The following is a 57,671-nucleotide window of genomic DNA, read 5'->3' as shown; positions in this document are numbered from 1 at the left end:
ACGTGGGGGCATCAGCGAACAGGAGGTTATCAAAACCCGTTCAAAACTGGTCGACAAAAACCAGCAAAACCCACCAGCAGGTGAAGTGAACTGTCAGGTAACCTACCAGTTTGCCATTGAGCGGACCATCATCAAATTCAGTATTGAAAAATCCGGCTACGATGGCCAGACAAAAATCATTTTACCGGTAGTTTCCAGATCAACAGAAAAATTCACCCTCGACGAGAAATTGATTCATATAAGCAAAGATAAAGCGACCTTGCAAATAACATCAAGCGCTAAGTTTACCGCTATGCCTACTACCAGTAAGGGCAGGGTATTCAATTTTGTGCCCGGATTAGAGGCTATCCCGCTGAGTATTGACCATAACAAAGCTACCATTGTTGTGGAGGTGGTATAATTACGGTTCACTCTTTTTCAAATGCTGGCGCATGTGAGCCAATCGACGTTTGAACTCTTTTTCTTCCGCGCGTCATTGCGAGGCACGAAGCAATCTATATGCTATACAGAGTAACTATGCAAATCTTACCTGCTTATGTAGAGATTGCTTCGTGCCTCGCAATGATGCGTGGAGGGCTTATACGGAGGCCGCTTGCGAAAAATGCCTTCTCGTACCTCGCAAAAATGGCATACTTTTTTCAAGCTAATTCACATAACTTAGTGTAAGTTATACACACTTAATCATCCTATTGTAAATACTTTTATATCAGCCCAAATTAGTACTCAAAAACAGATACATCCGGGTGAAATCGAGGTATATTTGTGTATAAAGTACGCTATCAAATAATTGATAAAATGAGCACTCCTAAAACTATACCTACAGACACTGGCAATGTCCAAAACGCTGTTAAAAAAATTGTTATTGTTGGAGGTGGATTCGCCGGGATAAACCTGGCCGAACAAGTAGCCAAAAACAAAAACTACCAGGTTATTTTGCTTGATAAAAACAATTATAACTATTTCCCACCCCTGCTTTACCAGGTGGCTACCAGCTTTCTTGACCCATCAGATATCAGTTACCCATTCCGTAAAATGTTCCGCAATAAACGGATCAGTTACCGCATGGCCGAAGTAGTAAAGATCGACCCTGCATCACAAACCGTATACTTAACCAATGAAGAACTAAAATATGACTACCTGGTGTTTGCATCAGGTGCAAGGATAAACTTTTTTGGGATGGAAAATGTTCAAAAGAACGCCATCCCCATGAAAACTATTGACGATGCCCTGCACATGCGTAATGCCTTGCTGCAAACCATGGAACAGGCCGCGATGACCAAAGACCTGGCCGAGCGGAAAAAACTGTTGACCATTGTGGTAGCCGGTGGAGGCCCTACCGGGGTAGAAATTGCCGGAATGCTGGCCGAAATGAAAAAGAACATTTTTTTAAAGGATTATCCCGAATTGAAGGGAACTCCCGGCGGCATCTATATTGTTGATGGCGGCAAGAACCTGCTTGGCCCCATGAGCGAAAAAACACACCAGGAAGCCTACAAGGTACTTTCAGACTTGGGTGTAAAAGTAAAACTAAACACACAGGTTAGGGATTATGATAAACATCGGGTTACCCTTTCAACAGGCGAAACCATTGAGGCCGGAACGTTGATCTGGGCCGCGGGAATTACCGCCAATACTTTTGAAGGCATACCGGAAAGCAGCCTGGGCGTTGGCCGCCGGATGATCACCAATGAGTTTAACCAGGTAATTGGTTTGGAAAACGTGTACGCCATTGGCGATGCCAGCGTGCAAATAACCGACGAGCGTTATCCCAAAGGTCACCCACAACTGGCACAGGTAGCCATACAGCAAGGCCGCAACCTGGCTAAAAATTTTATAGCCATGCAAAAAGCCAAACCCTTGAGCGCATTCAATTATTTTGACAAAGGTGATATGGCCATCATCGGTCGTAACAAGGCTGTGGTGGATCTGTTTAAGAACAAACTGCACATTGGCGGTATTATGGCTTTGTTCATGTGGCTGTTTATCCACCTGATATCATTGGTAAACTATCGTAACAAACTGAAAACCCTGTATAACTGGGGCACTGCTTATGTGTCAAAGGATCAATCGCTAAGGATGATCTTCAGATCATAAGGCATTAAGATAATTCTTCAAACCGGGGCGGGCAAACGGTCGGATAGGCAAAGCTTATCAGGCCGTTTTGTTTTTTTTGTAGAGACGCGAAAGGTTATTGGAAGTAATCGGGATTTTGAAGGCACTTATATGCCTAACGGTAGGGATGGGAACGCAGTTAATGGCAACGGAAAGATGAGCGTTTTCCAGGAATTGGTTGATGCTTATGAGATGAACAATGGCCGACCAATAACAGATTCGCAATCCGGCTATCAAAGCACAGGCTTTTGGAATGGTCAGCTATGGGATGGTGTAAGGAATACCTCTGTTTCCAATATTTCGAACATGTATAAAAACAGGGATCCCCGCTTTTACGCTACTATATTTTTTCAGTACGATGTATGGAATTATACCAACAATGCAAGGCCATTGAAATTTGCCTGGTTTGGCAACAATGGCGGAGGCTGTGACGGATGGCCTAAACCTGGCACCAATTGCGAAACCGGTTATAATTGGCGAAAATGGGCCGATCCTGCTGTTAATTTAAAAGGCAACGGTAGCGCTAATCGCAATTTTCCGCTCATCCGTCTTGCCGAGATCTATTTAATTTATGCAGAGGCGATGAATGAATATTTGCCTGCGCCTAACAGTGATGTGTATAACGCTGTAAACGCCGTAAGAAGCCGTGTATCTATGCCGGGTCTGCCTATTATAGCGTCTGATAATACCAAAGAGGGCATGCGTAAAAGGATCCAAAACGAAAAGCGAGTTGAATTTGCTTTCGAGAACCAGCGTTTTTGGGATGTGCGCCGTTGGCTCATAGCCAAAACCGTGGACAATGGAAATATGCACGGCATGAATGCGAGGCCAACTCCTGAAGAGTTGAGTTCAACCGGGTTTGATGCTAACAGCGAAGCTGCAGGCGTTGCTGTGTTTTACAAAATCGTTATTGATCAGACACGCATTTTTGCCGATAGGCATTACCTCATGCCAATACCGCAAACCGAGATCAATATCGATCCGGCATTGGTGCAAAACTATGGATGGTAACCTAAACCCAATAACAGCGCTTATCTTATACCTGCTATTTGAAACGATATTAGTGTAGAAGATTAAGCACGGTCAATTGATAAAGCGGTTGTTCTGAATAAGGCAACCGCTTTACAGTTGTAGGGCCTTTGGGTTATGTAAACCAAGGCAGTTGATAGCTGATGATATATAGAGAGGCGGTAAACTGACGATTTTTGCTCCGTTTTCAAGATCGTGGTAATTGTAAAAAGCTCTTTAATTAATTAAAGAGCTTTTTTCTTTGAATTATCTCACCAAATACGGTTATCCCCAGAGAATTTCAACCATTACAAAACCACCTATTAGCATAAACAGAGTGTATGAAGTAGATGCTTTTTAGCTGTATCCTTAATCAATTACTCAGTGTGCGTTGTTAAAATTTCATCTTTCTTAATTTTCAAATAATATTCTCATGGTAGTACTTTAAATCATTATGTATTTTCATCATTATTAATCATCCCAAAATGGATCCATTTTGTATTGATCAAGTAACAATGCCCCTCCTTGCTGATTCTTATATTTATTTAAAAGTGATGATCCTTTTGTGGTGAGCATACCCTGAATCAGGTATCCAAATAATAGCTCCCAGTTATTGGTGATGTGAGGAAGATTAGGATTTAACATTGCTGTTAAACTTTCTAAAAGAAATCCAGTAATGATATCAAAGTTTAAATCATCCTGATATAAGTCAGTTTTAACACCACAAGCCATATTGGCTTTAATAATATTGGTTAAATAGCCATTCTTATGGCTGGTAAATTTTTTAAAGGCATCCGGATGGTTATTTTCCAGGTCGTGCAATAAGGCAGGATACAACGCCTTATAAAAGTTTCTGGCGTAGATCATGATAAAAAACAGCTCGAATATGGCGTCACTGCTTTTTGCCTTTAATGATTCACAACGCTTAATGTTAATAGCAATTTCTTTTTCGACAAGCGCAGTAACCAGCGTGTCTTTACTGCTAAAAAAATGATAAATAGTTTTTTTGCTGATGCCCAGACTACTTGCAATTTTATCCATGCTGATACTGCGGATACCGTACATGATAAAAAGATCATGTGCTTTATCAGCTATTTTTTGTGATATATCCATAAATTAATTTTAAATGTGCCAACATAATCTAAAACAGATTAATAGCCTTTTTCTGAAAATCCCTGATAGTGGCGGTTAACCAACAATGACCATTTTATATCACTCAGCTCTGTTGTAAATTCGGTCACCAAAACCTGGGTAAAAACGAATGGAAAATTAACTTCACCGGAGATACCTTTGTATTGACTACAAAGCATGCAGTAATAACGAAACTTTTCAAGTACCGACCTTCGATCATCATAATGCATTCCAAACCAGGTTTTTACAGCTCGACAGATGCATCTGGCAAATACTTCATTATTAAAGGGTTTCCCTATTACAACGCTTACTATCTCTTGGGCTGTTAACGTGGGCTTAATGTAGCGGGTATTGATATATACGTCAAATTTACCTTCTTTGTAAAGCTCAGTCAGCTTTACTTCCAAGCGACTACGCAAGTTCTCTGACATGTTGATATACCGGTATTCTGCTGTAGATGTTAAATAAGGGCTTTGTTTCATAGCAAAGTGTTTGAAAAAATTAATTTGAGCTCTTAAACCTATCTAAAACGAGATTATTTCCATCCACCGCCCAGGCTTTGGTACAGGGTTACTAATGATGTAAGTTGTTGTAGCCGGTCGTTTACGCTGCTTAGTTGCGCGGATAAATAACCCTGCTCTGAAGTTAGCACATCGGTATAGGTTACATAGCCGTTTTTAAGTAGTTCACGATTGTAATCTACAGATCTAAACCAGGCATCCAGTTGTAGTTTACGGGTTACAGCTTTATCTTCAACCGCCTTATAGCTGTATAAAGCATCTGAAACCTCCCGGCCGGCATCCAGCACGGTTTGCTGAAAGGTTGCCACATTTTCTTCATATTGCGCTTTGGCAAGCTGCAGCCGCTGTTTGTTCAGTCCTTTGTTAAATATGGGTTGGGTTAAATTCCCAACAATGTTGCCAAAAATGGTGGCGCTTTTAAACAGATCACCAACGGTTGATGATTGCCACCCCCCCTCTGCAGTAATGCTCAGTGAAGGATAAAAGTAGGCGCGGGCTACGTTGATCTGTTCAAAGTAGTACCTTACATTATACTCGGCCTGCTGTACATCGGGACGGTTGCTGAGCAATTGTGCAGGCACACCGATTTGTAATGTGGTATCTATCTGTTGCGCATCCAACACGTTTCTTTCAACTGAGCCTGGATGTCTTCCAATCAAAACACATATTGCATTTTCAGTTTGACGAATGCTGCTTTGTAAATCGGGTATAGTAACTTCGGCAGCGTACCTGTTGGCTTCGCTCTGCGCAACTGAGGCCTCATTTACACGGTTAGCTAATTTTAATGCTTTATTTGTTTCTACATCTTCTTTACGGTTTGCTACCGTTTGCTGAGTTATAGCCAGCTGTTTATCGTAAGCTAACAGGTTATAATAATTGGTGGCAATATCGGCAACCAATTTAGTTTGCACAGCGCGCTGGTTTGCATAGCTCTGTAAAAGCAGCGCGAGTGAACCTCTTTTGGCACTGCTCAATTTCCCCCAGATATCCATTTCCCAGCTGGTATTACCTGTTACCGCATAAACATTTTCTGGTGTAAAACCCAGGTTTCCACCTTGCGTAGCGGCAACTTTTTGTTTGGTGTATTGTGGCCCGACACTTAAAGTTGGTAAAAATGCCGCTTTAGCCTGGCGCAAGTTGGCATCTGCTTGTTTGATACGTGCAACAGCTATTTTCAAATCGTAGTTATTGGTAATACCTTCCTGTATCAAAGCCTGTAATTGGGCGTCCTTAAACATTTGTTTCCAGGATAAATTGGCAATGGTGGTAGTATCTGCGGTATACGCAGCACGGTACAGGCTATCTGTTTTAACATCGGGGCGCGTATAAGCCTGTCTTAGTTTACAGGCTGGCAATAGCAGTACAGCCGCTACAATGACAGCAGCTGTACGGGTAAAATATTTTAAGTTCATATCTTGTGTGTTTGAATAATCAATGATCTTTAGTTCAATGCGGGTGTTGCGGGCGGTATTTGCCCGGTTGTCTGGAACTTCTTTTTTCTGCCGAATCTTTCCTGCAATGTTTGAAAAATGATATACAGAACCGGGATAATAAATACCCCAAATATGGTTCCTACCAGCATCCCGCCTACAGCACCGGTGCCAATGGAGCGGTTACCGGCAGCACCAACACCCGATGACAGCATCAGTGGCAATAAACCAACGATAAAGGCAAGCGATGTCATCAATATCGGTCGCAACCGTGCAGTCGCAGCCTCAATTGCGGCGGCAACAATGGGCATCCCCTTCTCCCGTCTTGCAACGGCATATTCCACAATCAGGATGGCATTCTTAGCGAGCAGGCCGATCAGCATTACCACGGATATTTGCATGTATATATTGTTATCTATACCCATGATCTTAGCAAACAGGTAAGTGCCAAATAAGCCTACTGGCAGCGAGAACAGTACAGCAAACGGTACAATGTAACTTTCATAAAGCGCACTCAGCAAAAAGAACACGAACACGATGCAAAGGATATAGATAAAAACTGTTTGTCCGCCTGAATTCACCTCTTCACGTGACAAACCAGAGTAATCAAAGCTATAACCGGCAGGCAGGGTTTTGGCCGCGGTTTCACGCACAGCGGCAAGCGCGTCGCCACTGCTGAACCCGGGTTTTGGACTGCCAATTACGGATATATTGTTATATAGGTTGAACCTTGATAAACTTTGCGGCCCGTTAACCGAGGTAAGCGTAACAAATTCTGATACCGGCGCCATATTACCAGCGGCATTTCTGACATAGATGTTATTCAGGCTTTGTGAATTGCTCCGGTATTTAGCATCGGCCTGCACCATAACGCGGTATTGTTTGCCAAACTGGTTAAAATTAGAAGCATATATACCACCGTAATATCCCTGCATGGTTGCCATCAGGTCGCTGGTTAAAATGCCGGCTTCTTTTGTTTTGGCTACATTGATATTCATCAAATATTGCGGGTAGTTAGGATTGAACCCTGTTGCGCCGTATAAAATTTCTGGGCGTTGGTTTATCGCACCCAGGAAGCCGCCGGCTACCCTACTAAAGTTTTCTATACTGCCACCGGTCTTATCCTGCAATTCAATCGTAAAGCCACTTGAGTTACCAAAGCCAGGGACCGTTGGCGGAGCAAAAAAAATGACCTTGGCGTCTTTAATCCCGGCTGTCATGCCAAATAGCTGGCCGATCACATCATCAACTTTTATTCCTTTCCTTTCATCCCATGGCTTTAATTTAAATACCAGCAACCCGAAGTTACTGCCGGTACCATTAATAATGCTTTGCCCGGTTATTTTTGCCCGGTTGGCAACTACCGGTATTTTTTTAGCCATGAGGTCTACCATGTCGGCAACCTCCATGGTTTTTTCAAGAGATGTACCCGGGGGCAGGCTGATATCGGCGAAAATGGTACCCTGATCTTCATTGGGTACAAAACCGCCCGGCGTTGTTTTCATAAAGAAAACAAGTAACACGGTAAATAAAACCACTGCAGACGGAACGATCCATTTTTTCCTGCTTAAAAAGCCTATCGACTTTTGATATTTACCTTTCAGGGCATCAAAGCTGGTATTAAAAGCTGTATAAAACCTTTGCAGCAGGTTTTTTCGGCTCCCGTCATGTTCTTCATGTGGCTTCAAAAACAAGGCACACAATGCCGGGCTTAGCGTTAAGGCATTGATGGCCGAAATGACAATTGCCGAAGCCAGTGTTAAACCAAACTGTTTAAAAAACACGCCCGAGCTGCCGCTAATAAAAGAAACCGGTATAAAAACGGCGGCCATAACTAATGTGATGGCTACAATAGTTCCACCCAGTTCGCTCATGGCATCAACAGACGCATCGTATGCAGATTGATAACCCTCATCAAGCTTGGCATGCACGGCTTCCACTATAACGATGGCATCATCTACTACGATACCAATGGCCAGCACCAGGGCAAAAAGCGTGAGTAGGTTAATAGTAAAACCAAACAGGCTGAGACAGGCAAATGTACCGATGATAGATACCAATACCGATATGCCGGGTATCAGGGTGGAACGGAAATCCTGTAGAAAAATAAAAACAACGATGAAAACCAGAATATAGGCCTCTATTAACGTATGAACCACTTTTTCTATGGATGCGCTTAAAAAGTCATTCGCATTCAGCAAGGGTACATAGCTCACACCTTTAGGAAAAGATGTTGAGGCTTTATCCAACGTGGCTATTGCATCCTTAATAATGGCCTGCGCATTGGAGCCCGCTGTTTGGCTTATGGCAATAACCGTCGCGGGCTGATCATCGGTATTCATAGTTGATGAATAAGTGAGCGAGCCCATTTCCAGCCGTGCGATATCCCTTAAGCGTAATAGCTGGCCATTGGTTTTGGCACGCATAATAATGTTACCAAATTGTGCGGTATCCAGCAACCGGCCGGTATATTTAATAGTGTATTGAAAAACCTGGTTACTGTTTTCGCCAAATTTACCAGGCGCGGCGTCAAAGTTTTGTTCGGCGAGGGCGCTATTAACATCGGCAGGGGTTAAGCCATAAGTAGCCATTACATCTGGTTTAAGCCAAACGCGCATCGAATAATCTTTTGTACCAAATGAAACTACGCTGCCTACACCATTTATCCGTTTAATTTCCGGTATCAGGTTGATATTGGCATAATTGCTTAAAAACGTTTGATCGTAGGAAGGATTATCACTTTTAAGCGCGAAGATCAACAGGTTGCTGCTTTGCTGTTTATCTACCGTTACACCGGCTTTGGTTACCTCGGCAGGTAGTAAATTAGTTGCACGCTGAACCCGGTTCTGCACATTTACAGCGTTGATATCGGCATTGGTGCCCAATTTGAAATATACTGTTATTGTAGCATCACCGTCATTAGTGGCTGTAGATGTCATGTAGGTCATCCCTTCCACACCATTAATCTGTTCTTCCAGCGGCACAATAACGTTTCTTTGAATTACATCCGCACCGGCACCGGTGTAGGTGGCCGAAACTTTTACAGTGGGCGGGGCAATTTCAGGGTATTGGGTAACCGGCAGACCTAAATAGGCCAATACCCCCAGTATGACGATGATTACCGATATTACCGTAGATAAAACCGGTCTTTTAATGAATATTTTAAGCATGATATTTTAAAATTTGAAGTGAAGCATGATGTAAGTTGGCTTACTTATGGCTGGCGCTTGACGGTTTACCGGCGGCCGCATACAAGCTGTCGGTATTAGTGGGCAGCGGTTTAACAGCCATGCCTGGCTTTAGGTTACCTACCCCTTCTACTACAAGCTTGTCACCTTTTTTCAGGCCGCTTTCTACTACATATAAGTTCCCTATAGGATTTGCAGATACATGTATTTCGGTATTTACAGTACTATCCTTACCGCTTAAAGTGTATACAAACTTTTGGCCTTGCATATCATAAGTGGCATTTTGAGGAATTAATAAGGCATTTTCTATATTAACGGGTATTTTAATGGTAGCACTACTGCCGCTGCGTATAAGCCCGAGCGTGTTAGGGAAATTAGCCCGGAAACTTACAGACCCTGTTTCGGTACTGATGAGACCACTGGCGGTAACCACTCTTCCTTTTGCCGGATACTCGGTGCCATCGGCCAGTATTAGCGATACATCAGCCATCGTAGCCAGCTTTTCTTTAATAGTAGCGCCTTTTACCGTTCTTGAAAATTCAAGCAGCTGTTTTTCGTTTAAAGAAAAATAAACATAAATGTTACTGGTATTGTAAACCGTGGTCAACGGGTTTGTAGATGTGCTGCTTACTAAACTGCCAACTTTATAGGGTATACTTCCAATAATGCCATTAGATGGACTTGTCAGATAAGTATAACTAACATTTACTTTAGCATTAACCAGTTCGGCTTGTGCCGATGCCAATGAGGCTTTTTTAGAATTCAGCGTGTACTGATTGGACTTTAGCTCATAATCGCTGATGATTTTTCTTTCTACCAGGGGCCTAACCTTTTCTACGTTCATTTCTGCAGTCTGAACGTCGGCTTCTGCTACCTTAACAGCCGCTATCGCGCTTCGTACTGCAGCTTCGTACTGCGGATTTCGTAATTCAAACAGCGGCTGACCTTTATGCACCGTTGCGCCTTCATCTACAAATATTTTTTGGATAAAGCCATCAACTTTAGGGCGTATTTCAACATTTTGTTCGCCTTCAATAGTGGCTGGAAAACTGTAAAAAACAGTTGCAGGACCTGTATATACTTCTGCAGATTTATAAGGTGCAGGACCGGCTGGTCCCCCCGGGCCACCGGCTGGCGGCCTTCCGCCGCATGATGTAAGCGCTACTAATCCTATTAAAAAATGAAAAATTAATAGTGCTGTATTCGTTCTTATTGACATTTTCATACTTGTGGACATTAATTATTGTGATTATTTAAAGTGTGTTCTTTTAATTAACAGCACAAAGTTGGGTGGTAAACCAGCGTTAAAAAATGTCTGTAAGGAGTGAAAGCATGTGTATATGTCGCATTAAGAGTAAAACATGAACAATAAGTATGTTTTTACATTTTGCTGTCAATCAAACACTTGCTAATAGTGAAATAATCCATTTAGACATATTGTTACCACATACAGACATGGTTATGCACCTGCTTAATACTAATATTTGCTTTGTTTTCACAAGCAGTTAATCTTTATAACATGTCATTAAAAAATAAAGTCGCAGTTTTAACCGGAAGCACTGGCGCAATAGCGATAAGCATTGCACAAATGCTGCTGAAAGAAAGTGCAGTTGTTATTGTACCGGCAAAAAGTGCAAAGGATCTGTTATGGGTCAAACAAATTGAGGCAGTTACCGGCAGTGGCTCCATCGTTACCCTGCTGGCCGATTATCCCGATTTTTACAGGGCGGAGGAAATTACTGATGACATCATCGAACGGTTTGGCAAAATCGATTTAAGTATTGCCTGTTTTGAAGGTTCTGCACTCACGCGGCCGCTTAGCCAGATAGAAATTACAGATTGGGAATATACCATTGAACAAAATATAACCGCGTTTTTTGTCGCCGCCAGGCTATCCTTTAGCAGTATGAAAAAATCCAGGAATGGTATGTTTATCAGTATAGATTTCACCAGCCATACTATAAAGGTTACAGAGGCTAAACTTGCCCGATTATCACTGTATATGCAAAAAGAAATGGCCAAAATGTTTTACGAAGAAATGAAGAATACTAATATGAAATACTATCATTTGTATGTGGATCCTGATAAGAAAAACTGTAAGGCTCAAAATAATTATATTCATCCGGATGAGCTTGGAACATTGATACTGGATCTGTATGACGGTAATACAAAAGGCCATGACATGCTATTTCAATGGATGCATAATAAACACATCAATCAATAAACTACATTGGCAGTAACAAAGCGGTTGCAGATATACCAAAGCTAAAAAATGCACCTTAAAGTGTCTTCTGCCTGAGTAATATGGCTGTTTATGCACTTAACTTATTTAGCTACTATAGTAACCGTATTAAAACCATGTACAATTGGATGTTGACTTATATTACGAAAAATCAGGTTTGGGTATGATTATCAGACCATCTTCAAAAACTTAAATCTATTAAAATGATATAAATAAGGATTAAGGAAACCCCCAATTAATTTAATTACTTTGGGGTTTTATTTGTGTAATTACCCAGTTAGGTTTATGAAAACAGATATCCCTTCAATTCATAATTATACCATAAGTGATGTAAGTATTGATGCCGGCCGAAAGGACCTTGTTAAAGATTTTCTCACTTTCACAAATGATGAATTGAAACCCAGTGAGGAAAAATTTGGAAGGCCCTTACGTTCAGATCATTTTTCAATCGGGCTGGTAATTGCGGGAGAAGCACATTTTCAGGTTAACCTGATTAACTATCACATCAAAAAGAACAACCTTCTGATTATTCCTTTCAATGTAATTCACCAGTTTCAAAAAACTGACGATGACTTTATAGTAATAGTGGTTAACTTTTCTCATGATTTTTTAGCACAGGCCAGGCTTAGCGAAAAACATATACCATCATTTGGTTTCTTCTCCACACAAAACAATCCTTATCTGATGCTGCAGGAGCAAGATGCAAATGCTTTGTATGAAGTTATGAAAATGCTGCGAAAATTGGATGATCCCGAATATCAGCATCCGTTTAAGACAGAGATAATTCATCATGGATTTAATATTTTTATGTTTGAAGTGGCTGCTTTATTTAAAAAATACCGGCCGAATGAACTGGTTCAATTAACCAGGAAAGAAGAGATATTAACATCGTTTATAAAAATGCTTTTTCAGCATTTCAGGGAAGAACGTAGCGTACAGTTCTATGCAGATGCGCTCTATATGACACCTAAGCATCTCACCAAAATGGTTAAGGAGCAAACAAATAAGACCTGTAGTGAAATGATTGATGAAATTGTAATTGTAGAAGCAAAGATAATGCTGGATGATCTTGGCCTTTCAGTTGCAACTGTAGCAGAACGATTGCAGTTTAGTGATCAGTTTTTTTTTAGTAAGTTTTTTAAAAAACATACAGGTATTACCCCAAGCAAGTATAAAGGAGCAATAAAATAAGATTTATCAACGCTAACAAACACAAAGAACTAAGATAGCGTTTTTGGGCATTGCCGCCATTCCTGACCTGCAATCGTAGGCTCACTATAGTTCCTGGAAACACCATGCTTTAAATTTTAGAGGGAGTACCTATGCGGTACTCCCTCTAAATTACCTGTTGTTTTTCAAACTGTCTATCATCGCTTTCATCTCCGCAATCTCTTTTTCCTGCGTTTTAATGATATTATCTGCCAGTTTTCTTACACGCGCGTCTTTAATATGCGCATTCTTGCTGGTCATGATCGCGATGGAATGGTGCGGTATCATACCTTTCATATATTGTATATCGCTAATGCCGGTCTGTGTATGTACACCGGCGAAAGCAAGAATAAAAACGACAACGCCTGAAGTAATGATCGCTGTGTTGATATTCTTATTGGAATACATCATAGGCATCATCACAACCATTAAGATAGCCATAGCAGATATCATCAGCAGTGTCATATAGAAACGGGTCATGTTGATATAGATATGATCTACATCGTCTACATTTAAAAACATGATCACATACATCAATATGAACGAGATCATGAGGATTACTCCAAACTTTTTATAATTTGATTTTTCCATTTTCATAACAACAATTTTTGGTTTACATTTTCATTTTCATCATTCTGGGATAAAGGCGGAGAAAGATTTCTCCTGCCATTGGATTTTTACCATACAGGGAATTTAATTGGCTGTCGGCTCCGTACCACATCAACTGTCCACCGCCGGCAAGATTCAGCGGACCCAATCTGAACAGATCATAGTTGAGACCCAGGGTAACAGCGTTGACGGGGAATATGGTATCGTCTCCGTAAACAACCGGATTAAGCACTAACTCCTCCGTTGTTTTCTGCACAAATTCATAACGGGTATAAACTTCCCATTTCTTAACCCGGATATCGGCTTCAAGGAGTGCCGAATTATCGCCCTGATGACCAGGTGTTTTGTTCAACCCCCATAAAGCTGTCGCATTAAAAGTTCGTTCATCCCCGAACGGAAGGCTAAAGGTTGCAGAGGCTGTTGTTCGGTAAACATCTTCGTCAGGGTTTAACTCCTCTGGGCTTTTTATAAAGCCGTGAGAAACCTGTAAAGCCCAGTTAGCAGAAGGATTATAGTTTAACCTGCCGCTCCATGAGTCAAAACGCGGTTTATCAAAGTTGTAACGGTTTTCATCGGGCTCTCTGCCTGTAAATAAAGAACCTTCAATTTTAAACTGGTTGAACCTGAACCCTATTGTAGCAACACCAAAAGTAATATGGGTAGCATCAGACCAATGGTGACTAATCGGGGCATCCGGATTACCCATTGCCGATGGCCGATGCATAAACGCTACGGGACCTAATGCCGGTTCTCCGGGATATCCGAGGTAAATACTGAGGTCGGTGTTTTTGGAAAGCGAATAGGCGTAGCTTGCTGATAATTCACTGAACAGATCATGCGGGTGTTGATGATCGATCAGCGGGATACCTTTCCAACTTTCGCCGGTTTGGAACAATAGCGGGTATCCGCCGCCGCCTTCCGTGACCGCATCAAGGGACATCATCAGGTTAAAATGTAATAAGCCGTTTTTTCCTAATGGACGTTGCGCCATACCCATAAACCAGTTTGGAGCGTCCACTTTGTCGCTCCCGCGGCTACCCTTATTAAATAAATCCTGTTTGGTATAGCGCAGATCAACATTGCCATGCAGCATGTAGGTCCATTTGTTTCCATGCAACATTACACCGTACACAGGTGAAACATCAGGCAACCAGCTTGTACCCGACCCGCTTCTTGACATCGGCAGGTTACGCGACTGCGAGTTACTCATCATCGGGGTCTGCATCTTTTTCGTTTTACCATTTGCCGTATCAGTCATCATCCGGTGATGCTCAGAGGAATCACTCATGTTCATTTTTTGCTGCGCACTAACTTGCAACGCCGCTATATAAGCGACAGCTGCTAACAATACTTTTAAATTCATAATTTCTCAATTACACGGTTATAACAATGCCATAACGGCAGGTAAATAACCTGGCCTGAGCATGGGTTACGCGCCAGGCGGGTTAATTTCATACTTTCAGCATTAATAAAAAATATTACTGGAAATTTTGGGCAATAGAAATGCCTGCTTTGAATTGCAGCGTTGATATCAGATGAGAAGAGAACGTACTTTCAGGTATATTGGTAAATAGTTAACGACCGGCGGACCTGTTGCCCTTGGGTAATCATGCAATAAAACAGGTACGCTTTTAAATTCTGTCTGCTTGACAGTTACCGGTGGCAACGCAGCCACCAGTTCGATAAGATTGTTTTGCCATGAGGTCTGCACATTTTCCCTGACCACATACATACCATGTTTTTTGCAGCAGTCACAGTTTTTACCTGGACCGCAATCATCTTTTTTATGTCGATGACTGGTATCAGCACTTTGCTTATGATTAAAAGAGGAAAGGTATAAAGAGTCCGGTCTCTTTTTGTCATCACAGCGATCAGAGGTATTTTGGCTTATTTCATTATTTGAAGAAAAAAATATTTTGGAGGTACAATGCACAATACAGGCGAATGCGCCTGTTGAGAGCAACAGGTAGAATGTAGCTAAAACAAAGGCGCTGGCTTTCCGCATCATATCTTTAAATACATATGAGCAAATAAATTGTTCTTTTTTTAATATCAGTTGATAATCTGTATATCAATATGGTATAAATTTGGAACAGCGATTGATGCTGCCAATTAACTTGAATACATATACTTTCCATATTACCTTCTATGATCTGATCTTTCTGGGAACGATATTTATCGGGCTTACATTTATCCTGCTATTGTGGTTTAGCAAAAAAATTAATCAACCGGCAAACCGGTTCCTTTGCCTGGCGCAGGCAGTTGTCGTTTTATGGATGGTTTGGGTATTGGGTGTCGACATCCGGTTGGAGACCTACTTCTCGCACTGGAGCTGGCTGCCGCTGCAACTTTCGCTCTCAATTGGCCCTTTGATCTATTTTTATGTACTTAAAATGACCCAGCCGAAATATAAATTCCATTGGAAAGATCTGTTGCATTTGAGTCCGTTGCTGGTGGGTTTAGGTGTTCAGGCCTTAGAAGTGAGGGATAGTATAAAAACCGGTGCGGCTATTGGTGAAACACCGGCCTTTTATCAACTAAACCCCATATTGCAATTGCTGATGTTTATATCAGTCAGCATTTACTTTTACGCATCTCATAGGCTGATAGAACGCTTTTATCAAGGCATGAAATTTAACGGAGGCGACCGGCACCGATATGAATTACGCTGGCTTCATAATTTATTGAAAGGTTTCAGTTTATTATGGCTATTGTGGATTCCTTTTATAGCTGCCGACTTTTATTACCATTACCAATTATTAAATGTACAAGCTTATTATCCTTTGTTTCTCCTTTTAGCGGTAATGATTATCTGGATAGCGGCCGCAGCTTTTTTAAGACAGGAGGCTGGTGTGCTAATTGCCCATCCCCCGTTCTTAAAACCCACGCTTCCTGCCGAAATGAAGCAAAAAGGCACTTGGCTGAAGAAGGCTGTGCAAGCCAACCTGTATTACCTGGATCCTGAACTCAGCTTAAACTCATTGGCCGAAAAGCTTGAACTAACTACCCATGAGTTATCGCGAATCATTAATACAGTGCTTAAAAAAAGCTTTAATGATTTCATCAATGAATATCGCGTAAAGGCGGTTACACGGAAAATGAAAGATCACACATATGATCACTTTACCCTCCTGGGTATTGCTTTTGAATCGGGATTCAATTCTCAAAGTACATTTAGTCGCATTTTTAAGCAAATGACCGGAAAAAGTCCGGTGGAATATAAAAATGAGCTAAAAAAAGAGTACCCATCTTATAATTTGGGAAGCCGATCACAATCTGCGCCGGTAATATTGCATCATGAAACCCCTCCATGGTGGTCTCGTAAAAAATTAACCGGCAATTATATGTTTAGGAATTATTTGAAAATAGCACAACGCAATCTGGTGCGTAATAAAAGCTATACTGCTATTAATATTACAGGCCTGGCAGTTGGGATTGCCGTTTGTATGATGATCTTTATCATTATACAATATCAAACAAGCTTCGATAATTTTCATTCCGGTAATAATCGTATCTATCGTGTTTTAACCGAATATCATCATGCCGAATCGGCAAATGTTTCTTATGGGAAAGACCTCCCTTTGCCAATACCCCGGGGATTGAAAACTGCTTTTCCTGAAATAGAACAAGTGGCTCCGGTTTTTGCAAGCCAAAACGATCAATTACTGATAGTTGACAATAACGGAAATACCGAAAAAAAATTTAAAGAGCAGCGGGGTGTATTTTTTGCAGGGCCTTCATTCTTTAAAATTTTTAATTTCCCCCTGCTTGCAGGTTCGTATGCCTCATTAAAAGACCCTAACAATGTATTGCTTACAAAAGAAATCGCTGAAAAATATTTCGGCGACTGGAAAACGGCGATAGGCAAAACCATTAAACTACAGGTAGGCGGCTACATATTCGAGCACGGTACCGACGTATTGAAAGTTTCGGGCATCCTGGCAACCATACCAACAAATACAGATTTTCAGCTAAAACTGGTTGTAGCTTTTGGAACAGGATTTACCGGAGATTACCTGGAACAATCTACCAATTGGACCGAAACAGTGTCTAATTTTGGTTGCTACATTTTGTTACCGCCAAATATTTCTGCTGACAATTTTAATCAGCAATTACGAGCTTACTCCCGAAAGTTGCAATCTGCCAACAATAAGGATAGCCATATTATACAATCATTAAGTGCGGTGCATTATGATGCAGAAGCAGGTAATTACAGCAACAAAACAATCAGCCATCAGTTGCTCAATGTTTTGTGGTTGATAGCGGCATTCATCTTATTAATTGCTTGCGTAAACTTTATCAATCTATCTACCGCACAGGCTGTTAACAGGGCAAAAGAGGTTGGCGTAAGAAAAGTTTTAGGGAGTAGTAAATCTCAATTACAGATTCAGTTCATCGTTGAAACATTTTTGATAGTTATAAGCGCTGTAGCCCTGGCAGGACTTATTACAATTTTGGCATTGCCCTATCTAAGTCGACTTTTAGAACTTACGCTTTCATTCAACATATTCAACAATCCAGCAATTATTTTATTTCTTTTGATCGTTGCCATTATTGTGACCGCACTTGCCGGCTTTTATCCTTCTCTTGTTTTATCACGTTTCAACCCGGTTAATGCGCTAAAAAGTAAACTAACATCAAATAATTCACAGGGCATTTCATTAAGAAGAGGATTGGTGGTGTTTCAATTCATCATTGCACAGGTGCTCATCATCGGAACGCTCATCATTGTAAAGCAAATGAATTATTTTATGAATCAGCCTCTGGGCTTTGATAAAGATGCCGTTATCAATGTCCCTTTCCGTATAGATACTACACTCGACGGCAAGCTGGATTATTTAAAGAAACAGTTATTGACTGTAAATGGTGTGCAATCTGTGAGCTTAAGCACCAACACCCCCATTGAAAGTGGTAATGATATGTGGAGCCCGGTTAAATTTTACCGTGCAGTAAAAAGGGCAGATTTTCAGGCGATTGTGAAATTTGCGGACAACGAATATGTACCAACTTATAAATTACCGCTGGTAGCGGGTAGAAATGTGCAGCCCTCTGACACCGTAGGCGAATTTTTGGTAAACGAATCGCTGCTGAAAAATTTAGGGATTAATAAGCCTGAAGACATATTGAACAAGGATATAAGTACGTGGAACGATGTGCTGCATGGACCTGTTGTTGGTGTGTTGAAAGATTTTCATGACAGATCTTTCCGCAATAACCTGGCCCCATTGCTCGTAACTACAGACAAAGCCATGTACAGCCAGATAGGCATCAAACTGGCAACCAAAAGCATGGCTTCTACACTGGCGTCTGTTAAAAAAGTATTTGAGCAAACCTATCCCGATTTTGTTTACGAGTACAAGTTTCTGGATGAAAAAATAGCCAGTTTTTACAAACAGGAAAATCAATTATCACAATTGTATAAGATTTTCGCAGCTATCGCGATATTCCTTAGTTGTTTAGGCTTGTATGGTTTAGCCTCATTTATGGCAGTACAGCGGATAAAAGAAGTTGGTATTCGTAAAATACTTGGTGCTACTGCTGGCAGCATCATTTATTTGTTTTCAAAAGAATTTATCATACTCATCATGGTCGCCTTCGCGATCGCTACACCCATTGCCTGGTATTATATGCACCAATGGCTTCAGAATTATGCCTATCGCATCAATATAACCTGGTGGTTGTTTATTGCCAGCGGACTTGCTGCCACAATTATTGCACTTACAACCATAAGTTTTCAGGCAGTAAAAGCAGCCAGAGCAAATCCGGTGAAAAGCCTGAGAAATGAATGACATCAAAACTGCTTTTGCAGCAAAGAGCCTGGGTTAATAAAGCGAGACCTGACGTTTTGTTGATACATAACCAGGTCGCTTTTTTTACAATATTATATCCACAGCGATGCTATGGTAAACAGAAGCGCTACAGTCATGATCAGAAATCCAAGCTTGAGGAAAGCCCATGCACTTACACTTTGTCCTTCGCGACGCAGGGCTACCAGCCATAGGATAGTTGCCAAAGATCCGGTTATGGATAAATTAGGTCCCAGATCAACACCGATTAAAGCAGCGCTTTTCACAATTTCCGGTATATGATCTCCCTGCACAACACTACCCGTTATCAATCCCACAGGCAGGTTATTTATAAGGTTACAAGCAAAGGCAATGATGACACCGCTTCCCCATACCGTTTGGTTAACCGAATTCTGTGCGCTTTGATGCAGGAGAAGATTTAATATTTGGATTATACCTGTTTTGCTTAGGGCTTCAACCAGTACAAAAAGTCCACCTACCAGCGGTAATACACTCCAGGATACGCCCTTTACAACCGTCAAGGGGTTCTTCCTTGCCCGAATGATCACAATAGCAGATGTCAGTATACCTGTAATTGCAGTAGGAAGTCCCAGTTGAATATTCAGCGCCGAAGCAGCCAGGAGGATAACCGCAGTAATAGCGATACCAAAAATTGCCGTTCTGCCGCCTTCTGAAAGTACAGGTATAAGGATATTAGATTCAATCTTTTGCTTTAGCGTTTTACGCTGTGTTAAATAAAGCATGAAATATGTTACTCCTATAGCCACTATAGATGGTATAATATATTGTGGAAGCCATTGTAATAATGGCGGCATATGACTACCATAAATAACCAGGTTGGCGGGGTTTGATATAGGAAGTACAAAAGAAGCGGCATTGGCAATGAATGCGCAAATTAAAAGATAAGGGAGCTGCTTTTCAACTTTAGCTGCCTTAACAGCCGCGGCTACCGCCGGCGTAAGCACAACAGCAGTAGCGTCATTTGATAAAAACGTAGTAACTATAACACCAACCAGGTAAATTAAAAGAAAAAGGCGGGTTGATGATCCTTTAGCCATTTTGGTGGCATGCGCTGCCAGCCAATCGAAAAATTTCTCTTCTCGGGCTGTTTCTGCCAATAACATCATACCTATTAAAAACAGATAAACATCGCTGCCTTTGGCTATTCCTAAAAATGCATCAGCGGGTGAAATAAGTTGCAGTATAACCAATACTACAGCACCACCTGTGGCCCAAATGGCCTCGGGTACTTTAAATGGACGGATAATGACTCCTGCTATGGTAAAAAAAATGATTATCCAGATTGTATAATGAGCCATATCATGCTGCATTTTCGTTGGCGGGCACCCTTTTAAAGTTTAATTTTAAACTACAATAAATAAAACATGGCCGCCGGTTTCATATCAGCAAAGGATCATGTCAATGAAGATAATTAAAATTTAACCGAGAGTTTTTCCGAAATAAGCTTACCACCTTTGTAATATTCGAAGAACCATTCGTTGTTCTTTTTCAGAACGATACCGTTGGAAGTTCCGTTGCTGGCAATAAAATAATCCTGTACCGAGGTATTTAGAAGGGTTAAAACTATTTTAGGCGTGGTATCAATTAATTGATACCCATTGGCTATTGCCTGAGCGTATAAAGTTCCAGCCCGCTGATTCGTATTTTCTGCCTGCACAGGTTTTTCAGAAATAGTTGAAACTGTTACCGGAGATGAAGCAATTACAGCTTTGGCAGTTGTGTTTACAGTTGCCGGAGAGGTTGTAGCAGCTGCCGCCGGAGAGGAGACAGTTGTAGTTGGATTAGGTGTATTTACAGCTGCTGCAGGGGTAGTGGCGGTAACCGTTGACTGTATTGGTTGTGCATTCGTTGCTCCATTATAAGCATAGGGTACTCCATCTAATGAAGTAAAAGCTTCCCTCAGGGCAAGGTTATAAGAAACCCGATATTCTTTTTCCCTGCTTTTACCTTCTTTGCTTTTAAAAACTATGTTGCCCTGGCAATCTTTTAACAAGAGCGTAAGGCTGGTGGTGAACATACCGCTCTTTTCTAATACATCGGCATTTAGCGCCTGACATTTGTTGTTGGCAATTTCACTTGGCAGCTCGCTGTTATCTAAGTAAACCGTAAATCCTTTATCTGCTAAAAGAGCTTTGGTCAGGGAATTTAACCCATACTGATCATTCTGCTTCAGGAAGTTGAATTTCTCAGGCACAACAACATATTTATAGTTATTGATCGTATTTTGGGCGTATACGGAAAAAGAGCTGATTAACAGGAATAATAAAACGTATCTTTTCATATAAAACATTATGATATAACCTGGAGCTTACACTGATTTAGTTTAAAAACATTCACCCTAAAGAAGCTTTACAGGCTATAATGAACAACTCTAAAATTAATAATATTTTCTAACAAGTTTAGGGCATTTTACCCGTTCGGATACTTTTTTGCTGCACCTGCTGTTATATGTGAGTAAAAGCCTTAACCACTAATAATTTTGTTTAACATTATTTAACTAATATTTATTTGGTGTTTTGCGTTTGCTTTCTTTAATTTATAACATAATGCTGGCATTCTTATACCCACTTAAAATTAGAACGTTATCCTTTATCACCCTGTTTATTTTTCTTGTACCTGCGCCGCTTTTTGCACAAAATCTTTTTTTGGAAAAGATAAACGTGTGTAATGCGACCAATTTTTGCATGGACTGTGGTGATCCTAAAGCAACTTGCGACCAGTTTACACTTGATTATATATGTGATCAGATCAATCGCAAATACATCTTGAAAGATGCTTATGGATCTCTATCCTTCCAGGTTTTGGTTGAGCCATCTGGTTTTAGCTGTGTGCTTAGTCATACCGACGTTACAAACGGTCCTTTAACCGCGGAGTTGATCAGGTATTTAAATGGTAATATATGGAGAGCCGCCAAAGTAAACGGCAAACCTGTTTCTGCATCTGTGAATGTGATTTTCCGCTTTGCGAATGGGAAAATATCCAGTCAAATGCAAAGAATGGATCTAACCGAGTTAAAACCTGCTGGTGACCCTACTATTTATAATAAAACAGTTGCCTATACTAATCCATCTTTAAATTCTTATGAATTTACAACCTGGACCAAGTATAATTCTCCTCTGCCAGACAATATCAGCAAATCATGCATTATAGATAAAACCGATGTGCTGTGGTATACCACCATTAAGGGATTAACGCGGTTTGATGGTCAAAACTTTAACCCGGTTAACGAGTTTAATTCTCCATTTACCGGCGAAACAGCCGTAACAGATATCAATGTAGATAAGGATAATAATAAATGGGTGTATGTTGATGATAAAATGTACAAATATAGTGATGCAGGATGGCAGATATTTGATTTTAAAAAATTTGTAACGCCCGGAGCTATCCGGATTTTAAACAATCGGCATGGTGATCTTCTTTTTGCTACTAAAGCCGGGCTTGTAGTTTTAAGAAAGGATAAAGTTGTGGTACTCAATAAAAAAACTATTCCACTACTACCCTCAAGCAATGTTTATTATGTTTATGAAGATAGCCGAAAGCGCTTGTGGATAGGTACATCAAAAGGATGTATTATGATTGACCATAACGTGCCTACTACCTTTAACACATCCAATACTCCGTTAAAAGACACCTATATTTCTAATGCTACTGAAGATGAAGCTGGCAACCTATATTTCTCTTTAACTGCCTGTAATGCCACTCCAGGTGATAATGACAAGGAAGGTATAGCGGTACTAAGAACCAATGGAACCTGGGTTTTTTACAATGACAAAAACTCAGGGATGCCATCAAACCATGTTAATGATATGCTGTATGATCAACATGAACATGTTTTGTGGATAGCTACAGAGCAATCGGGCCTGGTAAGGTTTAACCTGAAAGATGGCTGGGAAAATTATCACAATAATAATACGCCTATGCCAGGATATACCATTAATAAATTAGCACAGGATTCAAAAGGTGTTATTTATGCTGCTACAGTTAATGGTTTGGTAAGGATCAAAAAGAGATAAAAAGTTGTAAGTGTTATTTAACAGGTAGCAACTTTTTTATAACTGGGTGTTCTCCTGTTACCGAGGAGGTAAAGTCACTGGTTCTGGAAAACTCGTATCCTTTTGCTTGTGCCCATTTGATAAAGTTTTTTAACCGGAGTATAAATGGTTCTCCTGAATTTCTGGATATATAACCCGGAAGACCGTATTTTTCTTTATTATGCAGGTTGGTAAATTCCCATGGGTGGAAATAAAGATTAAGATATCCGTCTTTGCGATGCGTAGCAGAGCTCATCCATTTGATCAGAGGCAAAGGCAAGTTGTGAAAACTTAACCAAAAAAGCGGGAAACGAACTAATGGTGATACTGAAGCGGGGATCTGTAAAACTCCATTGTCATAAAACCAGATACGTGGTTTATCAAAATTATTATAACGGCCTGGCAGCCATGTAGGGTTAATGGAGGAATTGTAAGTATACCCAGCCACCTTAATCTCAGCCTCATCCACAGGCATCATACGCGCCATTCGAAAACCAGTCACTTCGGTACCCGAAATATCTTCAAGAACCTCTTTTGATTGTTTTAAATGCGCCGGTTTAAAATCGGAATGATAGTAACCATGCGATGCTATTTCATGTCCCTCGTTTACAATTTTGGCAATAATATCAGGTTTATGAAGCGCGTAGTTTGCAGTACAAAAAAACGTGGCTTTTATATTTGCAGATCTTAGTAACTCCAAAATTGAATTTGTACCATTGGTAGAGATCAACAATTGTTCATCAAAAGATATTGACCGACCGTATTCTAAAGGCAAATCAAATTCCTCTACATCAAACCCCAATAAAATCATTATTTATATTTTTGATAGTTATAAGATTTGTTGACCGAATGATATAATTAGGACGATGTTTTGACTGCATAAATATTTTACCTACGTACACTCCTATTATACCTAACACCAACAATTGCAAACCACCAAAAAAAGCTACCGTAGCCAATACAGATGCCCAACCCGAAACAGCGTAGCCGGCAAAATAGCTAAACAATACATAAGGAATGTATAATATGGCCATAGCCGAAAAAAACAAACCAATACCTGTAACTAAATATAAAGGGCGGGCACTAAAAGCCATAATGCTACCTATTGCAAGCTTAACCAGCTTAATGAAAGAGTAACTGGCTTCGCCGGTATGTCTTTTAGATGGTGTATAAGGAATACCAATTTGCTTATAACCTGCCCATTTCACTATCCCTCTAAAAAATATTTCATACTCGTCAATCAGCTTCAGTTGTTTTACCACTTTCTCATCCATCAACCTGAAATCGGCGGTGCCATTCTCCAGTTTAATATCTGAAAGCATATTGATGCCTTTATAAAACAGCTTTGATGTAGCTTTCTGATAAGCTTTGGCATGTGGGTTATTGCTTTGCCGGTAAGTGTAAATAATATCATAGCCATTTTCCCAATACTTCAACATTTTTAATATTAAAAGCGGGGGATGCTGCAGATCGGCATCCATGGTAATCACGGCATCACCCTGCGCCAAGGCAATGCCTGCTTTAAGCGCATGGTCTTTCCCAAAGTTTTTTGAAAGTTCTATATAAAAAACATTGGCGTGTAACTGTGCGTTAAATTTTATTTCATTTAAAGTATTATCGCTACTGCCGTCATCAACAAAAATTAATTCATAATCGTAATTGGTATGACTCAATGTTTCATTGATTTGCTCAATTAAAAAACTTATATTCTTTTCTTCATTATAAGATGGTATAATTACCGATATCTTCTTTTTTATAACGAACGTCATGTTATTAATAAGGGCTTTAAATTGTGACAGGTATTAAATATTATATTGATCAGGTTTATCTAATAGTTTTTCAATCAATCTTTATGTAACAAATATGATACGAAGATTTAAACATCAACGCTACAACGCCACTGTAATAAAACTATAACACGTTAAAAAGAGAGATTACCCTTACTCCGTTGATGTAACTTTAGTGTTACAAACATAAATAATTAATAATGATTTAATCATAAAATCATTTAGAATTAGCCACAGAATTGTAAACATATTAACATTCACCAGGACATCAACATACCGCAATGTCAATAACTTATATGGCTTTAAGCTGTTCTGGTTTTGAAAAATGCCTTGTTAAGGTTTCATAAATTATCTTTAGCCAGATCAGGAAACATGGCAAGGCCTTCAGTTTGTAAGGAGCAACATACGCCGTTCTGATGTATCGTGGAAAGAGATCGGATGGTGAAAGGCTGGTTAAGATGAGGGCAAAAGTCAATAGGAATACTTCGTACCGGGTAACTGGCCTGTTTAAATTCATGTACCAAATAGCCACTCCGGTAAAAGCAATAATATAAGTTGATGACTCTGATGAACTACTGAAAATTACCGCAAAAATCAAAGCAGATGACAAGATAAGTAATTGATATTGCAAAGTTTTAAAGCTTTTTACTCTTAAATAAGAAAGCGCAAAAAGCACTAGAGCCGGGGCTATTACATATATATTTTTTAACCCAGGATAATTGAATATTTTCCGGATTAGTCCCATCACACATATTTCCTGTAGTAGAGAACCTTGGTTGGTGTCATTTTTGGCTACAATATCGTGGTACCAATCCTGATAGGTTTGAATAATAAAGGCCGGCGATGAAATAAGCATGGGTAGCACAAATAATACCGCAGACCAAAAGATAAAACTCGCAATAAACTTTAGTTTGTTTTCGGAAAAGAAAAAGAATGCGAGCCCTACTATTCCATATAACTTTACAAATGTTCCGATGGCTATCATCAGGGCGGCCCAAAAATCTTGTTTCTTTTTGATAAAACTGAAGCTTAAAATAATCAATCCTGCTACCATAGGATTGCTTTGAACATTGGCCGAGGCCGTCATTAATTCATGAGCGCAGATAAGCAAAATGATAACATATTGATTTTCTTTGATAGGTAACAGTTGTATAGCTTTAAACAGTATATAAGCATTAAACATTACCCACATCAAAACGCCAATGCTATCTGGCATTAATGCAAACGGCGCTATGATCAGGGAAAATACCGGCCCATAATGATTTAGATCATAAAAATGTTCGGGCTGAGGGGTATAGAGATTATGCTGATGAATGGTATTTATAAAATTATATTTAAATACCTGATAGTTATTAAATATTTGATGAGTTAAAATTCCTTTCAGAACGATCAGGAAACTTAAACCGAACCATAAAGAAAATACAAAAGGCTTATTATAGATAAGTTTGGTTATTTTTTGCATAAAACAGGGGCATTGGGTTGCGAATATACAAAACAAGCCCATTAGTAGTATTTTATATTACTATGTTGTTTAGGACGTTAAATTTACAGTATAACAAAAAAGCCACTCCTTAGGAGTGGCTTTTTTGTTATACATTCGGTAATGTGTCAGGACCCAGGTGTGCCAGAGTCAAGTTTTATTTCCAGTGCCGCCCGTACAGTAGCTGGTAAATTTGATAATAAAGTGTAACCAGTTGCCAGTTCTATATCTTTCACGGTTACAATATACTTCGTCCAATCGCTATTGATAGTGTTTATGTTAGGGGTATTTACCGCGATAACTCTGGTTGAACTGGTTACGCGGCCAAGGTCATTATCCCCCACAGGTATAATAACCGCTACTTTCCATACATTGCTGGGAACATTAACATGACCATTGTTTATGGTAGTTGCTGATCCGTTTGAACCTACACCACCTGTGCCATAGCTACCCATAATAATATATACCTCGTTGCCCAAAATCACCTGTTCACGTAAATAATTTTCCAGATTTGCCCAGGTTTGTTGATTGTTCTGTGGCGCCTGAGGTATCATATTGGTCATCAGGAACGTGGCCGAGTTTGCGTTGGCCGAACTTGTACGGTCGGCTGAAGGGCAATTATGTCCTCTGTCAAACCCGCTTCCGGAATAGGCATTATCATTAACCATGTACCAGTTTGCTGGCAGGCTGGCCCAACCCGCAAAATTATTTAAACGGTCTGAAGCACCGGTGATATTAGTAGCATCCAAATGCCAGCTCACCCAATTCGGTTCACCCTTGGTAGCATTGTATGATTCTGTATAATATTTCTGATCAACAAGATAGTTATCCATTGAGGCGGTACTGCTTTGCGCGTTTGAAGGGTTACCAAAAAGCAAATCGCTGTTGTCGCCGCTTGTTGGCGGAGCGTCTGTACCTGCCATTACATCTCTTGGTGTAGATGCGGGTGCTGTTGGTGAACCGCCGCCATCGTCCCCGCCATCATCTGGGGTACCCACAACAATACCAGGATCGCCTTTTCCTTTAAAGGTGATATCATCTATATTAACACGATTATTTGTAGTGGTTCCTGTTCTTTTAATTTCAAAACGTACTTTACCGGTTACGCTTACCTTAAAGGAGTCGGTAACCAGGGTAGTATTGTTTTCATTAATATCGCTTCCTACCTGTGTATATGTTTTACCGCCATCAGTTGACATAAGCAGTTGCCAAACTGAAACAGGATCAGTTCCATATTTTGCATGTTTAATATACAGGGTATTAACACCGCTGATATCAAAATTCATGGCGATATCGCCGGCACGCAAACGTACAGATGCAAGACCATCTTTTACATCGGGCGCAGTGCTACCTATCAATGCATCATTAAAATTCCAGCTGCCCGTGAGTAACGTTACATCGGCGGCGGCGTAAGCAGCTTTTTTCCCTTGTTCGAAGGTTTCGGTGATACTGTAAGATGGAATTACAGGAGGTGGCGGCGGTTTAACAACGGTTGTATCTCCCGGGTTGATGGGCGACCCGTCTGTTGATTTTTTTGAACAGCTTGCCATGGTTAATACCAAAGCAAAACCAAGTAGTAAGTTTTGAATTTTCATCATAATTTGTTTTTTTGTGGATAGATAATAGCAAAGCATGGCCATAACCTTCAGGCCTACGCGAGTATTGTTAAAGTTTTATGAGAAAAGAATCAGGAACCAGGCTTTAGCCAGGCCCCCGATTAAATAAAAAGATTTATTGAGTAGAGATCGAAAAATTAGATCCATCGTATACAAAAGTTTTGGCAACATTTGAGGTTTTACCAAAGCTGTACACGGTATAAGTAATAATATATTTTTGACCAGCGTTAGAAGTGGCTTTAAATTTATTTACCAAAACCGCTGTCAATGCCGCATTCAGGTCGCTATCGCTCCAATAAGTAGCATCGGTAGGTGCACTGATATTAAAATCGGGGTATTGTGCTACGTTCGCTCTTGCAGCATCACTGCCCGCCTTTGTTTGCGTGCCTATGTAAGTATAATCGTCTTTTACAAGTGTATAACTAATAGCTGCATCTAACTCCCATTTGCCATTAGTTCTGGCGAATGATAAAGTTTCATTTGTGGATTTAGTAACCCAGTTTGTTCCGTCAAATGCAAGCGGTAAAACTCTTTGATAAGTAGACTTACCGCTGCTAACATAATAGTTAAAGCTTACATATTTAACATCTCCGACTTTAGCAAAAGCCGCAACTGATAAATCAGCCTTCAATATCGCATTGATATATGCATATATATTAGCTTCTGCATCAGCCGAAGTAAACTGATTAAAGCTTGAATGACCTACTGCCGTATACTGTGCCGGAGTAAGCATATATATTTGCTGCCAGGCGCCATTTAAATATAAATATGAAAATGTTTGTACTGTTGTGGTACCTGCATAGTAATTGAAGGTCAATACTGCTAATTGATTAGCTACCGGACTTGTGTATTTGTAAGGTAGCCAGGAAAGGATCTGTGCTGCACTGAAATCAGTAAATTTATTACCCGGCAACAACAAATAATCAGCATTCGTAAGTGTATAGGCAACCTTACTATATGTACTATCAGCTAACTTAATTGTAGGCGTTCCTATAGCAAAAGTTACCATAGCTTTTGATTTATCATCCACCAATGGATATTTAGCTGCTAAAATTAATGGGATGGTCACTTTTGCATCGGCATCAGACATAAAGGCGCTCGATTTATATGCATAAGATGATGTATCACCCAATATTTTATAATCTGCGGCGGCTAATGTTAGCGTTAATGACGGCGTATGTTTTGGAGCAGAATTGGGTATAACAGGTTGCTTTTGACACGCTGTTAGTACTACAGCAACAAAAGCAATTAAACTATATATCTTTTTCATGAAGTTTCTTTTTAAAATTTAACTTTTATACCAGTAGTAAATGTTCTGAGCAGGCCATAGTACACACTAAGATTGGCTGGCAAACCTGTGCCGGCAGGATCATACCCATCAGCTATATATTTGGTGTTTAACAGGTTATTTACGTTACCATTCAATGTAGCATCTAAACCAGCAATCTTAAATTTAAAGGAAGCGTTAAGATCCCATACAGAATAATTTGGCACTTTATAAGGTTGAACACCAGGATTAGTAATATTGGCAAAGTTGAAGCTTGAATAATAATTACCATAGAAGTAATAGTTTGTACCCAGTTTTAACTCGGGCAAAACTTTAATATCCAGCCCAAATGCGGCTGTAGTTTGTGCCGCATCGCCAACTTTAATTCCTTTTATCAATACCTCTTTAATGGTAGTAAGCGCCTGGTGCTGGTCATTATATACTGTGGCAGGACCTGCATTCTTAGTATAATACCAGTCACCATAAGAAAACATGCCATGTAATGTGACAGCTTTAATTGGCTGATAGCTTAACTCCAGCTCAGCTCCCTGGTGCATTTCGTTTACACCGCTAACATTCACATTATATATTTGGTTGGTTGTATTATCAGTGTATGGATTTGTGAATGATTGATCCATATATAAGCTCCGGTACAAATTAAGCTTTGCCACAAAACCCGATGTTTTAAACTGGTAACCCAATTCATAGCTAAACAGTTTTTCATCTACTGTTCCGGTGTTAATGGAGTTGGTAAACTTTTGAAACACATTGTCAAAATAAGGTGGCTTGGTGATGTAACCGATATTGGCAAATATGTTCATTTGATTGTTCAGGTTGTAGTTTGCACCGGCTTTAGCCTGATAGCTCAGGAAGTTAACATAACGGCTTGCTTGTGCAGGGTCGCTGTTCAAATAATTGTAAAGGTCGACCCTTTTATCACCTGTGCCAGAACCAGATAAGGTTATAAATGCCGAAAAGTCATTTTTAGCATATTCTGCCTGTGCATAAGCGCCTCCAGACATCACATAATCCTTATTATAGTAATCAATTTTATCCCCAACTACTGCACGGTGATTTGGGTTGTTGATATCACCTGATCTGCTTCCTGCAGCTTTAGTAGCTGTATAAGGATCATATACATAATCAGCACCTAACAGATCTTTAACCTCTTCATAGTGGGTACCTTTGTAATATCTTAAATCAAGACCGGCAGAAAAGTTCAAATATTGACCTACTGTAGTAGTATAGGTACTTCTTAAACCATACCAGGCGTGATCATTATGCGCTGCATACAGGTATGTTAAGGCAGAACCATCCGGGTTTGCAGCGTTACTTTTCTGTACGGCATCAAAATCAAATGGCGAATATAAGTTGCTCACTCTTGGAGGTACAGCAGTACCAGTAGCAGAGGCGCCTATTGCACCACCACCACCTGTACCATAGGTAGCATATAATACCGTTGATAAACTTGATTTTTCGTTAATGATCCAGTTATGGTTTAATGAAAATACCGGTTTACTGAAAAAGTTGTTATACGGATTTATTTGTTTGCCATCTTTAACGCCCAGGTCATAATTCCATTTAATACCCTGTGGGGCACTGGCGTATTCAGTTAAGGGCCGCTCCGGGCGCTGACCGTGTGTTTGGGTTGCACCCATTACAGTGAAGGACAAAGTTTGGCTTGGGCTCAATACTTTTGATAAGTTAAAAAAGTAGTTATAACCTAAAAAGTTCAATCCATCGGCATAACCATCACCTTTAGTTCTGCTACCTTGAAAGGTTGCCGCCCAACCATTGGCATTTAAACCGGTTGCTACCAATACCGCTGTTTTTTCATAATTATTGGTACCTATGGTTTGCGAAATATAGCCTCCTTTTTCGGCTTCGGTTGTACGTGTGGTAATGTTAATGGTACCGCCAAATGAAGGGATAATAATTTTTGAAGCACCTAAGCCACGCTGTATTTGCACAGAATTAGTTACATCGGTAAGGCCAGACCAGTTTGACCAAAAAACAGAGCCGTTTTCCATATCATTAACAGGGATACCATTAATGGTTAGTGCTACGTTACCTTTTTTTGAACCGCTTGAAAAACCGCGGATGCTAACACGTGCATCGCCATAACCACCACCCTGGGCTGTTGCCATAATACCAGGAGTACTTTGCAGCAGTTGCGGAATATCACGACCACCTAATTTTTCTTCAATAAATTGTTGATTGATGGTTGATACCGCTATCGGTGTTTTGCGATCAATGGCCAGGTCGCCGGTTACTACTACCTCTTTCATGGCATTGGCGCTGGATTTTAGCAAAATCGGGCCGAGATCATTTTTACCGGTAAGTTCAACTTCCTGTGTAACATAGCCGATGTATGATATCACCAATGTTTTGGTATTGTTATCGTCTAATTTCAATTTAAAATCACCATTAAGCCCGGTTGAGGTGGCTTTACCGCCGCCTTTTACACCAACAGAGGCCCCAATAAGAGGTTCTTTGGTTTCGGCATCAACCACCTTACCTGTATACACCGACGCTAACATACCTTGATCGCTTGTCGATACCGGTTTGCCTGAGGTTTTTTCTTTCACCACAATAGTATGACCAACAATGGCATAGGTAATAGGCTGCCCTTTAAATACTTTTTCAAGTACCTTTGTTAAAGGTTGAGCCTTTATATCTATAGACACCTTATTACTGCCGGCAAGCAGTTCAGTCTGCATAAAAATATCATAGCCGCTTTGCTGCTCTATTTTATTTAAAACGCTTTCGAGACTTGCATTTTTCTCGGTAAGTGTAATGCTTTGACTAAAGCTTGCAGCGCTCAAATGAAGGCATACGGCAAAAAGTAAAGCTGTGATAAGTTTGATCCGCATAATAAATTTCCTTTTTGTGGCCGGATCTGTCCGGAAAAAACAATTGGTAATCTTATTAATTTTATTTACCCGCGTGCCTTCACATACGGGCGCAGGAAATGTAGAAAAATCCATACTTTTGTTTGGGTTGTTTAGTAAAAATGTATTAGTCGATATGATTTTAAATTATCAGCCCGATATTTGGCCGGAGGTGCTCGCAACACTTTCCGGTTTTTTTTATGGGCCAATCGCGGTAACCGGCCTTGCCGGCTACCGTTATCAGGCTTTATGATCTTACTATAATCTTCCTCCCGTCAATTGTGAAGTTTATGCCGCTTGTTTTTAGTATCTGAAATATATCTGAAACCGGCACGTTCCGTGAAATACGGCCCCGATAATGTTTTTGTGCCACATTGCCCTGGTATTCTACATCTACATCATACCATCTTGATAACTGGCGCATAATGGTATGCAGATCGGTATTGCGAAAAAGAAACTTGCCATTCTTCCAGGCCACGGCTTCGTCAATATCTGCGTTTTCTTTTACATCAATCGCATTTATAGTATTTACAGCCTGTTCTCCTGGCTTAAGTTTAGCCATTACTCCATTAGTATTACCGGTAACCCTTACACTACCTTCAAGCAATGTTGTTTTTGTGGCAATTTCATCGGCATAGCTGTTGATATTGAAGTGCGTGCCTAAAACTGTTACAGTTTGAGTCGCGGTTTTTACATAAAAAGGTTTGTTGGGGTCTTTGCTAACTTCAAAATAGGCTTCTCCGTTTAGCTCAACCCGGCGTTCATTCCCGGCAAATGCCGTAGGATACTTTAAAGACGAGGCTGAGTTTAACCAAACCCGCGTGCCATCGGGTAAAACAATTTGATACTGTCCTCCGCGTGGCGTGGCTAACGTGTTCATTACATTTTTTTCAACAGGCGGCAATTCCTCATTTTGACTAGTTTCTGCAGCCTGGTAAACCAGCTCTCCACTTTGATCCTTAGTTATAACAACATTTTGCTGATTGGCTATTTTCCCTCGTTTAGCATTATCCAAAACGATCTTTGAACCATCAGCCAGTGTCAGAATGGCTTTATTACTTCCCGGCAGAAGGTCTTTTTGTGGCTTAACAGCCATCTTTTGTTCGCCGGATGCATTACGATACCTAGTTAACGTAACACCCAGGGCTATCAATATAACTATAGCCGCGGCATACGCAGGCCATGATTTGATGGTGGTCTTTTTACGAGCAGGGCTTTTAAATCCCGTCTTTTTTACAATATTTCTCCAGGCTTTATTCTTATCATTTGCCTCAAATGTTTCAAGCTCCGAATCAATTATGGTTTGATCAGTTAATTTTTTGAATAACTCCTGGTTGTGTTCATCTGCTTGAAGCCATTGCTCCAGCTCGTCTTGCTCTTGTTCGGTAAGCTCTTTCTGCAGATATTTTGCTATCAGCTTGCCAAGATCAAAGTAGGGTTGATAATTATTCATATTTCCTTTTCGTATATAAAGACACTCTCATTTTCAAAAAGGATAAAGGAAGTATAAAAAAATTACTTTTTTTTCTTCAGGCTGTCCAATTCACTCTATCTCACTTGATATGAGTGTGTAATTCATATATTTATTAACAATTAAATTTGAAATAATGGACGAGTTCATTTTAATTTTCAGACATGAGGATGGCACTAAAGTAGCTTCACCTGATCAGATCGAAGTCTGGATGAAGCAAACGATGGATTGGATAGGCGGTATCGCGGCCCAAAATAAATTTAGCAGCGGTACCGGTTTACCTTTTGATGATGCCAAAGTAGTTTGGCACAACAACGTAGTTACCAATGGCCCCTTTGGTGAGATCAAGGAAACTATTGGTGGATATATTATTGTAAAAGCTGATTCTGTTGAAGAAGCCGTTGAGTTTGCCAAAGGCAGCCCTGTATTACAAGGCGATGGTAACAGTGTAGAGGTACGCAGGATTGCCAGGCGCGACGGTGTGCACTAAGTTATAGAGACCTGTATCATAAATCAAATTGGCTAATACTGGTGTTGTACCACCTATGAATTGACGTTAAGCCTGTGATATTTATGCAAAATTGGGTTTACATAATTTTTTTTTGAAAAATACACAAAAAATTGATTATCAATTATATAAATAAATGTTAACCATAAATGTGTAAACCATGTAAACCCAATTTTTGTTGATGGAATCAATCCCATCCTCATCTTACCATGGAAAAACAGGAACTCATACCCCATCTGTTCAGGACCGAATACAGGAAAATAGTATCCGTACTTTGCCGCCGTTTTGGATTCGACCAAATGGAAACAGCCGAAGATATTACCAGCGACACTTTTTTGGCGGCTGCACAAACCTGGAGTTTTCATGGTGTTCCTCCCAACCCCACTGCCTGGCTTTACAATGTGGCCAAAAACAAAGCCAAAAATCATTTACAGCGCAATACTGTTTTTGAAAGCAAGGTGTTGCCCGAAGTACAAATCAGTCATTCCAAATTTCATGAATTGGATATCGATCTGTCGCCACAAAACATCAACGACAGCCAGTTGCAAATGATGTTTGCTATTTGCCATCCAGCTATACCGCCCGAGGCACAAATCGGCCTTTCATTGCGTATTCTTTGTGGTTTCGGCATTGATGAAATTGCCGAAGCGTTTTTGACCAATAAAGAAACCATCAACAAGCGCTTATTCAGGGCTAAAGAAAAGATCAGGAACGAAAAACTAAAAATTGAACTCCCCAATCCTGCTGAAATTGACGAGCGGCTTGAGAATGTACTAACAACCATATATCTGTTATTTAGTGAGGGTTATTATTCCGTTAGTCAAAATCAAACGTTACGTAAAGATCTCTGTTTTGAAGCGATGCGGTTGTGTAATATGCTGATCGAGAATACCAGCACCAACAAACCGCCGGTAAATGCCTTGCTATCGCTCATGTGTTTCCATGCTTCGCGGTTTGAAGCCCGCCTAAGTGAAAATGGGGAGCATATTTTGTATGACGATCAGGATGTTAGTCTTTGGAATGCCGACCTCATCAGCAAGGGCGCCTATTTTTTAAAATGCGCAGCAACAGGCAACATCCTTTCCAAATACCATATCGAAGCCAGCATAGCCTATTGGAGTACACAAAAGAACGATACCAAAGAAAAATGGGAAAACGTGTTACAACTATACAATCGTTTATTACAGGTAGCCTACTCGCCTATTGCCGCGCTGAATCGTACATTTGCCTTATCAAAAGCCAACAGCAAAGCCGAAGCGATTGTGGAAGCCGAAAAACTAAAACTAACTGATAACCAATTTTATTTTACCTTATTAGGCGAACTTTATACCGGCATTGACCAGGAAAAGGCAAAAAGTAATTTTGAAATGGCTTTGTCTTTAGCCCGTACCCCAACCGATAAGCAGGCCATTCAAAAAAAGCTTGATCAGCTACAGCAACAATGTTTACTTTCTAAAGGCAAGCACAGCTAATGCAAACCAGGTAAATAGCTCAGGTGAGAGTTTTACGCGGAGCAATTCCAAAGCCCTTTGTTTTTGTTTTTTTACGGTATTGATAGACATATTCAGCTCATCGGCTATCTCCTGATTCTTTTTGCCGTCAAAATATCCCATGATCGATATGGAACGGTAACTATCCGGTAAGGCATGAAGAGCCGCGTGGATCTCGGCCATGGCTTCAGCTGTTATGATAGCCTCAATTACAGGTGGTTCTTCTGGCTCTGCATTTCCATAATACTGGATGTAACCCTCCACAACTTTATTGTGCCGGATACTGTTAAGGCTTGCGTTACGAACAGTACTATACAAAAAGTTCTTAATAGCTATGCTGTCCTGCGCTACAGTTTCGCGGAGGTTCCAATATTTTATAAAGGCATCCTGAACAAGATCCTCGGCCTGATCTTTATCCTTAACCAACTGAAAAGAAAAATATACCAGCCTGTCGTAATGCTCTTTAAAAAGAACATCCAGATCTATTTCTTCAATTGATCTGTCCGACTCACTTTTGTGCGTAAATATTCCTTTTACAATGCTCATCTACCCGTTTCAGAAATAAGTTTGAGCATTAGACGGTCATTTCTGATGCGTCATTGATACCCGGTTCAAAGTTGAACTTTACGTGTTCAATTTAAGTTAAATCCGGGTTAATAAATAGTGTTATTACAGTAACTTTTCAGTTGCAAATCTGAAAGTAGATAGTGTGGTCATGGATATGTGTTTAGTTTAGAAAGCAATCAAGACCAGGCATTAAAGCTCCAAAGCCACCCGAAATAACCGGGTGGCCTTTTTTGTATGTAACGGACCTGCTTATAACCGTTCGCAATAATATCCACTATTATTCATCAATTTGATGACTCTCGGCACCGGAACATGCTCTCCCTTGATTCGTAAAATGCGGTCACAATCTTCCAGATCAAAATTTATTTCGATTTCCGGAATATATTGACTGAGCTTACAGATAAGCTTAATCGACTGATCAACATTTTGAACATCTGTTTTAAAAACTTCAACCATGGTATCTGTCATTGTTGGTGCATATGCCTGTTTCATCATCATTGCCATATTTTAGGGGAATAAAATTATACGGTTCGAAGGATTTAGAATCGGTAGTTAATGCCGGTTGACACCGCTACACCGGTTTTCTTTAATTCTGTTAAAGGAGCGCCCCGTTTGTCAAGGTTGTTAAACGGCACCCAGTTAACTTTTTGGTCTTTATCATACAGATCAAGCTTTTGGACAACATTATATCCGGCACTTATCTCTACTGAGAAATTCTTCGCCAGCGCATAGTTGTAGTATAGCGAAGCCTTAAACTGTTGCGCCTGGAAATAATCGGAGTTCATCTTTTTTGATAAACGATAAGTGCCACCACCAATGCCAAAATCGCCGCTGAAGCCAAGGTTGCTTTTTTGGGATAATTTATAGTTCAATTTTTCAGAAACTGGTAATGTTCCCGATAAGCTTAGCTTGTCCGAAATATTCCAGTCGATACCAAACACCGGAACAAGCACCGAACCAAAGAACTGTTTAGAATAGACTACGCCCAATGAATAGGTAAATTTAGCCGATGACCTGATCTTTAACATGGCTACTCCGGTATAAAGCATATCATCACCAGAAATGTCCTTCAGATCAGAAGATAGTGTTGGTACAGCCGAAATGAGCAAGGCATATTTAGGCGAAAATGCCTTTTGAAAAGTAATGGGAACCGAAATAGCGTGAAAATTATTGCCGCCAAACTGATTGCCCATACCCGAAAGAAACAAACCGCTGTACCCTACTCCTGCCAGTAAAAAATCAACTTTACCATTTTGCATTTTACTGTACAAGGGCAAGGTAAGATTTCCGTTCACTTGCTGTATATTCATATCCTTACCATTAATTTTAAAGGGAGAATAAGTATAGTCGGCCTCAAATGATCCTAAATTCGGGACTGACTTGATTGGTGCCGATACACCTTCTTCTACTGGTGTATTTTGCTGTGCCTGTGCTGATAGTGCGAATGAAACTGAAACTATCGCAATTAAAGACAAGATCTTTGTTTTCATGAGTTGTTGTGTGGAGTTATTTTTTTGATAATTTGATAATTTGTTTGCCAAACCGGCTACCAGGAGGATCCTTCCTTGTATACAATTTGGCTTTGTTTTTTAATCCATATTTCTCTTGAAACACGCTCAGGTGCATTTACCCTTACTCTTCATGAAAATTATTCTGCAATACAGTCAGGCTATATCCCCTTTACCCTTAGCCATTATTAAATTATTGTCGGTAAATGACATTTTGATGATTAAAGAGCTCGGATAAAACAGGAGTTAAAAGCCAGACAAACCGAATCTGGTTATAGGGATAGTTTGGAATAATAATTATTCGGATGCATTAGATGATGTTCTAAGACACCTGCGGATTAGAGATGCTAAAACTTTTTAAACCTTAAATTTTAACACTTTTCTGCGCAAAAACGAGGTAAAAACAGGTGAAAACTCATTCAAAAACATCGATTTTAACACTTTTTAACAAATTCCAATACAGTTTTGAGCAGTTTTTGAAACTTTAAAAAGTATTAAATAATTGATTAGAGGCGACTTCTATTTTGTCCCATTCTTACCGGCCTGAAGTAAGGCCATCACATCATTCTTCAAATGATCGGGTATCAAAATAATGCTTTGGGAAACCTGCCCTATATCCTGAATCCCGGTAGGCGTTTCGGGTGCAGGACTACGGTAGCCTTTCAGAATAAAACAACCTTTTTCATTTTCATATTGTACGGTTATTCTTAATTCGGTAAGCAATTGAATATCGCGGTACAGTGTTCGGGTGCTGATATGGAACTTTTCTTTTAAATAATCAACCGTTACAACCTTTTGGGTTTGTAAAACGGCCAGCACCTCCATTAGCCTGTCTGTCCTGTTCATCTGGGTTTGTGTTTCTATACAAAACTGGTACAGAGCAATGACAGCAGTATGTCAACAGACTTTAGGACTTAGGACTTAGGACTTAGGACTTAGGAACAAGGATTTCTTATAACTTATGTTTTACTTTTTTGTTCTTTACTTCAAAAGTCCTTGCTCTTTGCTCTCCCAGTCCTTGCTCTAAAAGTCCAACAATCCAACAGTCCTAAAATCCAATATTAATCTTTCCTCAGCCTGTCTCTTTCGTCACCGGTAGTCTGTTTAGCTTGACCACTTGCCCGGGTACTGCCGAATGATTTGGAATAGGTGAGCTTTATAATAGGAAATTTGCTTGATTCCGTATGTACATCCACGTAGCTTTTGATATTAAAAGGCTCCTGCGTTAAGGTACCATAATAAACATGCACGCGTATACTCCTTAAAATATCAGCTACAGAAAGCTGGAAACTCCCGCCATTATTGTTCAATTCCTTTTTGATGCCCGCATTGAGGGAGCCCAGACCATTTATCTTTGTGGTACCGTTATACCATTGCGAATTGTACCAGCCCGAAAGCTCGAATGAATACTTTTTCGGTAATTTAAATGATTCGTTAAAGTTGAACGTATAAATAAAATAGCTCTTCCGGAACGGAAATGCCGAATAGCCGCCCCCTTTAAACTGGCTCAGTCCGCCTGTAAAACTGTAGGTCATGTCCCACCAGTTGCTTACCTTAAAGGGAAGGTTTGCCTGGAGAGTAAGATTGTTTTGATAGCTGAGATTCTGGGGCGATATATACAATAGGTCTTTTGACGGTCCTGTACTGAGCTGGTAACGCGCTATGGGGTTATCGTCGCGACTGTATAGCAGGGAGAATGAATAATCACGGTAATTATAACCCAGTTTAATGTTATTAGTGATGGTTGGTTTCAGGAAAGGATTGCCGGTATACACCGCCGTGGGGTCGCTGTAGCCAACGTACGATGCCAGGTCGTTATAAGTAGGGCGACTGATCCGTTTGCTATAGGACAATTGCAGTTCGGCATTTTCATTTAGTTTTTTCGAAAATAATATGGTGGGGAACAGTACGCCCAGCTTACGGTTAACCAGGCTTTTACCCGTGTTAGGATCGGTCATGTCGGTGTAGGAGTATTCGTACCTTGCCCCTACAGTTAGTTTCGTAGAGGGCGTTATCTCCGCATTAAAGGAAGCGTAAGCCGCCCCGATCCCCTCCTTCATATAAATCTCATTGGCCGATTCCGTTCTTTTAACCCAGGTATTATCCAGCAGGCTTTCCAATCCCGATGAGCTGGAACTGGTGGTATAGGTTCCTTTAATGCCAGTTTCCAACTTCAGTTTAGGGTTTAGCTGTTTGGTGTAATCTACCTTGGCTACCCCAACTTTGATAGTTGTAGCAGCAAAACCCCGCTGTTGTGGCGAGTTCAAACTATCGTTTGTCCCAGCCACCTGCCCATGTTTATTCACAAAGGTCGTTTGTACCTGCGATGGGTTATCGTTATGGTAATAAATATAATCCGCATCAAAACTGATCTTATCGTTAGTGTTTATTTGCCTGTCGATACTGATCGAGCTCACCAGGTTGTTCCAGCGGTTTTGCGAAGTGTTCAAGCCATTATACGTCAGTAAAGAATCGGGCAATACGTTATAGCCGGCATGATTTGTAGTTGTAAGGGCTGCACTGCTTGTATTATAAGTGAGATTACCGCTCAGGGTGGTTTTTGTATTGAGTTTTATATCTGCTCCTACATTGGCGTTATGATCGTTCTGCACGCGTTTGGCATAGCTATCAAAAACAACCGCTACATCACCACCCAGGAAAGGCATGTTTTGACTGCTGGTAATAAACAGATCGGTATAAGTTCTGTCGTGCGAAAAGGTGTACGCGCCATATAAATTCACATTTTTTGTATTATGTGCCAGGTTCAGGCTGGCCATGCCCTTTTCGCCCAAGCCATAACCGCCAGTTGCAGAAAACGAGCCATTGGTACCCTGTTTCTTATTTTTTTGGGTTACAATGTTGATAATACCTGCGCTGCCTTCGGCATCATAGCCCGCAGGCGGTGTACTTAGTAATTCTATTTTTTCAATATTGGAGGCGCTCATGCCGCTCAGCATATTTACCACCTGATCCATCGGCATGCGCATCAGTTTGCCATCCATCATCACCATTACCCCGCCTTTACCGTTTAAATTGATGTTGTTGTTCCTGTGATCGATAATCACACCTGGCGATCGCTCTAAAACCTGCAGGGCGCTGCTCCCCTTGGTCATTAAGCTGCTTTCTACATTTACCACCATACCGTCGGGACGCTGCTGATACAAGGGTTTACTGGCTCTCACCACTACCTCGCCTAATTGCCGGGTACTTTCCTGCATCATGGTAGTACCAAGATCTTTATGAGCAGAGCGGGACTTGATCTCAAAACCCGGAGAATCCCAGGTTTGATAACCAACACTGCTGAGCCGGAGTTTATAATTTCCCGCCGGCACGTTTTCTATCCGGTAAATACCATCCGCGTTGGTTTGCGTACTTTGTACTACCGATGTATCAGCGACTTTGAGCAGCGACACATTAGCAAACATGAGCGGCTTGCCATCGGTGGTGACGAGTTTCCCGCTTATCTGCCCAAAGGCGTTTTGCATTAGCAGAATGGCTAAAATATTTAAAATGAGGGTTTTCATCGGCAATAATTTTCGTTAATACTGGCCATTTCGTATTGACTCACCCCGACATCGCTACGCTCGTCGCCCCTCTCTCCGCTTCGCGCATAGATGGGATTTTTGTTGTTTTTCCCACCCTCTTTCCGCCGCAGGCGAAGAGAGAGGGTGGTCCAGCGCAGCGTAGACCGGTGAGTCGATTTTGTGGCTTGGTTTATTTATCCGGTTCAAAGAAATGACTGGGACAGATAAGAGGAAAATGAGAATGACCAGCGGCCTGTTATAATTGATAAACTACACCAAACAGGGTAAAAGCTATAAAAATCATAGCAGAAAGGGATTAATTTACCGCTTATACATTGAGTACTGTAAGTGGTCAATTACTTGGTGGCGTTCATGTATCAGGAGATGCATCAATAGCCGTAATTACGTATCTTTAAATAATAAACACCCTTGAGTAGGGTTGGTAATAATCAATTTTTACAAATGGATTATTTAGGCTAAAGCCATTGGCAGCTAATATATTTTATCCGTCCCTTAAAAGGGACGGCAATGAGAAATTAAACAATTCATTGCCGTTGGCTTTAGCCAACGGATAATTGATCGCAAAAACAAGGCTTCAGCCTAACAGATAGATGGGCTGTTGATAAGTACTGAAACCAAAATGAACACATTAACAACCGATAAATTAAACCAGAACTGGTTGTTTAAATACAAGCTGTACCACATTCCGTTTTGGTGTGTTTACCATTATTTTTGGTGGGTAATTGCCGTTGGCGATCCTTTGGCGGCTGCCAGTTCCATGTTTTTTTCGGCATACACAGTCAAGATCCTTTTCTATGTGATCTTCCAGGCACTCGCGGTATATTTTAATCTCTATTTCCTGATTCCCCGTTTCCTGGAAAAAAACAGGCTTACAGCGTATGTTATTTATCTGGCTATTACTATTATATGTGCCTCGTCGCTAATCAATACCGGGTATTATTTAAGCGCTTTTTTGGCCCATTGCACCATAACAAAAATGTTTGGGGCCGAGGCCGGCAGCTTTTTTCATTTCTTTAATACCTCACTCCCATCCACTTTAGCCAGTATGACGCTGGCGATGAGCATCAAACTTACCAAAAACTGGATCCAGGCCGAACGGAAGCAACAGATCATGGAAAAAGAAAAGCTGGAAACCGAACTCAAATTTTTAAAATATCAGTTTAATCCGCACTTCCTGTTCAACAGTATCAATTCTATCTTTTTCCTGATCCACAAAAACCCGGATATGGCTTCCGATTCGCTGGCCAAATTTTCTGGCCTGCTGCGGTACCAATTGTATGAATGTAACGATCAGCAGATCTCGCTCGATAAGGAGATCACCTACCTGAAAAATTTTATCGAGCTGGAAAAACTTCGTCAGAATAATAATGTGGAGGTAATATTTGAAGTTGAACAACCCAACACCGAATATTTGGGTATAGCGCCGTTTATATTGATGACTTTTGTGGAGAATGCCTTTAAGCACGTATCTAAACACAGCAATGCCCCTAACTGGATCAGCATCAAACTGAGCACCAGCGAAGGGCAGTTGAATCTGCTCATTAGTAACAGTACATCGCCCGATGAAGTAACCGAGGCGGTGAGCTATGGCGGCATTGGTTTAAAAAATGTACAACGCCGGCTCGACCTGGTTTACCCCGGCCAATACCAACTTGACATACAGCATAACGACAATTGTTTTGAGATAAAACTGCGACTAAAACTAAGTGAGCTGGGATTTGAGAATAAGGAATTTTGGAGTAAGGAACAAGGACTATTGGAGCAAAGATAGGAAAAGCAAGGAATAAGGATTTTGGGAACAAAGAAGACGAAAAAAGTCCTTGTTCCTTACTCCATAAATCTTTGCTCAAAAAAACAAAGATGATCAATTGTGTAATTATAGATGATGAACCGCTGGCCCGGGAAGGCCTGGCCAACTATGTAAGGGAGGTTGATTTTTTGCAGTTGACAGGCACCTGCGAAAACCCGATCGCGCTGATGAAACTGTTGGATGAGCACCCTGTCGACCTGATATTTTTGGATATACAGATGCCTAAAATGAATGGTATCGATTTTTTAAAGATCGTGCAGAACCCGCCCATGGTTATCATTACCACCGCATACCCCAGTTACGCACTGGAAGGTTTCCAGCTTAATGTGCTTGATTATTTACTGAAACCGGTTACGTTTGATCGTTTTTTTAAATCAGCCAATAAAGCCAAGGATTATCACCGCCTGCTTACCCAATCGGCCCAAAGCGGTGTTCAAAAAGAGGAACCCGATGCCGACTACTTCTTCATCAAATGCGGTAACAAATACGAAAAGATCTATTTTGACGATATTTTGTATGTAGAGGGCATGCAAAATTACGTGAGCATTTACACGGTAAAAGGCAAATACATGACGCTGCTGAACCTCAAAAACCTGGAGCAGAACCTGGACAGCCGGGCTTTTATCCGTGTGCACAAATCATACATCGCCTCCATCAGTAAAATAGAAGGACTGGAAGGCAACGAAATCTTTATCCAAACCCATCGTATCCCCATCAGTCGCAATTACCGCGAACAGGTAATAGCCCAGGTGGTGGAGTGTAAGTTGTGGGATAAGATAAAGTTGTCTTGAGGATAGCAAAAAAGGCCCGTCACCCTGAGCTTGTCGAAGGGTCGTGCGCAGAGGCCTGCCCACTATGCTTCGACCGGCTCAGCACAGCCGTTTTACTACTATCTACCCATAAATCTCCTTACTCAAAAAATCATTCCTGAATTTTCCATGCGGATCATATTCTGCAACCAGCTTTTTAAAACCCCGCCGGTTCAAGCGTCCACGCTTGAACCATACTAAGGTAAGCGTCCACGCTTACTTTTAATAACTGCAAGCGTGGACGCTTACCTAAAACAATATCCAGGCGTGGACGCCTGGATAGGCGAGTGTTAAAAGTGGCCTGTCACCCTAAGCTTGTCGAAGGGTCGCGCGCAGAAGCCTGCCATCATGCTTCGACGGGGCAGCATGACACTCATTTTACTATTAACCTACCCATAAATCTCCTTACTCAAAAAATCATTCCTGAACTTTCCATGCGGGTCATATTCGGCAACCAGCTTTTTAAAGTCGTTCAGTTTTTCATAGCGCGAATCCAGTACTTTAGGTGCCATGGTAAATATTTTGCCCCAATGCGGCCGCGCGTTAAATGGCGAAAGTTCTTTTTCGATGAGCGGTAATAGTTTTAATACGGCTGCGGTTTCCTGTTTCCAGGTAAAGTGAATGGCAACCGAGGTTTGGTTATGACAAGGGCTCATCCATAATTTGTCGGCAGCAATGGTGCGGATCTCGGTGATAAACAAATGCGGACCTATTTGTTTACCCAATCGCGATACGGCGGTTATAGCTTCCACAGCGTGATGTATCGGCACAAAATACTCCGATTGCAGTTCTTTACCGCTGCTGGGGGTAAAACCCATTTTAAAGTGCGGCAGGCGCTCATACCAGGGTCCGGGTACACCCATTTGTTCGGTACAATTTTCGGCAGAAAGCGCGATAATGGGGTGCACATTTTTTGTAGCCGCTTTAGCGCCGTAAAACTCCGGGCCGTTATAATCTTTATCCGTACCGATGCGGCTTTTTATCCAGACCTCATTAATGCTATCCTGCTGCCAGTCGGTAAATAAACTTACACTGTAACCGGCAGATATTATTTTTTCAAAGTTTTGCTTTACCTGCGCCATGGGCATTTGGGTAAATACCCGCTGCTGCATCATAAAGGTTGGCTCTACTTGTAGGGTTACTTTGGTGATAACACCCAACGCACCAAGGCTAACTATGGCAGCGTTCAATTTTTCGGCATCCCCGGCTTTAGACAGATGAACGATGCTACCATCGGCTTTTACAATTTCCAGGGCGGTAACGGCGCTGGAAAGATTACCATTTTTTAAACCGGAACCATGCGTAGCCGTAGTGATAGATCCCGCTACAGAAATATGCGGTAAGGAAGCCAGGTTATTCAAGGCAAACCCCTCTTTATGTAGATATGGAGCCAGTTCGCCATATTTGATGCCGCCTTCAACGGTAACAGTATGGGCTTTTTTATCAAGGTTCAGTACCTTGTTCAGCTCCTTGGTAGAAAGCAGGTTGTCTTTACTATCGGCAATGGTATTAAAACAATGACGTGTGCCTAATACTTTAAGCTTTGCATGTGTTTTAACCAGCTGCTGAACTTCCTGAACAGATTTGGGATAAAATACATGATCGGTGCTGAAGGTAAGGTTACCGGCCCAGTTTTTTAAACGCGGGGTCTGAACCCATCCCTCCAATGATGACAATAGCGGTGTAGCCATTAAGGTAGTGCTTAATTGAATAAATGTTTTTCTTTTCATAATGTAATAGGTTACTACAACAGAACACTAAAAATTAAGAATCGGCAGGTAATATCGCCATTTTCCCGGATATGGTCAGCGGGATAATAAAGTTGTTTGTTTTTGCTTATAAGTTACTCATTATTAAAACATTTGATGCACATCGTACGTTCAATAATTAATCAATTAAACCAAACAATTAATACCGTTATGAAACATGCATTTATTTTTGGTACCAGCATATTTTTAAGCCGCCAAAACACACTTACTTACACAGACGGTGATAAAAACACCGAATTTTTAAAGGTACTTTCATTTTATAACCATCAACGGGGCTCGGAAGACCGCTCGCTCGTTATCGATGCCAACATCACCACCTTAACAGGCGAGGTCATCAAAATAAGGGAAAACCGGCTGGAGAGCGGCCCCTCAACTGTTCATGTGGAAACAGATGCCAATCGGGTTTGGGTGTTTCAAACCGGTCATCATGAACCTGTATTAGATGTTTACCAGTTAAATGAGCATGAGTTTCATGGATTAGGCAGTCATATTGTAAATGAAATAGGCGTACAACAACCAGACGCGGTATTAACTATTAAAGGAAATTTCAAGGTCGACGGGGCCCATTTTATGATCGAAAATGAAAAAATGTTCATCAATCACAACGGTTTTGCCAATGGTGTAGAGAACGCGCATGAAGGCATCCTGTTATCTGCCGGGGAGCCAGCTCATTAAGCTATTATCATTTCGAAAAGCCTCGCGATTGCTGATATCTAATTGCAACTAAATCCCGACTTAAGATCGATAGATCAGGTAAAGGAAGCTGTTTCCTAAATTGCGGGAACAGCTTCCTTTTTACTAAGGATAATAACTTGCTCTTGCGTTAGTTCACTATTTTATCATATTTAAAGCTAAAGTATTCAATAAACTTTTTAAACCTCTTTTCCGATCGGGTAAACTGCTCAAGCAACGCTAACTGATTTTGCGCTCTCACCAGGTTTTGTAAGGGGTAAGTAGTATGGTAATAAATATCGTCATTTAAAAAATCGGTCAGAAACCGGAGTACCTGCATATAGATCATGTATTTGCCCGAGTAAGTAAAATATTCCTTCTCCGCTGGTGTGAGAGCCGGTCCCATGGCCGAAATATAACCTTTATAAATAGCATAAAAACACTCTTCATTGATCTGGATCTTTGAAAAATCGCGTTCTTCTTCATTGGCCGGCGAAAGGTAGGTGCGCAGCATATCCCCCACATCACTTAGGAAATAACCAGGCATTACCGTATCCAGATCGATCACGCATAAGCCCTTGTTATCCTGGTCAAACAACACGTTACTGATCTTGGTATCATGATGTATAACCCGCAACGGCAGCAATTGACGATCGATCAGTTGTATATAGGTAAATAATATATTCTGGTACTTATAAATGTCATTGATGGCCGTAGCGGCTATAGCCAGCTTGTCGGCCCCTGCTATTGAACAAGCTTCCTTAAACTGATCAAACCGCAGTTTAAGATCATGAAATTGGGGCAAAGTATAATGCAGTTTTTCCAGATCAAAGTCTCGCAGTAAATAGGTGAATTGCCCAAATTGCCTGGCTGCCTCAAATGCCTCCTGTTGATTTTTTATTTCGGTAATGGTTACTGAGTTATCAATAAAAGGGAAAAGACGGTAATACTCTTTGTTATTGATTGCAGCCATACGCTCGCCTTGTAAAGTGGGTATTGGGGCCACAAAAAGGTAATCAGGGCTGGTTTGCTTAAGATAATCGGCCAGTAGGGCCATATTTTCCGCAATAGCTTCCGGCTCTTTAAAAACATAAGGATTAATACGCTGAAGAATATAATTTTCGGGGCCGCTAACCTTCCAGGTATGATTGATCAATCCTGTGCCAAAACTTTTAACGTTATAGTTAGTAGTATCAAGTCCGTATAGTTCCAGGATCTGGTCAAGCATCATTTAAGGCAAATTTTAGCCAAACGTAATTAATTACTTATGAAAAAGTAAGCGCAAACGTTTGTGTATCTTTTATTATATGCAAGCTAATCAACTTAATAAAAGACCATTACCAATAGAATAATATTTATAACGTTAATGTTTTAAATATTACTTGATCGCACATCTCACCTGATTTAATAAATCAGGATGGGTATCTCCACTTCACCAGGAGCTATGATATTGTAAAGCCGGTACAAACAATCATGATAAGGCGCGCATATTGCAAACGTTTGCGTGATATTTTGTGCGCGTATTTAGGCTGTGTTATCAATCAAAACACTAATTTCCGTTATTCTATTTAAAGTATATCATCACATGAAATACACGATCAGTCAAAATAATTGGGGCGAGTTTAACGGTCAGCAGATATTTATTTACCAGTTAACCAATAGTAACGGTGTAAAAGTATCGGTTACTAATTTTGGCGCCGCTATTCAATCTTTATCCGTACCAGATCATGCGGGTAACATGGTCGATGTTGTACTTGGATATGATGATTTACAGGGCTATATTGATGATCAGTTTTATATTGGCACCGTAGTTGGCCGCTTTGCCAACCGTATAGCCGGCGGCAAGGTGCTCATTAACGGTACAACACATCAACTTACGGTTAAGGATGGCGGTTTTCATCACCACGGAGGCAAGGTTGGCTTTAATAAAAAGGTATGGAAACCACAGTCGTTTACCAATGAAGATGGTGTGGGTGTTATACTGGAGTACATGAGTGAAGATGGCGAGGAAGGCTTCCCCGGTAACCTGACTACTACAGTTACTTATACTCTTAATAACCAGAACCAGTTAATAGTTGATTTTGATGCAGTAACTGATCAGTCAACGCTTATCAATTTAACACAGCATGCTTATTTTAACCTGGCCGGACATAACGCGGGATCGATATTAGATCACCAACTTCAATTACCCTTAACAAATTACCTACCAGTAAATGCCATGCAGGTACCCGAAGGTACCCTTACACCGGTAAGCGGCACCCCATTTGATTTTATAGAACCTACTGCCATTGGTGAACGCATTAATGAGGATAATGCCCAGTTGATACTGAGCCGCGGATACGATCATTCCTGGGTGGTAAAAAAACAGGATTCGGATGAGTTAAAACTGGCGGCGACTGTTTTTGAACCTATCAGCAAAAGAACATTAAACGTTTTTACTACCGAACCTGGCATACATATTTATACGGGCAATTTTTTAGACGAAACCATTACCGGTAAACAAAAAAGCAGTTACCCGTTCAGGAGCGGATTATGCCTGGAAACCCAGCATTATCCGGATGCGCCAAATAAGCCCCATTTCCCAAGTACGCTGTTAAATCCGGGCGAACGGTTTAAGAGCCGTACCGTATTTGAATTTGGGGTGAATGACTAACCGTATCAAACGTTTGCGGTGTATTAGAGGTGGTAAGATGTGCCGATTTCATAAATATGATCATTAACTTCAATCCCGATACAGGATTATAAACCAAATCATCCGTTCAAACAAATAAATCATTATCAAACAATAACATAAATGGACAGAAGAACATTTGTAAAAAGCAGCGCGATAGCTGCAGCAGGGTTTACCATATTGCCGACAGGCAGTTTATTTGCCAAAGATACCGGTAAAGTACGGCTTGGCTATATTGGGGTTGGAGCCCGCGGCATGAGTCATATCTCTGAAGGTGCCCTGCGCGACGATGTAGAGATTGTTGCTATATGCGATACACAGGAACACTCCCTGAACATCTGCCGGGAATTTTTAGCCAAAAAAGGCCGGCCGGCAGCCAAAGAGTACACTGGTGGTATTGATGCTTACAAAAAACTGCTCGAAAGAAATGATATTGATGCGGTAATTATAGCTACACCATGGCAGTTTCACTATCAGCAATCCATTGATGCCATGAAAGCTGGTAAATATGTAGGCTGCGAAGTAATTGCAGGCTTAACCGTTGATGAGCATTGGGACATTGTTAAAACATCCGAAAAAACAGGCATTCCCTATATGACCCTTGAAAACGTATGCTACCGCCGGGATGTAATGGCTGCGCTAAACATGGTTAGGCAGGGTTTATTTGGCGAATTAATACATTTGGAAGGCGGCTATCAGCATAACCTTCGGGATGTTTTATTTAATGATGGCAAAGGCCGCTACGGGGGCAAGGGCGTTGAATACGGCGCAAAAGCGCTAAGCGAAGCCCAATGGCGCACCCAGTTTAACATTGACCGTGACGGCGACCTGTATCCTACCCACGGCGCCGGACCGGTGATGCATTATATTGATATTAACAGCGGTAACCGGTTTACCAGCCTGGTTTCATTCAGTTCAAAAGCGCGTGGTTTGGCTGCTTATATAGAGGAACTTTCTCCTGGCCACCCGAATGCTAAGATCAACTATAAAAATGGAGATGTAACCACCACCATGATCAACTGCGCCAATGGCGAAACCGTTCTGTTATCGCATGATACACATTTGCCTCGTCCGTATTCATTAGGTTTCCGGGTTCAGGGCACCAAAGGCATTTGGATGGATGTAAACAAATCCATTTATATCGACCACAAATCAAAAGAGGATGATAGCTGGGATCCGGCAAAAGAATGGTTTGAAAAATATGATCATCCGCTTTGGAAAAAACACGATGCCGAAGCTGCTGGTGCCGGGCATGGCGGTATGGACTGGTTTGTGTTTAACGCCTTTATCGAATCGGTAAAACACAAGCGCCAAACCCCTATTGATGTGTATGATTCGGTTACCATGAGCGTGATAGCGCCACTGTCCACCCAATCTGTAAAAGAAGGCAAAACCCTGGAATTTCCCGATTTTACCAAAGGTAAATGGAAAGACCGCAAAAATACTTTCGCGTTAGACGATAGCGGCTTTTAAGCTACTCATGACGTGTTAAATCTCAACGTATAAAACTTATGGAATTTTTAAAATTTCGTAAGTTTTATATCTCTTGCCAACGTCGTCTCGCCTTCATAGTCCAATGTCACTAAGTTAAGGAACTCCGTAGGAGTAAAAGCTTTGTAGAAAGCAAAAATAAGTATTCAGCATGCCGTAGGTATGCAACCTGAGTGCAGTACCTACGGCACTGAATTGGAAATTGCCTTTTTTCTACAAAGCTTTAACCCAAATGGGGGTTGCAAAATTCCTTAACTTAATGACCTTGCTTCATAGTCCCTTTCGGGTTCTATAATTCAGGATGACAAATTTTATATTTTCAGGCTTAATTAACCGGCAACCCCTCCTCAAAACCGGCCTGCTCATCACCCTTGCTTTTAGCCGTATCTATATTCCAGGCCGATGTCAGGAAATAGGGCATTGTACCCGCTGCGTCTTTATTACTATAAGTACATTTGATCACCCTTGTTTCACCTGGTGCCAGAGAAATATAATTATCGCTGAATATGACCGGCAATATATCATCACCATCCTTACCTTTCAATGCCCGCAGATGTACAAAAAAGGCAACTGATTTCCCTGTGTTGGTAATGGTTACCGCATGTGTGGTGCTATCGCCCTTGCTGTCTTCCTGAACGTGGCTCAGTTTAAGCGCTGTTTTGGGGATCTGCTGCAAAGCCGTATAATCTGCATAAGCAGATTCTGGTGTGGTGAACCATGTTGATTTTTTCCAGTTCAGCACTTCTGCCTTTTGCGACAGCCAGTACCAATTGATGCTCTCTACCCTACCCCTGTTATCGCTAAGCTCCAGACGCACAAAATAAGCCGGCGACAACCCTGTAATAGCAGGTAATGCGAATATCGCTTTCGAGGCATCCGCTTCTATACTTACCGGAGCGGTTTTGGTAAATTTCAAAGTACCGTCAATATTATAAACAGTAGCCTTTACCTGCAAACCACTGAACTTTTTAAGATAAGAGTTGATAACACCCACCTCGTTTGATTTGTAGGAATACATGACATGCAAGGGCTCCATAGATTTTTTCATACCAAAGTAAGTACCCGCCGGATACAGGTAATAATCGTAAGTATGCCAAATCAATCCCGGCCATGGGTTAGCCAGCATCCATTGTACAACACCTGTGGCCGTATTGTATTTTTTAAAGCCGTAAGCTTCCATCATGGCGCGGTGTGCTTCATAGTTTTGAGCCTGTGCTTTGGCTATATAGTTTTTGATAGCGGTTGACTCGCCATAACGGGCAGCCAGGGCTTTATCAAATACTTTGGTAGTCCCGAATGATCCGGTACCGCAATGGTATAGCCATGCCGGTGAACTGGTTGATAAAGAATCTTTAGGTATAAATTTGATCAGACTCTCGTATGGAGGTATAGACGGACCAGGCGATATTTCTGTAGCGAAACTCCAGGTACCGCCAAATTTGTGTGTGGCGTCTGTCTCCCAATATATAGGCGGTACCCATTCATAAGGGCCGGCCATTTTTACCCCGCTAAAGCCTGATACTTTTGATTTGGTTTCATTTGCCGTTGAAAGTATAGGATTTGGCCATTTCAGCGTTTTCTCGATCTTCAGATAATCACGCTCAACCGAAGTATCTGTTGGGGGCATATCGCTGCCATTGAGCCACACCATCAGGCTGGCTTTGTTGCGCAGCCAAAACATTACACTACTATCAGATGCCATAGCTACCTTGCGTTCGGCCGCGTCCCAGTGTTCGGGATGTTGCCATACCCCACAGCACATCCAGCCGGTCATTACCAGCATCCCGTACTGATCACACAGATCATAAAAATTATCATCTTCCATTTTACCTTCGGAGCGAATGATATTCATGTTCATATCGCGTACCAGCTTCACTTCCTGCTCCTGACGTTCGGGCGACCGACGCTGGAAAATATCCGGCGACCATGCCGCACCGCGGATCAGGATAGGTTTACCGTTAACAATAAACTCGCGCGATTCATTGTCGATCAGCTTGGAATCCATCTGGCGGATACCAAATTTTTCCCAAAGCGCATTACTTACTTTGCCTCCTACCACTGCCGATAGTTCAACCCGGTTCAGCTCGGCTTTGCCATATTGCCATGGCCACCAGATCCGTGGATTTTTAATATTGAGTTGTTTATAAATCTCCGGACTAAAATCTACGTTTTTAGATTCATGGGGCAGTAAATGCACCTTTTTTTCAAAGCTTACATCACTATTGATCTGCCCTTTAATCACCGCATCCTGCGCGGTATTGGTGTAATTGGTTACCTGCGCATCAACATATAAATGCGCTACGGCCAGTGATGGCAGATCAAAACGGGTAGTTACCAGCGGATACTGCACCCCTACTTTATCATAAGTTTTGATCTCCACATTGTTTACGATACCGCCATTGTAATCAGGCGGATATGGGATCCAGTCGGCATAATCAATAGCCAGATCCCCTTTGGCTTTGTTGGGCGTAAAAGGTCGTGTTATTTGAAGAGCCAACACATTGTTACCGGTATAATTGATGTGTTTGGTTACATCCAGCTGAATGATGCGGAAAGGCCCTTTGGTTTGGGTCGAATCGGCAATTTTTACCCCGTTAAGCCATACGTTTGCCTTATAGTTGATGCCGTGTAAACGCAGGATCACATTTTTACCATTCTCGGCCGCAGGCAAGGTAAACTCCCGCCTGAACCACCAGGGTTTATCCAGCTTAGGATCGTTGAGCTTTTTTAAGTTGCGCCCCATGAAAGGGTCAAAATCATAAACTTTATTTGCCAGCAACCCGGCAATTATCGTAGTAGGCACGCTTACTTTGTACCAGCTTTGGGTATCATAATTTTCTTTTGAAATTTTATCGGCGGGTGCAGCATCGGTTACTGCCGATTGCATTTTCCAATCGTCTTTTAGAATGAGCTGAAAATTTTCCTGCCGGGCCTGGCTAAATGCCTGCTGAAAGCACAAAGGCACGATTAGCGTGAGTATAAATTTTTTCATGGTAAAGAACTATATTTTATTGTTGATGATCATAATACAAAGCAGCGGCGCCTATAATTCCGCTATTTTCCAATTCTGATACCTCCACCCTGATCCGCTCGGCGGTTTTAGTATAGGCAAACGTTTTGATCTCCTGCCACATGGTCTGTTGGAAAAACGCATAGGCATGCCGTACTGAACCACCCAGTACAATCAGTTGCGGGTCATAAGCATACATCACCTGTTTTATAGCATGACCAATATGCGTACCCAACTCGCCATATAATTTTAATGCCCGACCATTACCTTTTTTAGCATCTTCAAACACCTGTACTCCATCTAAACCATACACATTGCTGAAGAAAGACCCGCTGCTGTAAAACTCCAATATGTTATCCAGGTACGGAAATAAACCAAATTCGCCCGCTCCGCAGTTAAAACCAGGATACAATCGTCTGTTGATCATGATACCGGCTCCTAAACCTGTACCCAGCGTTAAGCCGACCATCGAATCTACATTGTTGCCTTTACCGAAGTAATATTCGCCTACAGCAAAGCAATTGGCATCGTTATTTACATAAACAGGTATGTCATAACGCTTTTCCATTAGTTTCTTTAAATGCACCTCTTTCCACGATGGAATGTATTGCACATCATATACAATCCCTTCGGCAACATCAACAACGCTGGGTACGCCGATGCCAATGGCTGCTACCTGGTCGTTTTTTAACAGCGTGTCAACAACCTGATATATATCATTCATTACATCCTCAACAGATCCATCGCTTTTTATTTTTTGCGATACAATAGCCGACAAGGAGTTATTATTTACCACAGCGCCACGGATATTGGTAGCCCCCAGATCTATTCCTATAACTTTAATATTATTCATGAGTAGCTTTCTTTTTAATGTCGATGGTTTTATTGGTGATGAGTGGTTTTGCCCAAAAGCCTACGCTTAATATATAACCCAGGGTGATATACAAAAAGAACATCCCAGCCCGCAAACCGAACGCGTCGCCCAGTAAACCGATAACCGGTGGTATGATGGCACCACCAATAATGGCCGTAACCAACAACCCTGCAAATGAGCCATGATCTTTATTGATAGAATTAAGCGCCAGTGAAAATATAATAGGATACATCACCGAAGCGAAGAAACCTACCAGCGGAAACGCGATTAAAGCCACACTGGTTGGCCCGAATAAGGCCGCTGTTAAGCAAACCAAAGCCAGTATGGTAAAACTGATCAGTACTTTACGGCTGTACATAATTTTCAATAAAAACAGGCCTAGGATCCCGCCTGCCGTCATCAATCCCCAGAAATAGGCTACGGTATCTGCGCCTTTTGTTTGAGGGTCGAGATCATGATAAGTTTTCAAGAATTGGGAGATCCAATTGGCGATGCCCTGCTCTGTGCCCACATAACAAAACATGGCTATTAAAAACAGGATAACTATAGGCTGTTTAAACAGAGCGAAATGGGTTTGTAAAGATCCCACCTGCTCGTCTTCTTTTAAATCCACCTTGGGGAATTTCGTAAATACCAGTAACAGAACCATAGCCAGACATATCACCGCGAAAAGCCAATACAATGATATCCAGGGTAAATTGGCTGGCACCAATGAATGCAGTAAACCCATAATACCACCGCTGTTATTCTCTTTCAATGCTTTAACCATATAAGAGTATACCAGCGGGCTCAGGAAAGATGCCAGTCCGAATATCAATTGCGCGAATACCGAGGTAAAAGCATAATTCTCTTCGCCACCTGATGTGCGTAACAGCGGATTGATGACTACCTGCAGCATAGCCATACCGCAACCTATCAGGAATAAGGAAATGATAGCGCTCAGATAATTGGGCTCCATAGCCAGCAGTAACGAGCCTAAAAAAGCGACGATAAATGCCGCCACCATGATCTTTTTCTCTTTAAATGTTTCCAGCATAATAGCCGATGGTACCGACATAACACCATAAGCTATAAAGAATGCCAGTGGAAGCACACCAGCCAATGTGTAACTTAAATTGAATACTTTTATGATATCCGGTATCAGCGGACCGATCACATTGGTCAAAAAGGAGATCACGAAGAAGATCAGCATGATCAGGGCTACAATGTAGTAGTTACGTTTCATTGGCTATGGTTAAAGGTTTATAAGATTGAATACCGCAAACAATGTTATTGATATTCTTTTATAATAAAAGTTCAATTTTGTTCTTAACGGCATAAGAAGGACAATTGTAGAGGCAAATACCCTCAAAGGCCAGATAAATATTTAATTAATAATCGTTAAAGGTGAGCATCGAACAAATTATCAATCAAATTTATACGGTACCCGAAGCCTCCGGACAGAAATTGCGGCAGGTAATTGAGGAGGTCACTTTACCTAAGGGGCATATTTTGTTTGAGGTGGGTAAAATAAGCAGGAACGTTTATTTTATAAAAAAGGGCATAGTACGGGCTTATTTATATCAGCATGATACCGAGGTTACCTTTTGGTTTGGCCGGGAAGGTGACACCGTTATCTCGATGAAAAACTATGTAGAAAACAAGCCCGGATATGAAAACATTGAGCTTTTGGAAGAATGTGTACTATACCGCATCAAAACCAGCGATCTGCAAAAGTTGTTCAAAGAAGATATACATATTGCCAACTGGGGTCGCCGCTTTGGGGAAACCGAACTGATTAAGGTGGAAGAAAGATTGATCTCCCGGCAATTCAGCATGGCTGCAGACAGATATCAGGAAATTTTAACCAATAGTCCAGACCTTATCCAAAGGGTGCAGTTATGTCATATAGCCTCTTATCTGGGCATTACGCAGGTAAGTTTAAGCCGCATAAGATCAAAAATAAGATAGCTGCATTATTTATCCTATGTTAATTTTTTGGCTGTTTATACTCCGGAACTTTACAGTCGAAATAAATATAACATAAAATGAATTGGATAATATTAATCATCGCAGGGCTTTGCGAGGTGGGTTTTGCCTCATGTTTGAGCAAGGCCAAAGTAACAACAGGCACCGAAATGTACCTTTGGTATACCGGATTTTTCATCACCATGACACTGAGCATGGTACTGCTGATAAAAGCCATCCAAACCTTACCTATAGGAACAGCCTACGCCGTTTGGACAGGTATTGGCGCCGTAGGTACCGTGCTGGTAGGTATTTTAGTATTTAAAGACCCGACCAATTTTTGGCGCTTGTTTTTTATGAGTACCCTCATCATTTCAGTGATCGGACTTAAATTTGTTGCCGAATAAGCATCAAACAAAACTTTGGCCAGGAATTGCATGTAATATAGTCGACTCACCCCGCATGCTTCGCGGGCGACCCTCTCTTCGGCTTCGTCGCAAAGAGGGTTAAAAAAATAAGAAAGAAAAACCCCTCTTTCCACCGCAGGCGAAGAGAGGGGTGACGAGCGCAGCGATGTGGGTGAGTCGATGCCACCATGCTTACAGCTTGCCTTTTCAAGGGCTATTACTATCCGGGGAGGGTTTGAGTGGGGTTTATTGGTTTATCCGGAACTGCTCTGTTGCGGTTATAGTTGTTCGGGTGCAAGTCATGGCCACAGTACCTCCTTCGCTTGAAATATAAGCGCCATTATTGCCTCTTAAAGAGATGGTTCCGTTTGAATTGAAAACCCAATCGAACTGCTCCCAGGGGCCAATAGCGATCCGGTTGCAATTAATAGCTTGTGTACCGTTTTCGGATGATACATATTTGCTGGAATTTGACAGGGCAACCTTTCCATTACCCGCGTTAACAACGGTAAACTGCTCCCAGCCTTGCGCTGTTGCACGGTTGCAATTCATGGCCTGTGTGCCGTTCTCAGAACTCACATATAGGTTATTGGAACCTTTTATGGTTACTACCTGCCCAAAGGGGACTGTGCCAGTACTGCCTCCTACTACTGGCTGAGTTGGTCTTGTAGCTGTTAATGCAATTTGCCCTTTCAACATCCTGCCGCCGTCGCCGGTTAAGCGCAGGTAATAATCGGCAGAGCATACGGTACCATCTTCATCCAATGATAAA

General features: G+C 41.2%; 44 protein-coding genes (2 of these 44 cut by a window edge). 16 read left to right on the top strand and 28 right to left on the bottom strand.

Annotated elements, in window-relative coordinates:
* The 3 genes from AB6735_RS03295 to AB6735_RS03285 all read left to right on the top strand — a co-directional run.
* Positions 1 to 400, top strand: partial view of a twin-arginine translocation signal domain-containing protein gene (locus AB6735_RS03295; RefSeq protein ID WP_370994403.1) — the final stretch only. It extends 1,514 nt beyond the left edge of the window; only the last 400 of its 1,914 coding nucleotides appear in the window; its start codon lies beyond the left edge, outside the window; the stop codon is at positions 398 to 400.
* 395 nt (positions 401 to 795) lie between these two features.
* Positions 796 to 2,094, top strand: coding sequence for an NAD(P)/FAD-dependent oxidoreductase (locus tag AB6735_RS03290; protein WP_370994402.1), 1,299 nt, complete (start codon positions 796 to 798; stop codon positions 2,092 to 2,094).
* Between the two features lie 3 nt (positions 2,095 to 2,097).
* Positions 2,098 to 3,123 (top strand): RagB/SusD family nutrient uptake outer membrane protein, encoded by a 1,026-nt coding sequence (locus tag AB6735_RS03285; protein WP_370994574.1) that lies wholly within the window; start codon positions 2,098 to 2,100, stop codon positions 3,121 to 3,123.
* 468 nt (positions 3,124 to 3,591) lie between these two features.
* Here AB6735_RS03285 and AB6735_RS03280 read toward each other — a convergent pair whose 3' ends face one another.
* Genes AB6735_RS03280 through AB6735_RS03260 form a run of 5 tightly spaced genes read right to left on the bottom strand, consistent with a single transcriptional unit; the run spans position 3,592 to position 10,615 of the window.
* Positions 3,592 to 4,233, bottom strand: coding sequence for a TetR/AcrR family transcriptional regulator (locus tag AB6735_RS03280; protein WP_370994401.1), 642 nt, complete (start codon positions 4,231 to 4,233; stop codon positions 3,592 to 3,594).
* Positions 4,234 to 4,271: 38 nt separating this feature from the next.
* The gene (locus tag AB6735_RS03275; RefSeq protein ID WP_370994400.1) at positions 4,272 to 4,733 is read right to left on the bottom strand and encodes a hypothetical protein; all 462 of its coding nucleotides are present in this window, start codon (positions 4,731 to 4,733) and stop codon (positions 4,272 to 4,274) included.
* A 53-nt stretch (positions 4,734 to 4,786) separates the two neighbouring features.
* On the bottom strand, positions 4,787 to 6,184 hold the full coding sequence (locus AB6735_RS03270) for an efflux transporter outer membrane subunit (protein ID WP_370994399.1): 1,398 nt from the start codon (positions 6,182 to 6,184) through the stop codon (positions 4,787 to 4,789).
* Positions 6,185 to 6,213: 29 nt separating this feature from the next.
* On the bottom strand, positions 6,214 to 9,372 hold the full coding sequence (locus tag AB6735_RS03265) for an efflux RND transporter permease subunit (RefSeq protein ID WP_370994398.1): 3,159 nt from the start codon (positions 9,370 to 9,372) through the stop codon (positions 6,214 to 6,216).
* Between the two features lie 40 nt (positions 9,373 to 9,412).
* The gene (locus AB6735_RS03260; protein WP_370994397.1) at positions 9,413 to 10,615 is read right to left on the bottom strand and encodes an efflux RND transporter periplasmic adaptor subunit; all 1,203 of its coding nucleotides are present in this window, start codon (positions 10,613 to 10,615) and stop codon (positions 9,413 to 9,415) included.
* Between the two features lie 294 nt (positions 10,616 to 10,909).
* Between AB6735_RS03260 and AB6735_RS03255 the strand changes: the two genes are divergently transcribed.
* Together AB6735_RS03255 and AB6735_RS03250 are read left to right on the top strand one after the other, a co-directional pair.
* The gene (locus AB6735_RS03255; protein WP_370994396.1) at positions 10,910 to 11,614 is read left to right on the top strand and encodes an SDR family NAD(P)-dependent oxidoreductase; all 705 of its coding nucleotides are present in this window, start codon (positions 10,910 to 10,912) and stop codon (positions 11,612 to 11,614) included.
* A 303-nt stretch (positions 11,615 to 11,917) separates the two neighbouring features.
* Positions 11,918 to 12,823: a helix-turn-helix domain-containing protein gene (locus AB6735_RS03250; RefSeq protein ID WP_370994395.1), complete on the top strand. Its 906-nt coding sequence runs from the start codon at positions 11,918 to 11,920 to the stop codon at positions 12,821 to 12,823.
* 150 nt (positions 12,824 to 12,973) lie between these two features.
* Here AB6735_RS03250 and AB6735_RS03245 read toward each other — a convergent pair whose 3' ends face one another.
* From AB6735_RS03245 to AB6735_RS03235, 3 genes are all read right to left on the bottom strand, one after another.
* Positions 12,974 to 13,438, bottom strand: coding sequence for a DUF305 domain-containing protein (locus AB6735_RS03245; RefSeq protein ID WP_370994394.1), 465 nt, complete (start codon positions 13,436 to 13,438; stop codon positions 12,974 to 12,976).
* A gap of 16 nt (positions 13,439 to 13,454) precedes the next feature.
* On the bottom strand, positions 13,455 to 14,813 hold the full coding sequence (locus AB6735_RS03240; protein WP_370994393.1) for a hypothetical protein: 1,359 nt from the start codon (positions 14,811 to 14,813) through the stop codon (positions 13,455 to 13,457).
* Between the two features lie 168 nt (positions 14,814 to 14,981).
* Positions 14,982 to 15,458, bottom strand: coding sequence for a hypothetical protein (locus AB6735_RS03235; protein ID WP_370994392.1), 477 nt, complete (start codon positions 15,456 to 15,458; stop codon positions 14,982 to 14,984).
* Positions 15,459 to 15,552: 94 nt separating this feature from the next.
* On the opposite strand from AB6735_RS03235, the gene AB6735_RS03230 reads away from it, so the two are divergent.
* Positions 15,553 to 19,239 (top strand): ABC transporter permease, encoded by a 3,687-nt coding sequence (locus AB6735_RS03230; RefSeq protein WP_370994391.1) that lies wholly within the window; start codon positions 15,553 to 15,555, stop codon positions 19,237 to 19,239.
* A gap of 92 nt (positions 19,240 to 19,331) precedes the next feature.
* On the opposite strand, the gene AB6735_RS03225 is transcribed toward AB6735_RS03230, so the two are convergent.
* Both AB6735_RS03225 and AB6735_RS03220 read right to left on the bottom strand, forming a co-directional pair.
* Positions 19,332 to 20,576, bottom strand: coding sequence for an arsenic transporter (locus AB6735_RS03225; protein ID WP_370994390.1), 1,245 nt, complete (start codon positions 20,574 to 20,576; stop codon positions 19,332 to 19,334).
* Between the two features lie 113 nt (positions 20,577 to 20,689).
* Positions 20,690 to 21,559: a hypothetical protein gene (locus tag AB6735_RS03220; RefSeq protein ID WP_370994389.1), complete on the bottom strand. Its 870-nt coding sequence runs from the start codon at positions 21,557 to 21,559 to the stop codon at positions 20,690 to 20,692.
* Between the two features lie 364 nt (positions 21,560 to 21,923).
* Between AB6735_RS03220 and AB6735_RS03215 the strand changes: the two genes are divergently transcribed.
* Positions 21,924 to 23,291 carry a two-component regulator propeller domain-containing protein gene (locus AB6735_RS03215; protein ID WP_370994388.1) on the top strand — a complete coding sequence of 456 codons (1,368 nt, stop codon included), beginning with the start codon at positions 21,924 to 21,926 and terminating at the stop codon, positions 23,289 to 23,291.
* A 13-nt stretch (positions 23,292 to 23,304) separates the two neighbouring features.
* Here the strand turns inward: AB6735_RS03215 and AB6735_RS03210 are convergent, their stop codons facing one another.
* The 7 genes from AB6735_RS03210 to AB6735_RS03180 form a co-directional block, all read right to left on the bottom strand.
* A complete protein-coding gene (locus tag AB6735_RS03210) occupies positions 23,305 to 24,120 on the bottom strand; it encodes a polysaccharide deacetylase family protein (protein WP_370994387.1) in 816 nt (271 codons plus the stop codon).
* A complete protein-coding gene (locus tag AB6735_RS03205) occupies positions 24,101 to 25,078 on the bottom strand; it encodes a glycosyltransferase (protein WP_370994386.1) in 978 nt (325 codons plus the stop codon). The genes AB6735_RS03210 and AB6735_RS03205 overlap by 20 nt, the downstream gene beginning before the upstream one ends.
* Before the next feature lie 310 nt (positions 25,079 to 25,388).
* The gene (locus tag AB6735_RS03200; RefSeq protein ID WP_370994385.1) at positions 25,389 to 26,558 is read right to left on the bottom strand and encodes a glycosyltransferase family 87 protein; all 1,170 of its coding nucleotides are present in this window, start codon (positions 26,556 to 26,558) and stop codon (positions 25,389 to 25,391) included.
* Between the two features lie 146 nt (positions 26,559 to 26,704).
* A complete protein-coding gene (locus AB6735_RS03195) occupies positions 26,705 to 28,174 on the bottom strand; it encodes a DNA/RNA non-specific endonuclease (RefSeq protein WP_370994384.1) in 1,470 nt (489 codons plus the stop codon).
* A gap of 133 nt (positions 28,175 to 28,307) precedes the next feature.
* Positions 28,308 to 29,462, bottom strand: coding sequence for a hypothetical protein (locus AB6735_RS03190; protein WP_370994383.1), 1,155 nt, complete (start codon positions 29,460 to 29,462; stop codon positions 28,308 to 28,310).
* Between the two features lie 11 nt (positions 29,463 to 29,473).
* Entirely contained in the window at positions 29,474 to 32,332 is a 2,859-nt protein-coding gene (locus AB6735_RS03185; protein WP_370994382.1) for a TonB-dependent receptor domain-containing protein, read from the bottom strand.
* A 265-nt stretch (positions 32,333 to 32,597) separates the two neighbouring features.
* Entirely contained in the window at positions 32,598 to 33,803 is a 1,206-nt protein-coding gene (locus tag AB6735_RS03180; RefSeq protein ID WP_370994381.1) for a FecR family protein, read from the bottom strand.
* A gap of 154 nt (positions 33,804 to 33,957) precedes the next feature.
* On the opposite strand from AB6735_RS03180, the gene AB6735_RS03175 reads away from it, so the two are divergent.
* Complete coding sequence (locus tag AB6735_RS03175; RefSeq protein WP_370994380.1) at positions 33,958 to 34,311, top strand: YciI family protein; 354 nt, start codon at positions 33,958 to 33,960, stop codon at positions 34,309 to 34,311.
* A 227-nt stretch (positions 34,312 to 34,538) separates the two neighbouring features.
* The gene (locus tag AB6735_RS03170; RefSeq protein WP_370994379.1) at positions 34,539 to 35,801 is read left to right on the top strand and encodes an RNA polymerase sigma factor; all 1,263 of its coding nucleotides are present in this window, start codon (positions 34,539 to 34,541) and stop codon (positions 35,799 to 35,801) included.
* Here AB6735_RS03170 and AB6735_RS03165 read toward each other — a convergent pair.
* The 5 genes from AB6735_RS03165 to AB6735_RS03145 all read right to left on the bottom strand — a co-directional run bounded on the left by AB6735_RS03165 (position 35,775) and on the right by AB6735_RS03145 (position 41,418).
* On the bottom strand, positions 35,775 to 36,365 hold the full coding sequence (locus AB6735_RS03165; RefSeq protein WP_370994378.1) for an RNA polymerase sigma-70 factor: 591 nt from the start codon (positions 36,363 to 36,365) through the stop codon (positions 35,775 to 35,777). The two genes, AB6735_RS03170 and AB6735_RS03165, sit on opposite strands and share 27 nt — an antisense overlap.
* Positions 36,366 to 36,635: 270 nt before the next feature.
* Positions 36,636 to 36,884: a hypothetical protein gene (locus AB6735_RS03160; protein WP_370994377.1), complete on the bottom strand. Its 249-nt coding sequence runs from the start codon at positions 36,882 to 36,884 to the stop codon at positions 36,636 to 36,638.
* A gap of 41 nt (positions 36,885 to 36,925) precedes the next feature.
* The gene (locus AB6735_RS03155; protein ID WP_370994376.1) at positions 36,926 to 37,876 is read right to left on the bottom strand and encodes a DUF6268 family outer membrane beta-barrel protein; all 951 of its coding nucleotides are present in this window, start codon (positions 37,874 to 37,876) and stop codon (positions 36,926 to 36,928) included.
* Between the two features lie 537 nt (positions 37,877 to 38,413).
* Positions 38,414 to 38,740: a helix-turn-helix transcriptional regulator gene (locus AB6735_RS03150; RefSeq protein WP_370994375.1), complete on the bottom strand. Its 327-nt coding sequence runs from the start codon at positions 38,738 to 38,740 to the stop codon at positions 38,414 to 38,416.
* 215 nt (positions 38,741 to 38,955) lie between these two features.
* The gene (locus AB6735_RS03145) at positions 38,956 to 41,418 is read right to left on the bottom strand and encodes a TonB-dependent receptor domain-containing protein (protein ID WP_370994374.1); all 2,463 of its coding nucleotides are present in this window, start codon (positions 41,416 to 41,418) and stop codon (positions 38,956 to 38,958) included.
* A 640-nt stretch (positions 41,419 to 42,058) separates the two neighbouring features.
* On the opposite strand from AB6735_RS03145, the gene AB6735_RS03140 reads away from it, so the two are divergent.
* Together AB6735_RS03140 and AB6735_RS03135 are read left to right on the top strand one after the other, a co-directional pair.
* Entirely contained in the window at positions 42,059 to 43,210 is a 1,152-nt protein-coding gene (locus tag AB6735_RS03140) for a sensor histidine kinase (RefSeq protein WP_370994373.1), read from the top strand.
* A gap of 89 nt (positions 43,211 to 43,299) precedes the next feature.
* Positions 43,300 to 44,040 carry a LytR/AlgR family response regulator transcription factor gene (locus AB6735_RS03135; protein WP_370994372.1) on the top strand — a complete coding sequence of 247 codons (741 nt, stop codon included), beginning with the start codon at positions 43,300 to 43,302 and terminating at the stop codon, positions 44,038 to 44,040.
* Positions 44,041 to 44,447: 407 nt separating this feature from the next.
* Here the strand turns inward: AB6735_RS03135 and AB6735_RS03130 are convergent, their stop codons facing one another.
* Positions 44,448 to 45,788, bottom strand: coding sequence for an FAD-binding protein (locus tag AB6735_RS03130; protein ID WP_370994371.1), 1,341 nt, complete (start codon positions 45,786 to 45,788; stop codon positions 44,448 to 44,450).
* 189 nt (positions 45,789 to 45,977) lie between these two features.
* Here AB6735_RS03130 and AB6735_RS03125 point away from each other — a divergent pair, with 189 nt between their 5' ends.
* A complete protein-coding gene (locus tag AB6735_RS03125; RefSeq protein ID WP_370994370.1) occupies positions 45,978 to 46,502 on the top strand; it encodes a hypothetical protein in 525 nt (174 codons plus the stop codon).
* A gap of 148 nt (positions 46,503 to 46,650) precedes the next feature.
* On the opposite strand, the gene AB6735_RS03120 is transcribed toward AB6735_RS03125, so the two are convergent.
* Complete coding sequence (locus AB6735_RS03120; protein ID WP_370994369.1) at positions 46,651 to 47,730, bottom strand: phosphotransferase enzyme family protein; 1,080 nt, start codon at positions 47,728 to 47,730, stop codon at positions 46,651 to 46,653.
* A gap of 354 nt (positions 47,731 to 48,084) precedes the next feature.
* Here AB6735_RS03120 and AB6735_RS03115 point away from each other — a divergent pair, with 354 nt between their 5' ends.
* Both AB6735_RS03115 and AB6735_RS03110 read left to right on the top strand, forming a co-directional pair.
* Positions 48,085 to 49,152 carry an aldose epimerase family protein gene (locus tag AB6735_RS03115; protein ID WP_370994368.1) on the top strand — a complete coding sequence of 356 codons (1,068 nt, stop codon included), beginning with the start codon at positions 48,085 to 48,087 and terminating at the stop codon, positions 49,150 to 49,152.
* A gap of 141 nt (positions 49,153 to 49,293) precedes the next feature.
* Positions 49,294 to 50,643, top strand: a complete 1,350-nt coding sequence (locus AB6735_RS03110; protein ID WP_370994367.1) for a Gfo/Idh/MocA family protein — start codon at positions 49,294 to 49,296, stop codon at positions 50,641 to 50,643.
* Positions 50,644 to 50,986: 343 nt separating this feature from the next.
* Here AB6735_RS03110 and AB6735_RS03105 read toward each other — a convergent pair whose 3' ends face one another.
* Genes AB6735_RS03105 through AB6735_RS03095 form a run of 3 tightly spaced genes read right to left on the bottom strand, consistent with a single transcriptional unit; the run spans position 50,987 to position 55,770 of the window.
* Entirely contained in the window at positions 50,987 to 53,653 is a 2,667-nt protein-coding gene (locus AB6735_RS03105) for a glycoside hydrolase family 2 protein (RefSeq protein ID WP_370994366.1), read from the bottom strand.
* 16 nt (positions 53,654 to 53,669) lie between these two features.
* A complete protein-coding gene (locus tag AB6735_RS03100; protein ID WP_370994365.1) occupies positions 53,670 to 54,524 on the bottom strand; it encodes an ROK family protein in 855 nt (284 codons plus the stop codon).
* A complete protein-coding gene (locus tag AB6735_RS03095) occupies positions 54,517 to 55,770 on the bottom strand; it encodes an MFS transporter (RefSeq protein ID WP_370994364.1) in 1,254 nt (417 codons plus the stop codon). Before AB6735_RS03095 ends, AB6735_RS03100 begins: the two co-directional genes overlap by 8 nt.
* A 161-nt stretch (positions 55,771 to 55,931) precedes the next feature.
* Here AB6735_RS03095 and AB6735_RS03090 point away from each other — a divergent pair, with 161 nt between their 5' ends.
* Together AB6735_RS03090 and AB6735_RS03085 are read left to right on the top strand one after the other, a co-directional pair.
* Positions 55,932 to 56,495, top strand: a complete 564-nt coding sequence (locus AB6735_RS03090; RefSeq protein WP_370994363.1) for a Crp/Fnr family transcriptional regulator — start codon at positions 55,932 to 55,934, stop codon at positions 56,493 to 56,495.
* A 77-nt stretch (positions 56,496 to 56,572) separates the two neighbouring features.
* The gene (locus AB6735_RS03085; protein WP_172333750.1) at positions 56,573 to 56,899 is read left to right on the top strand and encodes a multidrug efflux SMR transporter; all 327 of its coding nucleotides are present in this window, start codon (positions 56,573 to 56,575) and stop codon (positions 56,897 to 56,899) included.
* A 246-nt stretch (positions 56,900 to 57,145) separates the two neighbouring features.
* Here the strand turns inward: AB6735_RS03085 and AB6735_RS03080 are convergent, their stop codons facing one another.
* Positions 57,146 to 57,671 carry the final stretch of a hypothetical protein gene (locus AB6735_RS03080; RefSeq protein ID WP_370994362.1) on the bottom strand. 1,148 nt of this gene lie beyond the right edge of the window, so 526 of the gene's 1,674 nt are visible here — the last part of the coding sequence; its start codon lies off the right edge, out of view; its stop codon occupies positions 57,146 to 57,148.

Origin of the sequence: Mucilaginibacter sp. RCC_168, assembly GCF_041355315.1 — a bacterium.
Lineage (GTDB): Bacteria > Bacteroidota > Bacteroidia > Sphingobacteriales > Sphingobacteriaceae > Mucilaginibacter.
Note: the sequence above shows the minus strand (reverse complement) of the source record. Positions and strands in the feature narration are given on the sequence as shown.

Excerpts from the sequence above, each read along its gene's own strand:
- AB6735_RS03165 (WP_370994378.1), bottom strand. The coding sequence starts at position 36,365 with ATGAGCATTGTAAAAGGAATATTTACGCACAAAAGTGAGTCGGACAGA.
- AB6735_RS03160 (WP_370994377.1), bottom strand. The coding sequence starts at position 36,884 with ATGATGATGAAACAGGCATATGCACCAACAATGACAGATACCATGGTT.
- AB6735_RS03200 (WP_370994385.1), bottom strand. The coding sequence starts at position 26,558 with ATGCAAAAAATAACCAAACTTATCTATAATAAGCCTTTTGTATTTTCT.
- AB6735_RS03240 (WP_370994393.1), bottom strand. The coding sequence starts at position 14,813 with ATGAATTTAAAAGTATTGTTAGCAGCTGTCGCTTATATAGCGGCGTTG.
- AB6735_RS03145 (WP_370994374.1), bottom strand. The coding sequence starts at position 41,418 with ATGAAAACCCTCATTTTAAATATTTTAGCCATTCTGCTAATGCAAAAC.
- AB6735_RS03235 (WP_370994392.1), bottom strand. The coding sequence starts at position 15,458 with ATGATGCGGAAAGCCAGCGCCTTTGTTTTAGCTACATTCTACCTGTTG.
- AB6735_RS03100 (WP_370994365.1), bottom strand. The coding sequence starts at position 54,524 with ATGAATAATATTAAAGTTATAGGAATAGATCTGGGGGCTACCAATATC.
- AB6735_RS03095 (WP_370994364.1), bottom strand. The coding sequence starts at position 55,770 with ATGAAACGTAACTACTACATTGTAGCCCTGATCATGCTGATCTTCTTC.
- AB6735_RS03230 (WP_370994391.1), top strand. The coding sequence starts at position 15,553 with ATGCTGCCAATTAACTTGAATACATATACTTTCCATATTACCTTCTAT.
- AB6735_RS03250 (WP_370994395.1), top strand. The coding sequence starts at position 11,918 with ATGAAAACAGATATCCCTTCAATTCATAATTATACCATAAGTGATGTA.
- AB6735_RS03255 (WP_370994396.1), top strand. The coding sequence starts at position 10,910 with ATGTCATTAAAAAATAAAGTCGCAGTTTTAACCGGAAGCACTGGCGCA.
- AB6735_RS03150 (WP_370994375.1), bottom strand. The coding sequence starts at position 38,740 with ATGAACAGGACAGACAGGCTAATGGAGGTGCTGGCCGTTTTACAAACC.
- AB6735_RS03280 (WP_370994401.1), bottom strand. The coding sequence starts at position 4,233 with ATGGATATATCACAAAAAATAGCTGATAAAGCACATGATCTTTTTATC.
- AB6735_RS03210 (WP_370994387.1), bottom strand. The coding sequence starts at position 24,120 with ATGATTTTATTGGGGTTTGATGTAGAGGAATTTGATTTGCCTTTAGAA.
- AB6735_RS03175 (WP_370994380.1), top strand. The coding sequence starts at position 33,958 with ATGGACGAGTTCATTTTAATTTTCAGACATGAGGATGGCACTAAAGTA.
- AB6735_RS03225 (WP_370994390.1), bottom strand. The coding sequence starts at position 20,576 with ATGGCTCATTATACAATCTGGATAATCATTTTTTTTACCATAGCAGGA.
- AB6735_RS03190 (WP_370994383.1), bottom strand. The coding sequence starts at position 29,462 with ATGAAAAAGATATATAGTTTAATTGCTTTTGTTGCTGTAGTACTAACA.
- AB6735_RS03105 (WP_370994366.1), bottom strand. The coding sequence starts at position 53,653 with ATGAAAAAATTTATACTCACGCTAATCGTGCCTTTGTGCTTTCAGCAG.
- AB6735_RS03185 (WP_370994382.1), bottom strand. The coding sequence starts at position 32,332 with ATGCGGATCAAACTTATCACAGCTTTACTTTTTGCCGTATGCCTTCAT.
- AB6735_RS03220 (WP_370994389.1), bottom strand. The coding sequence starts at position 21,559 with ATGAAAAGATACGTTTTATTATTCCTGTTAATCAGCTCTTTTTCCGTA.
- AB6735_RS03265 (WP_370994398.1), bottom strand. The coding sequence starts at position 9,372 with ATGCTTAAAATATTCATTAAAAGACCGGTTTTATCTACGGTAATATCG.
- AB6735_RS03120 (WP_370994369.1), bottom strand. The coding sequence starts at position 47,730 with ATGATGCTTGACCAGATCCTGGAACTATACGGACTTGATACTACTAAC.
- AB6735_RS03125 (WP_370994370.1), top strand. The coding sequence starts at position 45,978 with ATGAAACATGCATTTATTTTTGGTACCAGCATATTTTTAAGCCGCCAA.
- AB6735_RS03195 (WP_370994384.1), bottom strand. The coding sequence starts at position 28,174 with ATGATGAAAATTCAAAACTTACTACTTGGTTTTGCTTTGGTATTAACC.
- AB6735_RS03115 (WP_370994368.1), top strand. The coding sequence starts at position 48,085 with ATGAAATACACGATCAGTCAAAATAATTGGGGCGAGTTTAACGGTCAG.
- AB6735_RS03205 (WP_370994386.1), bottom strand. The coding sequence starts at position 25,078 with ATGACGTTCGTTATAAAAAAGAAGATATCGGTAATTATACCATCTTAT.
- AB6735_RS03275 (WP_370994400.1), bottom strand. The coding sequence starts at position 4,733 with ATGAAACAAAGCCCTTATTTAACATCTACAGCAGAATACCGGTATATC.
- AB6735_RS03260 (WP_370994397.1), bottom strand. The coding sequence starts at position 10,615 with ATGAAAATGTCAATAAGAACGAATACAGCACTATTAATTTTTCATTTT.
- AB6735_RS03270 (WP_370994399.1), bottom strand. The coding sequence starts at position 6,184 with ATGAACTTAAAATATTTTACCCGTACAGCTGCTGTCATTGTAGCGGCT.
- AB6735_RS03290 (WP_370994402.1), top strand. The coding sequence starts at position 796 with ATGAGCACTCCTAAAACTATACCTACAGACACTGGCAATGTCCAAAAC.
- AB6735_RS03130 (WP_370994371.1), bottom strand. The coding sequence starts at position 45,788 with ATGAAAAGAAAAACATTTATTCAATTAAGCACTACCTTAATGGCTACA.
- AB6735_RS03245 (WP_370994394.1), bottom strand. The coding sequence starts at position 13,438 with ATGAAAATGGAAAAATCAAATTATAAAAAGTTTGGAGTAATCCTCATG.
- AB6735_RS03140 (WP_370994373.1), top strand. The coding sequence starts at position 42,059 with ATGAACACATTAACAACCGATAAATTAAACCAGAACTGGTTGTTTAAA.
- AB6735_RS03155 (WP_370994376.1), bottom strand. The coding sequence starts at position 37,876 with ATGAAAACAAAGATCTTGTCTTTAATTGCGATAGTTTCAGTTTCATTC.
- AB6735_RS03135 (WP_370994372.1), top strand. The coding sequence starts at position 43,300 with ATGATCAATTGTGTAATTATAGATGATGAACCGCTGGCCCGGGAAGGC.
- AB6735_RS03110 (WP_370994367.1), top strand. The coding sequence starts at position 49,294 with ATGGACAGAAGAACATTTGTAAAAAGCAGCGCGATAGCTGCAGCAGGG.
- AB6735_RS03170 (WP_370994379.1), top strand. The coding sequence starts at position 34,539 with ATGGAAAAACAGGAACTCATACCCCATCTGTTCAGGACCGAATACAGG.
- AB6735_RS03085 (WP_172333750.1), top strand. The coding sequence starts at position 56,573 with ATGAATTGGATAATATTAATCATCGCAGGGCTTTGCGAGGTGGGTTTT.
- AB6735_RS03180 (WP_370994381.1), bottom strand. The coding sequence starts at position 33,803 with ATGAATAATTATCAACCCTACTTTGATCTTGGCAAGCTGATAGCAAAA.